The sequence below is a fragment of the Marinobacter sp. L-46 genome (assembly GCF_056859535.1).
This window is the reverse complement of sequence record NZ_JBSXOP010000074.1, coordinates 1-53,410: the sequence shown is the minus strand read 5'-3', so window position 1 is coordinate 53,410 and position 53,410 is coordinate 1. Positions and strand designations below refer to the sequence as shown.

Genomic DNA, 53,410 nt, shown 5'->3' with positions numbered 1-53,410 from the left:
TTTCATTGAGGCCAGAGTCACCGGAGTGACTCATCATAAAGGCCGGATATATGTGCGCAGTTTTACCCAGTTAACTTTTTACACCACCGAGAGCTTGGGAGGCTTGCGCAACAAGAGGTCTACATATATGTGCTCGTAGCGGTTTTTGGACAGGCCCTTCCAGCACCAACTCTTACTCAATAAGAACATGAACTCAAACGTAGAAACGGTGAGCACGAACATGACACAGAGGGTATTCATAACCGGCGGGGCCAGTGGCCTGGGCCGGGCGATTGCATTGCGGTACGCCAAAGAGGGCGCGAAAGTCTGCATCGGGGACATCAACCCGGAACAGGGTGTAGCCGTTGAAGCGGAGCTGAACAACGCCGGTGGCGAAGGCTACTTTGTTGAATGTGATGTACGCCGCCTGAGCGACTTCGAGAAAGTCCGTGATGACCTGGTACAGAAATGGGGTGGTGTGGACGTTGTCGTCAACAACGCCGGCGTTGCCTCCGCAGGCTCCATTGAAGACACCACCATGGCAGACTGGGAATGGATCCTCGACATCAACGTACTGGGCGTAGTGCGTGGCTGCAAAGCTTTCACGCCTCTGTTCAAGGAGCAGGGCTCCGGCGCGTTTGTGAACGTAGCCTCCATGGCCGGACTCATGCTTGCCCCCTTGATGGACAGCTACAATGTCTCCAAGGCCGGAGTCATTGCTCTGTCTGAAACTCTCAGCCAGGAGCTGCGGGATGCCGGTATTCATGTCAGCTGCGTGTGCCCGGCGTTTTTTCAGACCAATCTGACCAGCACCATGCGTTCGGACATTCCCGGTATCCAGCAGAACGTGAACAAGCTGATGAAGCGCTCCAGCATTACCGCCGAAGACGTGGCCGAGGATATTTTCCGCAGTGTGAAAGACAAGGATTTCTGGGTGCTGCCCCACGCCAAGGAGCGCCGTATGTGGGTGCTCAAGCGCCATGCGCCCTGGGCGTTTGACTGGTTGATGCACCAGGAAACCAAGCGCTGGATGAGCAAGATGGGTGGCAAGGCGAACGCCTGAACACATCACAGGAGAGATTGAATGACACAGATCGACCAGGCCGTAGACATCCGCGAAGGCGAAGAGCTGGATATCAGCGCCGTCGACCGGTTCATGAAGCAGGCCATTCCGGGCCTGGAAGGCCAGCCGAGCATCAAGCAGTACCCGGGCGGTGCGTCCAACCTGACCTATCAGGTGGATTACGGCGACCAGTCTTACGTGCTGCGCCGGCCGCCGTTCGGCAAGATTGCCAAGTCTGCCCATGACATGCTGCGGGAAGCTCGCGTAATGGAGGCCTTGAAGCCGGCGTATCCCTACGTGCCCAATATTGTCGCCATCTGCGACGATCACAGCGTTCTGGGCTGTGACTTCTACGTGATGGAACGGCTCAAGGGCATCATTCTGCGCCAGGACTTCCCCAAGGATTTCGAGCTGAGCGCTGAAGACACCCGCAAGCTGTGCCTGAACGTGATCGACAAGCTGGTAGACCTGCATACCGTGGATGCCAGGGCCGCAGGCCTGGACAAGCTGGGTAAGGGCGCCGGTTACGTGCAGCGGCAGATTGGCGGCTGGAGCGATCGGTTCCGGAAGGCTCGTACGGAAGACGTGGGTGACTTTGAAGAAGTGATGGCCTGGCTCAATGACAAGATGCCGGACGACATTGCCCAGGTGGTGATCCACAACGACTACCGTTTCGACAACGTGGTGCTTAACCCGGACAACCCGTTTGAAGTGATCGGCGTGCTGGACTGGGAAATGGCCACCATCGGCGATCCGCTGATGGATCTGGGCAACAGCCTGGCCTACTGGATTGAAGCGGACGATGAAGGCCCGTTCCAGATGCTTCGGCGCCAGCCCACCCACCGCCCTGGCATGCTGACCCGGAAGGAAGTGGTGGACTACTACATGGAGAAGTCCGGATTTCGTGCCGAAAAGTTCGATTTTTATGAAATCTATGGCCTGTTCCGGTTGGCGGTGATTATCCAACAAATTTATTACCGCTTCTACCACGGCCAGACCAAGGACAAGCGCTTTGCCGCCTTTGGCCATGCCGCCAACTACCTGGAGAAGCGCTGCCAGCGGCTGATCCGCGAGAGCACCCTGTAATGGCCACCATCTATCTGGTACGCCATGGCCAGGCCAGTTTTGGCAAGGAAAACTACGATCAGTTGTCTCCCCGCGGCTGGGAGCAGGGCAAGATTCTGGGCCGCTGGCTGGCGGACAAGGTAGAACCCGGCGCCATTTTTGGCGGTAACTTGCAGCGCCATCGGGAAACTGTCGAGGCGATCACCACCGGTTACGGTGTCAGCCTGCCGGATATGCAGGTGCTGGAAGGCCTGAACGAGTTTGATCATCTGGAAGTGGTGGAGCGCCTGCGCCCGGAATGGGCGGATAAACAGGTGATGGCGCGGGACCTCGCCAGCTTTCCCAAACCTGCAAGAGCCTTCCAGCAGGCTTTCGAGAAGGCGGTGACCCGCTGGGTGAGTGGCGAGTTCGATCAGGAATACAGCGAAACCTGGAACGGATTCCGGCAGCGGGTTGGCCATGCACTGGATCAGCTGATTGAGCTGGCGGACGGTGCCGATGTGATTGTGTCTACCTCTGGCGGCCCCATTGCGGTCATTGCCCAGCGCCTGCTTGAACTGTCAGACCGCAAGGCGCTGGAGATGAACAATGTGATTGCCAACACCAGCGTGTCCCGCATTCTGTATTCCGGCTCCCGGCGCAGCCTGGCCGTATTCAACAACTATAGCCACCTGGAAGCGGAAGACCCCGCCCTGGTGACATTCCGATAAGCTGAGGGAATTCCATGAGCAACAAAAACCTGTTCGACCTGACTGGCAAAGTCGCCCTGGTAACCGGCGCCAGCCGTGGTATCGGAGAGAGCATTGCCCGCACACTGGCCCATTACGGCGCCCACGTGATTGTCAGCAGCCGCAAGATTGACGGTTGCGAAGCCGTGGCCAGCAGCATCCGGGAAGACGGCGGCAGCGCTGAAGCCTTCGCCTGCCACATCGGTGAGATGGACCAGATTGAAGCGGTGTGGGAGCACATTGCCAACGAGCACGGCAAGGTGGATATCCTGGTCAACAACGCCGCCGCTAACCCGTATTTTGGGCCGGTGGAAGATACCGATTTAGGTGCCTTCAACAAAACCGTGGACGTGAACATCCGCGGCTACTTCTTCATGTGTGCCCGTGGCGCTAAGATGATGAAGAAAAACGGCGGCGGTTCCATTGTAAACGTGGCGTCGGTTAACGGCGTAAACCCCGGCCACTTCCAGGGCATCTATTCGGTGACCAAGGCAGCGGTAATTTCCATGACCAAGTCCTTCGCCATGGAGCTGGGCCAGCAGAATGTGCGGGTGAATGCCTTGTTGCCGGGCCTGACTGATACCAAGTTCGCCAGCGCCCTGACAACCAACGAGGCCATCAAAAAGCAGGCCATGGCCCACATTCCTATGAAGCGGGTGGCCGATCCGGACGAAATGGCCGGTACCGTGCTGTACCTGGTGTCCAATGCTTCCAGCTACACCACCGGCGCCTGCATTAACGCGGACGGTGGTTACCTGACGGTTTAATCACAGCCAGAATGAAAAGGGCCGGAGAATTCGTCATCTCCGGCCCTTTTTTGTGTCTATACCTCCAAAGAAATACCAAATTTGATTTTTGCCAAGATTGCTCTGTTTGACTACAGTAATGAATACACACATAAAAAAGGCGGGTTTATGGACGACCTCCAACCACTGACGCCGGAGCAGCGCAAGAGCAGCGAATTCCGGCTATTTGTCTTCATCATCGTCTTCCTGTTTCCCATCCTGGCCGTTGCCGTGGTGGGCGGCTACGGCTTCCTGGTCTGGATGTCCCAGATATTCATGGGCCCGCCGGGGCCACCCGGGGGATAGGGGCGACCATGGCTGTGAACGAGTCCCGCCGGCTGTTTCTGCGCGGCGGCAGGGCAGTTGCGTCTGAGTGGCGGCCGCCCTGGACAACCCAGGCCATCACTGACCAGTGCACCCGTTGCGATCGCTGCATTGAAGCCTGCCCGGAAGACGTGCTGTTTAGTGGTGACGGTGGTTTTCCGAAAATCCGCTTTACCGGCGAAGGCTGCACATTGTGTGGGGAATGCGCCAGGTCCTGCCCGGAACCGGTGTTTGACCTGGACCGTGAGGCATTTCCCTGGCGTGCCCAGGTGCAGGATAACTGCCTTGCCAAAGCCAATATCCATTGCCAGACCTGCCGCGACGCCTGCGAGCCAATGGCCATCCGATTTCCACCCAGGCTTGCTCATGTCGCCGTCCCGGAGATTGCCGAAGACGAGTGTACCGGGTGTGGTGCCTGCGTCGCCGTGTGCCCTGAAGGTGCCATCAGTCTGATTACTCAGGAACAGAGAGAGCCAGCCCATGCCTGATTCGCAGAAAGCCGAAATTCACATTGCCAGTTTTCTGGTACACGTGCGCCCGGAGTCTCTGGACGCTGTTCTTGAACTGCTTGAACAAACGCCAGGCCTGGAAGAGGGCACTCGAGACCCGATTGGGAAACTGGTGGTTCTGGCAGAGGGTAGTAGCCATCAGGATTTGCTCGGTGCCATGGAGTTGATTGAGAGTGCGCCAGGCATTCTGGAATGCATTCTGGTTTACCACGAAGTGATGTCGCCCGAAGAGGCAAGGCAACAGTTGATTGCTACAGGACAGTCAGAAACAGAACAACAGGAAGCAATGTCATGAACCTGACACGACGTGAATTCGCAAAAGCCAATGCGCTGGCCATGGCGGCATCTGCTGCCGGCCTGTCGATACCGGCGGCGGCCAGTAATCTGATCACGAATGCCGAGCTCACTGAGCTCAAGTGGAGCAAGGCGCCCTGTCGTTTTTGTGGCACCGGTTGCAGTGTGATGGTCGCAACCAGAGACAACCAGATAGTGGCGACCCATGGCGACACGCAATCGGAAGTGAACCGTGGTCTGAACTGTGTGAAAGGCTACTTTCTGTCGAAGATTCTATACGGTCGCGACCGGCTGACCAAGCCCTTGCTGCGCAAACGCGACGGCAAATTTCACAAGGAAGGTGATTTCCAGGAGGTCAGCTGGGACGAAGCCCTGGATGTGATGGCTGAAAAGTTCACCAGTGCCATCAAGGAGCACGGTCCGGAAAGCGTCGGCATGTTTGGTTCCGGCCAGTGGACCATCTGGGAAGGTTACGCGGCGAGCAAACTGTTCAAGGCTGGCTTCCGCTCCAACAATATTGATCCTAATGCCCGCCATTGTATGGCATCGGCGGTGGCAGGCTTCATGCGGACCTTTGGCTCCGATGAGCCGATGGGTGTCTATGACGACATCGAAAGCGCTGATGCCTTCGTGCTTTGGGGCGCCAACATGGCGGAAATGCACCCGATTCTCTGGACTCGGGTAACGGACCGTCGTTTGTCCCATCCCGGCACCGAAGTGGCCGTACTCTCAACCTACGAACATCGCTGCTTTGATCTGGCCGACCTGCCGATGGTGATGGAGCCCCACGCCGATGTCGCGATTCTGAACTACATTGCCAATTACATCATCCAGAGCAACGCGGTGAACCGGGATTTCGTCAGTAAACATACCCGGTTCGTACGTGGTGCAGACGACATTGGCTACGGTCTGAGGCCGGAAGACCCGCGCGAGCAGAATGCCAAGAACGCCAATAATGCCAACGACTGGGAAGATATGTCGTTTGAGGATTTTGCCCGGCATGTCCGTGAGTACGATGTGAAGAAGGCCGCCGAGATCTCCGGCGTCTCTGAAGAACGGCTCGAACGCCTGGCAAAGCTATATGCCGATCCGGACAAGCGTGTCACCACCTTCTGGACCATGGGCGTAAACCAACACACCCGCGGCGTTTGGGTGAACAACCTGATCTATAACATCCACCTGCTGACAGGCAAGATTGCCACCCCAGGCAACAGCCCGTTCTCGCTGACCGGTCAGCCTTCCGCTTGCGGTACCGCCCGTGAAGTAGGCACCTTCGCCCATCGACTGCCAGCCGATATGGTGGTGGCAAATCCGGAGCACAGGGCCAAGGCCGAGAAGATCTGGAAACTGCCGGAGGGCACCATCCCGGCCAAGCCAGGTTATCATGCCGTGCTGCAAAGCCGGATGCTGAAAGACAGCAAACTGAAGGTGTACTGGACTCAGGTCACCAACAATATCCAGGCTGGCCCCAATACCATGCAGGAAACCCTGCCGGGCTGGCGCAATCCCGACACCTTTATCATTGTCTCCGACATTTATCCCACGGTTTCGGCGCAGGCCGCAGACCTGATTCTGCCTGCCGCTGGTTGGGTTGAAAAAGAAGGGGCGTTTGGTAACGCTGAGCGCCGGACTCAGCTCTGGCGCCAACTTGTGAACGCACCAGGAGACGCCCGCTCAGACCTCTGGCAAACCGTGGCCCTGTCTCAGCGAATCAAAGTGGCCGATGTGTGGCCAGAGGATCTGATTGCCAAGGCACCAGAAACGCGGGACAGAACCCTGTTTGACGTGCTATTCCGCAACGGCAATGTGGACCGTTATCCACTGGACGACCTGCACCCGGATTATGAGAACCAGGAGTCGAAAGACTTTGGTTTCTACATCCAGAAGGGCATTTTCGAGGAGTACCGCCAGTTTGGTGCCGGCAAAGGCAAAGACCTGGCCGATTTCGAGACCTACCACGCCACCCGTGGCTTGAGATGGCCAGTCGTTGACGGCAAGGAAACCCTGTGGCGCTATCGCGAAGGGTCAGACCCATACGTGGCGGAGGGCAGTGGTTTCCAGTTTTACGGCAACCCGGACAACCGGGCACGAATCTTCGCGGTACCCCATGAGCCGCCTGCGGAATCTCCGGACGACGAATACCCGTTCTGGCTGTGCACTGGCCGGGTACTGGAGCACTGGCACACTGGTTCGATGACCCGCCGTGTGTCCGAGCTGCACAAGGCGGTACCGGATGCCCTGTTGTACATGAACGCCGATGATGCCCGTGACAAGGGCTGGCGGCGCGGCAGTGAGGTGAAGGTGATCAGCCGCCGGGGTGAAGTCCGTGTGCGGGTGGAAACCCGTGGTCGTGTTCGTATGCCCAAGGGCATGGTGTATGTGCCTTTCTTCGATGCTGGCAAGCTGATCAATAAGGTCACGCTGGACGCAACGGACCCCATTTCCAAACAGACCGACTTCAAGAAGTGCGCGGTCCGTCTGGAACTGGTTAACCTGGCTTAAGGAGACGTCACCATGAGAATGCTTGTATTTTTGCTTGCCGCCTCCCTGGCCTTCCTGGCGTATGCCGAGAGTGATCATTTGTCACCCTCTTCACCGGATGGTCTGCGCAAAGGCGGAACTCTCGGACAGGATCTGCCCGCACCGCCTATCGCCGGTGATCCCAGAGAGGTGAAACGGGAAGTGCGTAACTATCCGGAGCAACCGCCGGTGATTCCCCATGCCATCCGCGACTATCAGGTAGACAAGAACTTCAACCGTTGCCTGGATTGCCATAGCCGCGAGGCAGCCGTGCAGGCGGGTGCGCCCATGGTGAGCGTGACTCACTTTATGGATCGTCACTTTCAGGTGCGGGCTGAGGTTACGCCGGGGCGCTATTTCTGTACCCAGTGCCATGTGCCCCAAACCGATGCTCAGCCGCTGGTGGAGTCAGATTTCAAAGCCGTGGATGAAGTGATCCGTGCCTCCAACAGAGGAGATCGCTGATGATGAAACGGCTGAAGCTCTACTGGAACCTGTTGCGCAAGCCCAGTGTGCACTACAGCCTCGGTTTCCTGACGCTCAGCGGCTTTATTGCCGGGATCATCTTCTGGGGTGGTTTCAACACGGCGCTGGAAGTGACCAACACCGAGCAGTTCTGCATAGGGTGCCATGAGATGTACAGCAACCCGTATCAGGAGCTGAAAACAACCATCCATTACACTAACCGATCAGGTGTACGTGCCGAATGTTCAGATTGCCACGTGCCCCACGGCTGGACTCACAAGATTGGTCGAAAGATGGAAGCCTCGAAAGAAGTCTGGGGTTGGATATTTGGCTCCATCAACACGCCAGAGAAATTTGAGGCCAAGCGACGTGAGCTGGCGGAGCGGGAGTGGCAGCGGCTGAAAGCCAACGATTCCCTTGAGTGTCGTAATTGCCATGAGTTCGATTCGATGGACTTCACGCTGCAGGATCCAAGGGCGTCCCAGGCGCACTCAACGGCATTGGCAGACGGCGAGCAAACCTGCATCGATTGCCACAAGGGCATCGCGCACAAGCTGCCTGACATGGCCGGGGTATCCCGGTAGGTTCAGGCTTTTACTGGCGGGGCCTTACTGGATGGAAGGCCCAGAGCCATCAGCCGGTGACTGGGACAGGGACGTTCCGACCGGTGGCCGGAAATGCAGGGAGTAAAGCACGCGATCCAGCACCGCCTGGCCATTCCAGGCCGGGTTGTTATTGACCATGCCGACGATGGCCCAGGTGGTGTTCCTGTCATCACGAGTAAAGCCTGCAATGGAACGTACGTCTGCCAGGGTACCGGTTTTGATGCGCCCTTCGCCATCCATGCCGGTGTTGCGCAACCGGCTGGCCATGGTTCCGTCCATGGCAATGATCGGTAGCGAGGCCATCAGGTCAGAGGCATACCGGCTTTCCCAGGCATGCTGCAGAATTCGGGCACCCTGCCGGGCGGTGATGCGGCCATGGCGGGTCAGGCCGGAGCCGTTGTCGATCACCATGCCGGCGGTGTTGATGCCTTTCTGCTCGAGCCAGTCATAAATGGCCCGGATACCGGCTACCCGGTCATCGTTGTCCGAGTCTTGCCGCACTTCTGCGCCAATGGCCAGAAGCATCTGCCGGGCCATTACGTTGCTGCTCCACTTGTTGATGTCCCGCACCATGGTTACCAGGTCGGGGGAGGTGGTTCGCATGACCAGCCGCAGGTCTTCCGGAGTTTGTTCAAAACGGTCGCCGCCGCTCACGATAATGCCCATTTCTGACAGTACCGTGCGAATGGTCGAGGCCGCGTAGTGATCGTGGGGTAGCAGTGACATATAGGTAGTGGTGCGGCAACCCTGAGGCAGTTCGCCGGTCACCTGCACGGTCACTCGCTGGTCGTCATGAAACACCGGTTGCCATTTGAAGTCCCGACGGGATGGGCAGGGGCCTTCCGGCACGGCGGTTACCCGGTTGTCGATGGTGACTTCGCCAAGGTTGGGGGTGGTCCAGGCCTGGGTGCCACGCTCGTCTGCCCGTACCTGGAAATGCAGCAGGTTCAGGTTGGTGAGGTAGGCCGAGGGCTCCACCAGGAAAGGCGCGTACGGGTTGTTGCCATTATCTTCAAAATGCGGGAAGCCGCCATCAACCTGAAAGTAACTGCCGTCCAGCACCAGGTCGCCGCTGATGCGGTTTATTCCCATGTCTTTGAGTTCCCTGAGCGTGCCCCACAGCCGCTCCAGGGTCAGCTTCGGGTCGCCGCCGAAGCGCACATAAAGGTTACCTTCCAGGGTATCGCCCACCATCTGGCCATCGGTCAGAAAATCGGTATTCCAGTGGTGATTGGGGCCAAGCAGTTCCAGGGCGGCGTAGGTGGTTACCAGCTTCATGATGGAGCCGGGGTTCATCAGCTGGTCAGCGTTTACATACTGGTCGATGCCCGGGCCGTTCAGGGGCACGGCGGCAACGCTCAGGCCTTGCTCGTTGTTCAGGGATTTGGTGGCGTAGTCGCGGATTTCGGAGGCCCATAACCCGGAGCTGGAGAACCCCCTGGTGGTGCTGTCCGGGCTCTGAGCCAGGGCCTGGGTGCCAAGTGAACACGCCGCAGCCACAGCAATCAGCAGACGGCCGTGATTTGAAAATCTCCGGAGTGAGCGCGCACTCGCCTTTGAACCGTGCTGTTGCATGGCCTGAGTCCCTGTTGAGCTTATTTTTCTACCATAGCCCATCTTTTCGTTTTGTACTATGCAAAAAAGTGATACATGACGTTAAATAAAGTCAGTAGTTGCCTTGTTTATATTGAAGTTTTGTTGCATTTGAGAAGTGGGCTTTGTGAATCAGTGAGTTACTGTGACCCCGGGTTTGTGACCCTGCAGCCAATGGTGAGTGCAAAATATGTGGGACAATGCCTGAAATACTCAACAACAAAGGGAAACATCCATGTTTCGAGCCCTCAAGCATCAGGTTAACGTGCTGGAGTCTGTGGCCACATCTTCGTTTTCGGCCTGGCGCGGGTGTCTTGTGGTCAAGGCCGTGCCGCAACCGGAAAAGCCGCTGATTCTCTTTGATATTGAAGCCTGCCCGTTCTGCCGCAAGGTGAGGGAAGCGTTGACTGCCCTGCACCTGGATGCAGAGATTCGCCCGTGCCCGAAAGGCGGCCGGATTTTCCGGGCGGAAGCCGAGGCCGTTGGCGGCAAAAAGCAGTTTCCGTTGCTGGTGGACCAGAACACCGGTGAAACCCTGTATGAGTCAGACGCGATCGTGGAGTACCTGTTCCGCCAGTACGCCAATCGTCCTGTGCCGGGATATTACAAAGGTAAATCCTGGCAAACGGCCCTGGGTGCGGCCGGCTCCGCCGCCAGTGAGTTGAGGGGCATGCGCGCGCGGCCAGCCAAGCGCCCGACCCGGGCGCTGCATTTGTGGAGTTTCGAGGGCAGCCCGTTCTCCCGTTTGGTTCGCGAGCGCCTGTGCGAATTCGAAATTCCCTACACGCTGCATAACCTGGGCAAAGAGCATTGGACCGAAATCGGCCCGGCCGTTCAGCGCATCAAGCCCGGCCCCTATGAGCCCGAGGCTGGCGGCAAGCGTGATGCGTTCTTTCAGGCGCACGGTCGGGTACAGGTGCCGTACCTGGAAGACCCCAACACCGGCCAGAAGCTGTTTGAATCTGCCCGTATCCTGGCCTACCTGGAAAAAGAATACGCCATGTGAGGTGCAGGCTGCCCCGGGTATGGCAATCGTGCCCGGAGCAGGTATCATCGGCGCCGGTAACCTGACAGATGATTCCGGGAGAGTGCGATGTATACGGGCCAGTGTTTGTGTGGCGAGATCAAGTTTGAATACGATGGCCCGCTTGGCCCCATCGCGTTGTGCCATTGCAGCCAGTGTCGCCGTGCCCACGGCAGTGCCTTTTCGGCCAGTGCGCCGGTTCAGAAAGTGCGTTTTCACTTTACCCGGGGCGAGGACAAGGTGACCGAATTCGAGTCTCGTCCAGGCAAGTACCGGGCCTTCTGCAGCTGCTGTGGCAGCCAGTTATACAGCCGGGTAGACGCCATTCCCGGTATTCTGCGTTTGCGCATCGGCGTGCTCGACGAACCGGTCGGCAAGAAAGCGGCCCAGCATGTCTACGTGGGTTCGAAGTCTGACTGGTTCGATATTACCGATGACCTTCCGCAGTTCGAGAAAACCGAAAGAACCAACGACCCGCACTGACCGCCTACTTCGCCGGAACCATTCGGTAGACCTTGCCCCTTGGTGAATCTGTCAGTAACCAGAGGGCACCGTCTGGCCCCATGCGCACATCCCGGATGCGCTCACCCAGCTCGGTCAGTAAATCTTCCTCTTCGGTAACCTTCTCGCCATCAAGACTCAGGCGCACCAGTTTGCGCATTTTCAGCGCACCAACAAACACATCACCTTGCCACTGGGGAAACAGCTCTCCGGTATAGAACGCCATGCCCGATGGCGCGATGGAAGGATCCCAGTAGTGCAGGGGATCGGTCACGCCCTCCATGGTGGTTCTGCTGGAAATCGGAACGCCGGAGTAATCGATGCCGTAGGTCACCTTCGGCCAGCCGTAATCGTTGCCAGCCCTGATGATGTTGATTTCATCGCCACCCCGGGGGCCGTGTTCGTGGCTCCAGACCTCACCGGTGTCCGGGTGCAGGGTCATGCCCTGAATGTTGCGGTTGCCGTAAGTGAAGAAGGTGTCGTTGATGTCCGAATTGCTGAGGAAGGGATTGTCAGGCGCCGGCTCTCCGGTAATCGTAATCCGGTGCACGCCGCCTGCATCATCCAGAGTGTCCTGGGCCCGCTCCATTTCGCCGCGGTCACCAACAGAAATGTATAGATAGCCACCCTGGCCAAACACCATGCGCCCGGCAAAGTGCCTGGTGGTGTTGCCTCGCGGCGAGGCTTCGAAAATGACCTCCGCATCACTCAACGCCTTGCCGTCAAACCTGGCCCGGGCTACCCGGGTGGTCATGCCCTCACGATTTTTGTGGGCATAGCTGAGAAACAGCATCTGGTTATCTTCAAACTCCGGATGCAGCAATACATCCAGCAGGCCGCCCTGGCCGGCAACTACCAACTCGGGCACACCAGTAACCGGCTCCTTGTGCAGCTCCCCGTCGCGAATCACCCGAAGCCGGCCGGCCCTTTCGGTGACCAGTTGCGAGCCGTCTGGCAGGAAGGCGAGGCTCCAGGGGTGTTCGAGGTTGTCTGCAACCACCGCCAGTCGAAAGCGAAGGTCATCGGCCTCATAAATATCAGCAGCTCCGGCTGCCGCCGTGTGGGCCAGAAAAGGAGCAAACAGCAACAAAGGGATGCGGCCGTTCATGGTGAAAGACTCCTGAGAGGATCAACTTAGTCAACCATAGCACCGATTTACGACTCCCGCGGCCCGCGCAGTATTTTCCACTATTCTGGCCAAAACTGTCGTCATCAACCGCTACACTGAATCGTTCAGAATAAACGCGAAGGAGGTGTGCAATGCCAAGTCGTTATCAGGATTTTCATTTGCAGCCGCTGGCGGGCGAATGGCGGGAAGGCAACAGTGACAAGCTTCGCCCGGTGTTAAACCCCTATTCCGGAGAGGAATTGGTGAGCATTCGCCTGGCGAATTCTGAAGACCTGGATAAGGCATACCGTATGGCCCAGGCTACCCAGCAAGAGTGGGCCAACCGGGCACCTTCCGAGCGATCCGGGGTCTTGTTTCGGGCCGTATCGATCTTTGACGAGCGTAAAGAAGAAATCATCGACTGGCTGATCCGCGAATCCGGCAGCACCCGCCTGAAGGCGATGGTGGAGTGGGGAAGCGCCCGGGCAATCACCCAGGAAGCAGCCAGCATGCCGGCAAGGGCTCACGGCTACACCATGGCCAGTGATATTCCGGGCAAAGAAAACCTGGTCTACCGGCGGCCATTAGGGGTGGTTGGAGTGATCAGCCCCTGGAACTTTCCCCTGCACCTGTCCCAGCGTTCCGTAGCACCGGCGCTGGCGCTTGGTAACGCGGTAGTCATCAAGCCCGCCAGCGACACGCCGGTTACCGGCGGCCTTTTACTGGCCCGTATTCTCGAAGAAGCGGGGCTGCCCGCGGGTGTGCTGAGCGTTGTGGTGGGTGCCGGTTCGGATATTGGTGACGACTTTGTGGCCCACCCGACCCCGGCGCTGATTTCGTTTACCGGATCCACTCCGGTGGGCAAAAACATCGGCCGAATTGCCACCGGTGGCGACTACATCAAGAAGGTCGCCCTGGAGCTGGGTGGTAACAGCCCCTTCGTGGTGCTGGATGATGCCGATATAGAACAGGCCGCGAAGGCTGCTGTGTTCGGTAAATTCCTGCATCAGGGCCAGATCTGTATGGCCATCAATCGGATTATTGTCGACCAGAGCCGCTACGATGAATTCGCGGCCGCTTTCGTCGCCCAGGTCAAAACGCTGAGGGTGGGCGACCCTTCCGACATCGAAACGGCTATCGGCCCGATCATCAATCAATCCCAGCTTGAAGGCCTGCAGAAAAAGATTGCAGACGCCAAGGCACAAGGCGCCACCGTCTTGCTTGAAGGCGAGGTGAGTGGGCAGGTGCTTCCTCCCCATGTGTTCGGTGATGTGACGCCGGATATGAAGTTGAGTGCTGAAGAGATCTTCGGACCGATTGCCGGTATCCAGAAAGCCCGGGACGAGCAGCATGCCCTGGAGCTTGCCAATGGCACAGAGTTTGGTTTGTCCAGTGCGGTGTTCAGCGGCGACCCTGAGCGCGGCTTGAGCTTTGCCAGAAAGGTGCGGGCGGGGATGACCCATGTGAACGATATGCCGGTGAACGACGAGGCCGCCTTGCCGTTTGGTGGCGAGAAAAATTCCGGACTGGGCCGCTTTAACGGTGACTGGGCCATCGAGGAATTCTCAACGGTGCAGTGGGTCAGTGTGCAACGCACACCCAGACAATACCCGTTCTGAACCGGCGCATTTTCTGAATTGAGCGAGCCCCGGCCCAGTCCGTCGGGGCGTTACTGTGTACAAGGAGACTTCCATGGAAATCAAAGCTGCAGTAACCCACAGACAGGGTGAGGCATTCAAACTGGAGCCGGTGCAACTGGCTGATCCGGCGCTGGGCGAGATCCGGGTCCGAATTGTGGCGACTGGCGTGTGCCATACCGATGCCGTGGCACGGGATCTGGGTATTGCCCCTTTTCCAATCGTTCTGGGCCACGAAGGCGCCGGTGTGGTGGATGCCGTGGGCGAGGGCGTGACCGACCTGAAGCCGGGCGATCACGTGGTGCTGTCGTTTGCCCATTGTGGTGGCTGTGGCAACTGCCTGACCGGCCACCCGACCGTGTGTGACACATTTAACGATCTTAACTTTGGCGGCGCCATGGACGATGGCAGCCACCGCTTGAGTCAGGGTGATCAGGAGCTGGCGACGTTCTTCGGTCAGTCATCCTTCGGCACCTATGCGGTGGTCAGTGCCCGTAACGCCGTGAAAGTGGACCCCGAGGTGGATCTGGCCCTGCTGGGGCCGCTGGGCTGCGGTATTCAGACCGGAGCCGGAACCGTGCTTAACCGCCTGAAGCCGGATTTTGGCTCAAGCATTGTGGTTTATGGGTGTGGTGCGGTCGGCCTGAGTGCGGTCATGGCTGCCCGTATTGCCGGTTGCCAGCACATTGTTGCCGTGGATGTTCACGACAGTCGCCTTGAGCTGGCCCGGGAACTGGGTGCCACCCACGCGTTCAATGGCAAGACCACGGATGTTGTTGAAGAGGTAAGAAAACTGACCGGCGGGGGCAGCCACTTTGCTGTGGAAACCACGGGTGTGCCGCAAGTGGTGAAGCAGTCTCTCAATGCCCTGAGGCCTCTGGGCACCTGCGCTATTGTTGGCGTGACTCCGGAAGTTACCCTGGATGTTCACAACGATCTTATGGCTGAGGGCAAGAGCATGATCGGCGTGATTGAGGGCGATTCCGTGCCGCGGGTATTCATTCCGCAGCTGATTGCCTACTTCAAGGCGGGGCAATTCCCGTTCGATAAACTGGTTCGGTATTACGAGTTTGACCAGATCGACCAGGCCTTTGAAGATTCTGCCAGCGGCAAAACCATCAAGCCGATCCTGAAAATCGGTTGATCCCTTCCCGCCAGAGGCTCCGGGCCTCTGGCGATTCTCCCGACTTTACTTCCCGCGCGTGTTTTTCTGCAGCCATCGGTCCAGCTGGTCGGCAAATTCCTTGCGATCGGCCTGACCAAACGGGGCCGGGCCACCGGTCACCTGGCCGGCACTGCGCATCTCTTCCATGAAGTTACGCATGGCCAATCGCTGGCGGATGTTTTCCTTGGTGAATGCCTGGCCGCGGGGGTTGAACACGTCGGCGCCTTTTTCGATGGCTTCTGCGGCCAGGGGAATGTCCTGGGTGATCACCAGGTCGCCTTTGCTCATCTGGTCCATGATTTCGTTATCGGCGACATCGAAGCCCTGGGGTACCTGCCGGCGGCTGATGTAGGGGCTTGGCGGCAGGGTGATGGCGTGGTTGGCGATAAAGGTGGTCTGGATTTGCCAGCGGGTAGCGGCGCGGCAGATGATTTCCTTGATCGGCACGGGGCAGGCGTCGGCGTCGACCCAGATAGGCATTTCACTTTTCCTTCGGTAACTTGTTTGTGGCCAGTTTAACCGCTCGGTGCGGGTGCGGGTTAGTTTTGGCCCGGTGATTCCTGGTAGTGGTATAATTCAATGCTCATTCAATTAACAGGAAATGATAATGTCTCAACTTCCCCCATGCCCCCAGTGCAATTCTGAATACACCTATGAAGACGGCGTTCAGCTGGTTTGCCCCGAATGTGGCCATGAGTGGACCGAAGCTGAACAGGCGGAGGCCGCAGCTGGCAAGGTGGTTCGCGATTCCAACGGCAACGAGCTTCAGGACGGTGATACGGTAACAGTGATCAAGGACCTGAAGGTGAAGGGTTCCAGCCTGGTGGTGAAAGTCGGCACCAAGGTGAAGAATATCCGGCTGGTAGATGGCGACCATGATATCGACTGCAAAGTGGATGGCGTGGGTGCTATGAAGCTTAAGTCAGAGTTTGTCAAAAAGGCCTGACCGCTTTGATGGCCATTGCCGCAACCACCCTGGCTTTGGGGGTTACCTGTTGGCTGTTGCGGCAAGGCCAGCAATATGAACGGTGGGATGATTGAGTCTCAGGCCTGGCTGACGGCCCGCACTTGTTGATCAAGCTCTTTGGCCAGGCCGGGGTCGAGGTTCAGGGCCGCGGCCAGTTGGTCCAGCCACGCTCGTTCCATGGCGTTCTGATCATCAATCATAACGGCGCTGACCACATAGATTTCCCGGCTTGCCTGGGGGGAATCTGCGTTTTTGGCAAGCGCCTGGGCGTCCAGCGGGGCATCAAACTGTTGTTGAATCCAGTTGTGTAATTCGTCGTCTGGTCCCAGTTTTTCGATTTCCTGAGTGAGCAGTGCGCGTTCGTTGGCGTCTACGTGGCCGTCAGCCCGGGCCGCCATGATCATGGCCTGCAGTATCTCAAGACCACGCTTTTCCTGCTCGGCACCCTGCAGTTGTTCCAGTGGCCGGCCCTGTTGGGCTGGCGCTTGCTGAGGGACGCCCTGTGCGTTGCTCTGGTAATTCTGGTAGGCCTTCCACGCCAGCGCGCCTACACCTGCAAGAGCGCCATATTTCAGCGCCGTGCCGCCCATCTTTCGGCCGCGCTTGGAACCCAGCATCAAGCCCAGAGCACCGCCGCCCAGCAGGCTCTTGACGTCAATCCCGCTGCCGCTATTCCCGCCAGAGACCTGGTTGCCAAGGCTGCCCATCAGGCTGTTTATATCCATTCCACCGTTGCTTCGGGATTGGCCACCTTGAGCCTGCCCCATGATCTGATTCAGTACCGACATGACGTTCATTGTTCAGCTCCTTCGAGGGGCGTTGCCCGTGTTTGCTCATTGAGTTTAGCCACAACAAACCATAACCAACATGAATCCGGGATGAACGTATTGTCAGGCGCCTGCCCGTAAAGTTCCTTTGATCATTTCCGAACCATCGTCTAAATATTAAACAGGGTGTCCGTTAGCACCCGGAGAAATCCCGCAGCGCGTAACCCGCGCCAACAACAAGACGAACCACCCCACCGCTGCCGTTGCCCGCCACAAGCAGGCTTTAGTGCAGCCAGGCTTTTATCGCGAAGCCGGGGGACAGGAGGATGGGATGAAAGAAGTCCATGAGTTTCATGTGGATAGCACCCGCTATCTGGATGATCACGGCAAGCCCCTGAGTGAGCTGCCGCCCCAGGCCGGGAACACCGACAGGGTTCTGGCCGCCTACCGCAACATGGTGCTGACCCGCACCTTCGATTCCAAAGCCATTGCCCTGCAACGTACCGGAAAATGCGGTACCTATCCCTCTGTGCTGGGGCACGAAGTGGTGGGCACGGCCATTGGCCAGGGCATGGCGAAGTCCGATGTGTTTGTGCCGTACTACCGGGACCAGGCTGCCCATATTCTGAGGGGCGTCAGCCTCAGGGAGTTGCTGCTGTATTGGGGCGGCGACGAGCGCGGCAGCGCCTGGCAGAATTGCCCGGAAGACCTGCCAATCTCTGTACCCATTGCCACCCAGTGCTGCCATGCCGTAGGTGTGGCCTCGGCCATGAAAATTCGCGACCAGCAGCGGGCGGTGGTGTGCTGCATTGGCGATGGCGGTACCTCCAAGGGCGACTTTCTGGAGAGTATCAACCTGGCCGGTGCCTGGCACCTGCCGGTGGTGTTTGTGGTGATCAATAACCAGTGGGCCATTTCCACCCCCCGCAGCCTGCAAAGTGGCGCCGAGACCATCGCCCAGAAAGCCATCAGTGCAGGATTGCCGGGCCACATTGTGGATGGCAACGACTACTTCGCGACGATTGAAGCACTGGACGCTGCTCTGGAGCGGGCCCATGGCGGCAAGGGCGCAACCGTGATTGAAGCGGTGACCTACCGGCTGGGCGACCACACCACCGCAGATGATGCCACCCGCTATCGCACTGCCGAAGATCTTAAACGCGCCTGGGAAAAGGATGGCATCAAACGCCTGCAGAACTGGCTTCACGATGCCGGTTTGTGGAGCCCGGACAAGGAGAAGGCCCTGCAGGCGGACTGCAAGCAAACCGTAGAAAAAGCCGTGGAGGAATATCTGGCCACCGAGGCCGAGCCACCCACCGCTATGCTGGATTATCTGTTTGAAACCCTCCCCGCGGCGCTGCACCCCCAGCGTGAGCAGATTGCCAACAAATACCGGGGAGGTGCAGCATGAATGCGGCAAAGCGTTCGAATGAAACCCGTGACGTGACCCTGGTGGAAGCGGTCAACATGGCCCTGCACCGGGCCATGGCGGACGACGGAAACGTGGTGGTGCTGGGCGAAGATATCGCCACCAATGGCGGCGTGTTCCGTGCCACGGTGGGTCTGAAAGAAGCCTTCGGATTCAAGCGGGTGATGGACACACCGCTGGCGGAAAACCTGATTGCGGGCACCACCATCGGCATGGCCACCCAGGGCCTGAAGCCGGTGGCAGAGTTCCAGTTCATGGGATTTATCTATGCCGGTATGGAGCAGATTGTCAGCCACGCTGCGCGCATGCGTAACCGCACCCGGGGCCGGCTGCATTGCCCGCTGGTGTTCCGGGCGCCGTTCGGCGGTGGTATCCATGCGCCGGAACATCACTCTGAAAGCACCGAAGCCCTGTTTGCCCATATCCCTGGCCTGCGAGTGGTCATCCCCAGTTCGCCACAACGGGCCTATGGCCTGCTGCTGGCGGCCATCCGCAACCCGGACCCGGTGATCTTTCTGGAGCCCAAACGTATCTACCGGGCGGTGACCCAAAGCGTCGAAGACAACGGCGAGGCGCTGCCGCTGGATACCTGCTTTACCCTGCGAGAAGGCGATGACGTGACCCTGATCACCTGGGGTGCCTGCGTGATGGAAACCCTGCAAGCGGCCGATAAACTGGCAGAGCAGGGCGTGAGTTGCGAGGTGATCGATGCAGCCACCGTCAGCCCGCTGGACCGGGAAACCCTGCTGTGCTCGGTCGCCAAAACCGGCCGGGCGGTGATCATCCATGAAGCCTGCCGAAATGGCGGAGTGGGTGCGGAGGTAGCCGCTTCCATTGCCGAAGCGGCTTTTCTGGACCTGCAGGCTCCGGTGGTGCGGGTAACCGGCTACGACACCGTGATGCCTTACTACCGGAACGAGCAGTATTACCTGCCTCAGGTGGAAGACATCGTAAACGCCGTCGAACAGGTGATCGCGCTCTAGGAGGATAACCATGAAAAACTTCAAACTCCCAGACCTGGGCGAAGGCCTCCCCGAAGCCGAAATCGTCGAATGGCACATCAAGGTGGGTGACACGGTGGGTGTGGACCAGGTACTGGTCAGCGTCGAAACCGCCAAAGCCATCGTTGAAGTGCCGTCGCCCCAGGCCGGTACCATTGCCAAACTTTATGGCGAGCCCGGGGACATCATTCACACCGGCGAACCCCTGCTGGCCTTTGAAGGGGCGGGTGACGACACCGGTACGGTGGTGGGTGAGCTGAAATCCTCCGGCAAAGGGGATGGGCAGGGCGCGCAGAAAGACCAGTTCATTGTCGGCGCAGCTGCCTCCAGCAAACGGGCCCGTGCCAACCGGGCCACTCCTGGTGTGCGGGCGCTGGCGGAGCGGCTGGGTGTCAGCCTGGAAACCATCAAAGGCAGCGGGCCCGGCGGCCTGATCACCACAGACGACGTACACAAACAGGCCAGCCACCAGAAACAGTTGGGCGATGCTGAACCCTTGCGTGGCACCCGCCGCACCATGGCGAAGAACATGGCGTTGTCTCACGCCCAGGTAGTGCCAGTCTCTATTTTTGAGGATGTGGATATCGGCGACTGGAAAAAGGGCACCGATACCACCATGCGCCTGGTCCAGGCCATCGGGAAAGCCTGCGATGCGGTGCCGGAGCTAAACTGCTGGTTTGATGGCGACAACCTGAGCCGCCAGTTACTGAGCGAGGTGCACGTAGGCATTGCCGTGGATACGCCCGAGGGCTTGTTTGTGCCGGTGCTGAGAGACATAACACACCGTAACCTGAAAGACCTGCGCAAAGGGCTGGAGAACCTGCGGGAAGCGGTGGCCACCCGCAAGATTCCACCAAAGGAGATGCAGGGTGCCACCATCACCCTGTCCAATTTCGGCACCATGACCGGCCAGTACGCCAACCCCATCGTCAGCCCGCCCCAGGTGGCTATCGTGGGCGCCGGGCGTATTCGGGAGAAGGTGGTGCCATATGATGGTGCTGCGACCATTCGTCGCATTCTGCCCCTGTCCCTGACCTTCGACCACCGGGCTGCCACTGGCGGCGAAGCCTCGCGGTTTCTGGGCGCGCTGGTCGATGCGTTGCAGAAAACAGGCTGAACGGGCGGGCCGGTGGTCGCCGGCCTGCTGTTCCGGGTACTTGCCAACCGGCGCGTTGGCGATAACACTAAGGGCCTTCAAATGCCTGAAACCATCACCGTGCGAGACACCATGAACCGATTCAATAAACTGACCTCCGCGCTGCTGTTGGCCTGTACCACCCTGGCAACACCGTTACTGGCGGCTGATCATGGTAACCATGCTGGGCATAGCAAGGTCCAGATCGACAACCCCTGGAGCCGGCCAACCCCGCCCGGCACGCCCATGGGCGTGGGCTACCTGGCCATCACTAATAATGGTGAGCAGGACATCACCCTGGTGGCGGCACAAAGCCCGAGAGCCGGCCATGTCTCCATCCACGAAACCTCCGTGCACGAAGGCGTAATGCGTATGCAGCCGGTGAAGGGTGGGTTGGCCATTCCGGCTGGCGAAACCGTGCAGCTGAAACCCCGCAGTTATCACCTGATGCTGGAGCAGTTACCCCAGCCCCTGGTTGAAGGCGAGAAAATTCCGGTGCAGCTGGACTTCGACGGTGCGGACGACATGGATATTGAGCTGGTGGTCCAGCCGCTGGATGGCATGCCTATGGACCACTCGAAGATGGAACATTCCAAAATGAAACACTGAGGCGGTCTGAGGGTGTTCTGATCCGGAAGCGCTTAACGCTTCACGCAGGCAAAGATCGCGTTTCCGGATTCTCCATCCCAGGGCACAATGCGTTCGTAGTCGTGTTCGAAGATGTGTACCTCGAACCACGGCTTCAACAGCGCTTCGAACTCGCCGAAGCTGAGTGCCACCATCGGGTGCTCATCCTGCCAGGACTCGCAAACACCGTTGGTATTGCGGTCAATACTCAGCCGCAGTGATTGCCGCTCACCAGGGCCGGCGTAGTGCCAGCCGGAACGGAAGCTGAACTCGCTGCCATCATGCTGCGCTGTGTGGCTGACATACAGGTTGTTATTGATGCGGGTTTTGTCCACCGCATTGAAACAGAACAGCCCGTTCTCCGATAACGCCTGGTGGGCACTGCGGATGCAGCCTTTGAGTTTCTCGATGCCATCGCTTACCGAACAACTGATGCAGGCGTCGGATACCCCGGCTTTGCGCCCGGTAGTCGATATCTGCACACATCAGGTCATAGTACCCGGACAAGTCCGTGTATAAGGCGTTGGTAGACAATGGCAAGCCTCTGCAGGATTAACTGGATCACCTCTGGCGATCAGCAGCTGCAGCGCAGGCAAGGCGCTGCGGGCGGGCGTTTCGAGGGCGGGGTATGGTACCGAATTTGCCCGTTAGCCGGTAGCACTTCCAGAAGCGGTTTCCGACTTATATTGACGGGTGGCATAAAGTCATTGTGGTCACTCTCCTTCGCTATTACGGCACCGCCTTGCACCTCGGGGCGTTGCGGCGGTTCTGAATTGAATGCAGAATGCCGTAACGGTTTAATCTGCTATTCAACAGCCCCGAGAGCGGAGTTCAGCTATGTCGCCAAAGGATATTGTGGCGCAGTTTATTTCAGACATTCACGCCCAGCGTTTTGACGAGGCCAAGACCTTGCTGGCGGAGGATGGCTTCGAGTATGTGGGGCCCAACATGCGCTTCCTCAGCCGGGACGACATGCTCGCTTACCAGTTCGGCATGGCCGCTATCCAGAAAGACCTTGTGCTGCGGCAGCTAAGCGCAGACGGCGAGCACGTGTTTGCGATCCTGGACTACCGGACGCATTTTGAACCCATCGGAGATGTGCGGCTTGCGGTGTGGTTTCGAGTTCGTGATGACAAAATCCATACCATGGAAACTTTCTATAACGCCGCAGTTGTAGAGAATATGTTGGGGGGTAACCTGCCAACGGCAGGCTGAACAAGGCAGGGTTCCCCTGTTCAGCCTTAGCAGACTGCCTTCAGGCACACTCCCTGAAGGCAGGTTCTGATTACTGCCTTGCGCGCTTGCGGGCAGCGCCCAGGCCAAGCAGGCCCAGACCCAGAAGTGCCATGGTGCCGGGCTCCGGCACGGGCAACTCGGTGACGTTGAGGCTGGCCATCAGGTTGATGGATGTGTCAGCGTTTTCCGCGGTGAAGAAGGTTTCCACTTCGCCGGCAAAGCCAATCAGATCCAGGCTGTAAAGGTTGTTGCCCAGCTGGAACTCTGAACTGGTCAGGTATTGATCCAGAATCCAAACCTGATCATCTACATCGCCAGTGTACTCGATTATATCTCTCCACTGTCCGAAGACGCAGCTGCCGAAAAAAATAAACCCGCTGCACCATTGCCCTGTAACTTCCGGCGCTGTGTTCGGCGTTTCGTTGTGGGCAAAGACAAAAGTGCCCGATGAGCCGCCGTTATCACCAAAGCCATCAAAGCCAAGATTGACGGCGAGATCCACCCCGGTGATGCCATTACCGGTGATGGGCCGGTTAATGTGCGTCAGGCTGCCCAGCACAAATGCGTCGCTGTCCAGGATAGTCTGAGGGAGCGGAGACGTTCCATCGAAGTTATAGCCACTCTGGCCGTAACCAGAGCTGTACCCCCAGCGAATCTGGCTGGTGCCTTCGCCGTTGACGTTGGAGTTGGAACCGCCAACGGCATTTTCAAAGCTTCCGGATACAGAGGTCAGGTTAACTGGAAAGGCAAACGCAGCGCTGGCGGTCAGTGCGGTTGCAGTTGCGACTAAGGCTTTTGCTAGCATTTTCATTATTCGTTCCTTCGTTTTGAGTGAGTCCGTTCTCGTTTAGCAAGTTAAGTGCCATTTCTTTAGGTTATTGATTTGTGGCTGTTTTTATGAGGCCCTGAAAATATGTGTCAATTAACCTGACATTTGCGTTGTTCTTAGGCTGTTCCAGCGCTGCTTATCGCTGCTGGGAGCGGTAATGTGTCCACATTATTTACAGTCTTTCGGTCGCGCCTGGACTGTAGCGATCTCTCGTTGCCATACGGTAATGCTCCCGGCATGAAGAAACCGGCAAGCCGTGCTATCAATTGAGAGGGATTATTATTTTCTCCTGAAGGAATGGGCATGGCTTACTGGTTGGTGGACAGCCCGGGTTCTGGCGATGGCCGTCGCGACGGCGATTTCTGGCTGAGGCACTTGCGCGAACAGGGCATTAATGAGGTAACCGTTTGCAAGCTGGATGACGCCGAGCATTGGATTCGCCTTGTATCGGGTGATGATTGCCTGATGGCGGCGGGTGGAGACGGTACGGTAAACGGCGTGGCGTCACTTTGTCTTCGTACCGGGGCAACCCTGGCGGTTCTGCCATCGGGCACCGCTAATGACTTCGCCCGAAACCTGGGCCTTCCTGAGGATCCTTCAGAGGTTGTTCGGCTGGTGGCAGAGGGTGGCTCGCAACGGATCGATGTGGCGGAGTTTTCAGATCGCATTTATTTGAATGTGGCTCACATCGGGCTTGGAACCTTGCCCTCCCGAAAAGCCAGTTCCCCAACCAAGCAAGCTTTGGGCAAGTTCAGCTACCTGGCCACCCTGTTTCAGCAGGTGGGTGCCAAGCGGGGCTTCCGGGCCAGGATTCAGACGGATCGCTCATCGCTCGAAGGCCGCTGGCTCTCCATTGCGGTTGCCACGGGAGCCTACTTTGGCGGCGGCCAGGAAATACCGGAAGCCTCGGCTGACGATGGACTGCTGGATATCATTGCCATACGCCCCCGCCCGCTAGCCCAGTTGTTACTGACCTTCCTGACGGTTCGGCTGAACCGAAAAACGCCCCGGAGAACCAGCACAGTTATTCAGATCAAAGGCAAGTGGTGCCAGATAGACACCCAGCAGCCCAGAACCGTAACCGTAGACGGTGATGTAGCCGGCAAAACGCCCTTTCGGGCGACTTGCCGGCCGGGCGCTATCCGAGTGATTGGCAAGAGGGTAGTGCATACCGGCGAGCAGCCGGCAACGGGTTAGACTGAGATGCCGGCTTTACGGGCCCGGGCCGCGTGCAGCTTTTTGTAGCTCTCGATCATCTTCAGGTGCCGGTCGAGGCCGCGCAGGTCCATGCCGGTTTCTTCAAGGCCATAGAAACGCACGGCGCCGTTGATGGAACCTTCGACGGCATCCATCACCTCGTTGCCGAACATGCGGCGGAAGTTGTAGAGATAGTCTTCCAGCTCCAGTTCTTCGTTCAGTGTCGCTTCCAGGGCTGCGTTCATGGCCTGGTAGAACAGGCCGCGCTCAACGGTGTTATCGTTGAACTGCAGGAACATCTCCACCAGTTCCTGGGCTTCTTCCAGTTCACCCAGCGCCAGGTAGATCAGCAGTTTCAGTTCCAGAATGGTGAGCTGGCCCCACACGGTGTTTTCATCGAACTCGATACCGGTGAGAGTGACGATGGTCATGTACACGTCCAGCTCGGCCTCTTCCAGCCGCTCCACCAGGCTGGTTAGTTCGTCTTCATCCAGGCGGTGGAGATTGAGGATGTCTTCCCGGAATGCCAACGCCATGTTGGTGTTGTCCCACACCAGGTCTTCCACCGGGTACACCTCGGAATAGCCGGGTACCAAGATGCGGCACACCGGGGCGCCCAGATAATCGAAGCCGGCTACGTAGCACTCCTTGCCCATGTCCGCGAGCATCTGGAACAGGGTGGCCGCTTCTTCTTCGTTGGTGCCGGAGAAATCCCACTCGACAAAATCGTAGTCGGATTTGGCACTGAAGAAGCGCCAGGACACCACCCCGCTGGAGTCGATAAAGTGCTCAACGTAGTTGTTAGGCTCAGTCACCGCCATGGAGTTGAAGGTGGGGGCGGGCAGGTCGTTCAGGCCCTCGAAACTGCGGCCCTGCAGCAGTTCGGTCAGGCTGCGCTCCAGCGCTACGTGGAAGCTGGGGTGGGCGCCAAAGGAGGCAAACACGCCGCCGGTTTTTGGGTTCATCAGGGTCACGCACATCACCGGGAACTGGCCGCCCAGAGAGGCATCCTTCACCAGTACCGGGAAGCCCTGTTCTTCCAGGGCCTTGATGCCTTCGACAATCCCCGGGTACTTGGCCAGCACGCTGTCCGGCACATCCGGCAGGGCGATTTCGTTTTCGATGATTTCTTTTTTCACTGCCCGTTCGAAGATCTCGGACAGGCACTGCACCTGTGCTTCCTGCATCGTGTTGCCGGCGCTCATGCCGTTGCTCAGATACAGGTTTTCGATCAGGTTGGAGGGGAAATACACGGTTTCCCCATCGGAATGGCGCACGTAGGGAATGCTGCAGATACCGCGCTCCGGGGTGCCGGAGTTGGTGTCATACAGGTGGGTGCCCAGCAATTCGCCATCGGGGTTGTAGATGGCCAGGCAATGGTCGTCCAGGATACCTTCGGGCAGTTCTCCTTCCGGACCTGGCTGGAACCATTTCTCGTTCGGGTAATGCACGAACTCGCTGTTGGCGATGTCCTGGCCGAAGTACTGGTCGTTGTAGAAAAAGTTGCAGTTCAGGCGCTCAATGAATTCACCCAGGGCCGAGCACAACGCGGCTTCCTTGGTGGCACCCTTGCCGTTGGTGAAGCACATATGGGCGGCGGTATCGCGCACGTGTAGGGACCAAACATTGGGCACGATGTTGCGCCAGGAGGCAATCTCGATCTTCATACCGAGATCCGCCAGGATGCCACCCATGTTGGCAATGGTCTGTTCCAGCGGCAGGTCTTTGCCTTCGATGTAGGTGCTGGAGTCACCGCCCGGGGCGGCAGTCAGCAGGGCCTGGGCGTCTTCGTCCAGGTTTTCCACCACTTCAATCTGGAAATCCGGACCGGTTTGCACCACCTTTTTGACCGTGCAGCGGTCGATGGAGCGGAGGATGCCCTGGCGGTCCTTGTCGGAAATGTCTTCCGGCAGTTCCACCTGAATCTTGAAAATCTGCTTGTAGCGGTTTTCCGGGTCTACAATGTTGTTCTGCGACAGCCGGATGTTGTCTGTGGGGATATCCCGGGCATTGCAGTAAACCTTCACAAAGTAGGCTGCGCACATGGCCGATGAGGCCAGGAAGTAGTCAAACGGGCCGGGCGCCGAGCCATCGCCTTTGTAGCGGACGGGCTGATCTGAGATGACGGTAAAATCGTCAAACTTGGCCTCAAGCCTCAGGTTGTCGAGATAATTGACTTTGATTTCCATGGGCAGCTTACCGGATTCAGAAATATGAGCAGTTTACGCGGAATAGACGAGGTGATCCCCGATGCGCGGGATGGTCTCACAAAAACGGAACGGACGATACTTTACGTCCTGAGCGAGACCCAGAAGGAATTGGGCGGGCGTAATGTGCCTACCGTGATGCTCTATGGCCGGGTACTGGAATACGTGAATATTAGTGAGCAGGAGTTGCATCTTTACCTGGATCGCCTCGGTGTAAAAGGAGACGGCATGGGCGGCTGACTGTCATGGTTGGTGGGCGCGCATGTGCTCCGGGTCGATCCGGTAAAAACGACACAGGGCCTCATAGACGTCGGGTTGTTCATGCCTCAAATGGCGCGGCTGTTGGTAAAAGGCTTCGGTCAGCACTGCGAAAAACTCGGCTGGTTCGGTGGCGCCGTAGGGGTCGAGCCAGGGTTTGTGGTGGTGTTCCAGTCGGTGTTGCAGGTGGTCCCAGGCTTCGGTCATGGTTTTCTGCCAGCGTGCAGCGTCATCGCCACTCAGTGGTGGTGCGCCGTCTGCGGTGCCATCCAGGTAGTCCAACTGATGGGCGAATTCGTGAAGAATTACATTGTGCGGACCATGAGGATTGGCGATGGCTTGTTCACACTGGCTCCAGGCCAGAATCACCCGGCCATGGGACCAGGCCTCTCCGGCCCGGGTTTCGTCACTGGTGCTGACCACCAGGCCATCGCTGTCGGTGTCCTGTACCCGGTAGATGTCGGGGTAGACCAGAATGCTCTTTACATCGTCGTAGTTCGAGAAGGCTCGTTCCAGCAATAACAGGCAGGCATGACCCGCGATGGTCACCCGTACCCGGTCATCGATGTGAAAGCCTGCGCATTCATAGAATTCCTTTTCCGCGATAAACAGCTGAACCAGGTTCTCCAGCCGGGATTTGTGGCCGTTGGAGAGCTGGTTATAGATGGGTACGTTTTCCTTGAGGTGGCGCCGCCAGGGCGCAGGGAAGGGCTGTTGCAGTTCTCGCTGGCGTCGCCAGTTGCGGTAGAAGAACAGGTAAAAGACCGTTCCGGAAAGCAGAAGGATAGCGGCCAGGGAAAAGATCAGTGCGGGCGACATGGGTAGGCCTGTTCAACGGTCATGTTGCAGTCTGTGTAGTTGCAGGTCTTTTTCCAGCCGGTAAGTGTCAAAATCCCGAGCCAGGAAAAGGTGGCCCTTGTAATGCTGCAACGCCTCGGCGGCGAGCTGGTTGATATGAGGCGTGCCACCCGGGGCGGACTGGTAACGGGAGCTGAAGTGGGTGAGTACCAGGTTGGGGAGCTTTACGCTCTGGGCAAACCGGGCGACCTGCTGCGCCGAGCTGTGCTGGGGCCAGGGGCCGACCCGGTCGGCGACGTCCTGGGTGTAAGTCGCTTCGTGGATGAGTACATGAGTTCCCTCGCTGGCCTCTTTCAAAAGCTCCGGTGTGTCATTATCACCACCCACAATGATGCGCCGGGCGGTTCTGGGTATCTCTGTGTAGTCATCGCTCCTCAACAACCGGCCGTCATCCAGCAGAACGTCTTTGCCCTTCTGCAGGTCGCCCCAGGACGGACCCGCCTCTATGCCGTCCGCCGTCAGTTTCTCCTGCCTTAGCTGGCGTTCCAGATTTCGTTCAGTAAAGACATAAGCGCGACAGGCAACCCGGTGCGAAAGCGCCACGTTGGTAACCCCCACGTTGTCATCCTGCCAGTAAAAATCGTGCGCCTCGGAATTGATGAAGTTCAGCGGGTAGCTCAGGCTGGAGTCGCTGTTATCTATCGTCGCCTCGACGAACCGGCGCACCTGTGGCGGGGCGATGATGTCCAGCGGCTCGGTGCGGCCCAGCATGGAGGCGCTGGTGAGCAGGCCCGGCAGGCCGAAGATGTGGTCGCCGTGAATGTGGGTGATAAAGATGGCCCGCAGCTGCATCACCGAATAGCGGGTGCGCATCAGTTGGTGCTGGGTGCCTTCTCCGCAATCGACCAGGTACCAGGGTTTGGGACCGGACCGGCAAAGGGCCAGGCCAGTAACGTTCCGTGACCGGGTTGGTGTTCCGGCGGATGTGCCCAGGAAAGTAAATTCCATCGTGCCTCGATTCGCGGTAATGTGCCCCCTAATAATACGAAACCCTGCTCTGAGATGATACGGAACCCATCATGTCTGAACTCGCAAACTACGAAAGCTTTAACATCGAAGTAAAAGACCACATCGCCCACGTACAGTTCAGCCGTCCTGAAGCGCTGAACTCCATGAACAAGGCGTTCTGGCTGGAGTTGCCCCGCTGCGTGCAGGACATCGAAGCCAACACAGACGCCCGGGTGATTGTGATCTCCTCCACCGGCAAGCACTTTTCCGCCGGTATGGACCTTGGTGTGTTTTCTGATCCGAAATCCGTGCCCATGAGCGGTGATCCGGGCCGTATGGCCGAGAACCTTCGCCGCGTTGTCTTGCAGTTGCAAGATACCCTGAGCTCTCTGGAAAAAGTACGCCTGCCGGTGCTGGCGGCGGTTCACGGCGGCTGCATTGGTGGCGCGCTGGATCTGGTGTGTGCCGCCGACAGTCGTTACTGCACGGCGGATGCCTACTTCACCATCAAGGAAACTGAGCTGGGAATGACCGCCGATGTAGGCACCCTGCAGCGTTTGCCCAAGCTGATGCCCGAAGGCGTAGTGCGGGAACTGGCCTACACCGGCCGCAAATTCGGCGCCGAAGAGGCACAGCGACTTGGTTTCGTGAATACCGTTTACGAGAACCAGGAGGCGATGCTGGAAGGAGTGATGGCCATTGCTGCCCAGATTGCGGGCAACTCGCCGCTGGCGGTGACCGGCTGTAAGGAAATGATCAATTTCAGCCGTGATCACAGCGTGGAAGACAGCCTGAAGTACATGGCTACCTGGCAGGCCGGCATGTTCCGCCCCGGAGACATGATGAAGACTTTTCAGGCCAAGGCCCAGAAACAGGCTCCGAGCTACGATGCGCTGTTCCCTGTCAAGGATCTGTTCGACAACTGATCCATGCCTGAACGCGGAAGTCCCTCCATGCCTTCAGCCACCGCCCTGATGTTTCAGGGCGGCATTGGTCTGATAGGCCTGCTTGCGGTCTGGCTGTTTGACATCCCGCTGCTTCTTGATGGCCTGAATGCTGTTGAGGTGGTGTTGTTCGGCACAGTGGGGGCGGCTGGTACCTATCTGGTGCTGGTGTTGTTGTCCCGGGTGCCCTGGCTTTTCCCGGGTAATCTGAGCAGCCAGATGCAGGCGCTTTATAACTTCGCCGCCAGTTATCGCTGGCCGGTACTTCTGGCGCTGTCGGTATTGGCGGGAGTGGGGGAAGAGTTACTGTTTCGCGGGGCCATTCAGGGCTGGCTACTGCAGCATACCGGCCCCTGGACAGCGGTTATTGCTGCTTCCGTGTTGTTCGGCCTGGTGCACTATGTTTCGTTCACCTATTTCGTGATGGCCACAGGCCTTGGTGCAGTGTTGGGCGTTGCCTACCAGTTCAGCCAGAGCCTGGCGCTGGTCATGGTCTGGCATGCACTGTACGACATGGTCGCGCTCTATTGTCTGCTGCGTTATCCCCACTGGTTTGGTGTTCGCCGGCCCCTGCCCTGAACCAGAAGAGTTCCCACCTGTGAGGCGCGCGGGTATCCTTGCGCCAGTTTTTTCGGAGTAGTTGGAATGCTTGAGAGTTACCTGACCGGCCTGCTGGTGTGTGGCGGTATTATCGTGGCCATCGGTGCCCAGAACGTGTATGGACTCCTCCTCTATTGCAAGCACTTTGTTTGATCGCGACTAAGGTACGACTGCCTACGTGTATCCGGTCTCTTCAAAGATGCCGTTTCGTGGGCATCGGACCCTGATGGGCTATTCGCACGCCGGTTCCCAATCGCTTACACGAGCTCGCGGCTCCACGTTCATAAGGGGTTTCCCAGCGCCGGTTCGACCTGTTCGCCATCACTCAAAATGCCATGCAATCGTGGTGGATGTCTCCTGTGAAAACTCTGTTTAAGTCATTTTTATGTCACGTTCAGATAGCACCTTCACATGCTGCCCGCAGCCAGGCTGTCATCATAGTCCGTCTCGCTGTGCACCAATGCCCAGGCAATGCGGGCTGTTTTGTTGGCCAGCGCCACCGTCGCCACATTGATATGCTTGCGGGCGGCAAGGCTTTTGAGCCAATGACTGAGTCCGTCGTCTTTACTATCAACATGACGCAGCACGGCCCGTGCTCCGTGAACGAGCAGCTTGCGCAGGTAACTGTCGCCGCGCTTGCTGATCCCCAGTAAACGGTCCCGTCCCCCGGTGCTGTGCTGCTTGGGCGTCAACCCCAGGGAGGCGGCAAAGTCGCGCCCTTTGCGGAAGGCCTTCCCGTCGCCCAGAGCACCTGACAAGGCACTGGCTGTGAGCGGTCCTACGCCGCGTAATGTCATCAAACGCTTCGCCACAGGATCCTGCCGGACACTCTCAGTGATCCGATCGTCAAGCGCTTTGATGCGGTCATCCAGGTGCCGGAGATCCTCAGCCAGCCCATTCAGCAGAACCCGGAAGCTATCGGTAAGCCCGTTCTCGGCGTCTTCAAGCCACCCCGGTAAGGTGCGGCGAAGCTGCTGGATGCCCACCGGGGCAATAATGCCGTACTCGCCTATCAGTCCCCGTATCTGGTTGGCCTTGGCAGTTCGCTGCCCAACAAGCTCTTCCCGGATACGGTGAGCAGCCTGAATGTCCTGCTGGGCCACCGTCTTGGGGGCAACAAACCGCATGTTCGGACGACTCATGGCTTCGCAGATCGCTTCCGCATCTACCCGGTCATTTTTGTTACTTTTGACATAGGGTTTCACAAACTGGGCGGCAATCAACCTGACGTGATAGCCCCGCCTTTGCAGCTCACGCGCCCAGTAATGAGATGAGGCACAGGCCTCCATGCCAATCTCGGCGCCAGCTGGTACTTTGCGGCTGAGTGCATCAAGCCACTTGCTGCGAGAATACTTGCCTTGCCATTGAGTGTGGCCGTGGCGGTCTACGCCGTGCACGTGGAACACTGACTTGGCAATATCAACACCGACGCGGATAATATTCATGTGGACTTCTCCTCATCTTTTCGATGGTTGACTGTTCACTCACCATTTTGGCACGTAGATGCCGGTTAGGTGAGGAGGAGTCCATCCCATTGCTTACATCCTGAGCCAGGCCATTCGCCGGGAGCACCACTGGTGGGCAGCCGGGTTGTGCATGGTGTCAGACGTACTGCTGTTTACGCTCGGCATGTTCGGCGTGAGTGCGGCCCTGATGGCGGCACCCCAGGCGCTGGAAGTCTTGCGCTGGCTGGGTGTTGCCTTCCTGGGCTGGCTGGCCCTGCAGGCGTTTGTGCGCGCAGGCCGTGGCCGGGCGGCACTGAAAGCCTCGGGTGATGTCGGGCGAAGCCTGAAACGGGTTATCCTGACCACTCTGGCCGTTACCCTGCTCAATCCGCAGGTTTATCTGGATACCCTGTTGCTGATCCCGGCAGTGGGTGCCCAGCAGAGTAGTGCCGTGACTTTTGTGGCCGGCGCCAGCAGCGCGTCGATCCTCTGGTTTGGTGGTCTTGCCTGGTTCGGCTCCAGGCTGGCACCGGTTCTTTCCAAACCCGGTGCCTGGCGAGTGATTGATGGCGTTATTGGCCTGATGATGGCGGCTATCGCTTTACAGCTGGCCCTTGGCGGCCTTTGATATCTCGCCTTTCTCAACTTGTTCCAGAAATGCACGGATATCCTCGAAGGCTTCTTCGGCTTCTGGCAACAGCGGTGTGAAGATGTGCCACACATGCACCATGTTCTGCCAGGTGTGCAGTTCAACCGGTGAACCTTCAGCCCTGGCCTTGGCTGCATAGCGGGTAGAGTTGTCCAGCAGCATTTCTGTGGAGCTGGCATGGATCAGCGTTGGCGGCAGGTTGTTCAGGTTGCCGCGCAACGGCGAAGCCACAGGATTGGTAGGGGAGATCCGGAATGCCGCCAGGGTGCCCCACCAGAGCACCGGCAAAGGAATCTTGGATAGCCCGCCAAACACCGGTCCCAGCAGGGGATCGGTGCGGATGTTGTCGCGGTTGCTGGGGGCCGTCAGGGTGAGGTCTGTGGACGGCGACAGTGCCACTGCGGCATCCGGCTGGCGGATACCATTGTCCCGAACCCAGGCAATCAGCGACAGGGTATGGCTGCCGCCTGCGGAATCACCAGCTACCACCATAAAATCTGCAGTTTCTTCACCGTCCGGGCCGTGGGCTAACAGCCAGGTGTAAGCCTGGCGGCAGTCACGGATGCCATCCATAAAGCGGTGCTCCGGCATCAACCGGTAGTCGAGGGCGAAAACGGCGGCATTGGCCAGTTGCGAGAACCTGTCGGTAATCGCCCGGTGGCTGCGGGGGCTGCCGGCAGCCCAGGCGCCACCGTGGATATACAGAACCCGTCGTCGGGTGTCCACGCCCGGGGCGATAACCCATTCGCCCCTGGGTTGGTCGTTATGACGAATCTCTGAAGTTACTTCAACATCCTCACCCAGACTGTCCAGGTGATTCCTCAGGGCAATCAGCCTGGCTTTGCCTTTCAGTCCCTTTGATGCCCGGCCCATATCTTTAATGCGTGACAGCACCTCATCGTGAGCCGGATTGGGTGCGACTTCCTTCACTGCCCACTCGTTGCCGTCAAATTCGGACAGGTCTTTGACCCGGAACAGCAGGAAAGTGGCAACAACAATCAGCGCGACAATGGCGAGCAAGGTCCAGAGCATGGGTGTTCCTTTTCGGGAAGCAGTGGTTTTGTTCTGTGGATCAGTGAAATCCTAACACGGCAACTATCACATCCGTGCGTTGTGTTGCCATTGGCCGGGCGGCCGGTGTGCAGGGCAATGTTCGGGATGCTTGCAGGAAAGGGGGCAGAGAAGAAGGGCCCGGAGAACCGGGCCCAGGGGCCTTAGTGACCGTAGATACGCATAGTGGTGTCCTGAACCACGAGGTTATCCAGCATCACAGAACCAATATTGGCTCCGCCTACCAGAACCTCGCCGATGGACATATCCGCTGCGAAGGTATTCAGGTCGATGGCCAGCGCATCGCCGGAACCGCCCAGACGGGTTGCCTTGTAGACGTCCATATCAATGGTGGCGCCGAGTGTCAGCACACTTGGTGCAGCGGCGGTGCCATCAAGCTTGGTGCCCATGTAGTCGGCGCCGGTCATTTTCAGGTCACGGATGCCGAGGCCCAGGAAGTCGATGTCAACGTCCAGGTCAGAGATACCTACCTGAGTGTTCAGGTTCAGTCTGTCCGTAGCGGTGTCAACGGTGATGCCTACCTTAGTGAAGGCACCGACCATGTTGAAGTTGCTGGCCAGCAGGGTGGAATCGGTGTGGCCTTCCAGGGTCCACTCGCCGGTGCTTACGCCGAAGTCGATCGGCGCAGCGGTCAGCGGCAATACGTTGATGATTGCGTCGCCGTCAGCAGCTACATCGATCTCGATGGCAATGTTGTCGATCAGGTTAGTGGTGGCGTCCAGCCCGAGTGCATCCCGGAAATCAGTGATTTCAGAGAACAGACCAGTGGTATTCGCACCGCCAATCGAGATGTCTTTGATAGACAGGGAGCCTTCATCGGTGTATCGGAATTCGCCGATGTCCACACGGGTTTCCAGCTCGATAGTCACACCGGCCTGACCGGTGATACTGCCCATCTGGGCGTCATCAATGGGTTTCAGGTCGGCCTGGGCAGCAAACGGGAGGCCTGCCATGGCCAGCACTAACGCGGATTTTTTCAGGCTTTTCATTTCGTCGTTCCTTTTTTGATTTTGTTTTCTCTTCTTTCCTGATTCGGGTTACAGCCGGCGGATACCGGCTGTAACCCTTTCCGGCCAAGCCGGAACTTTTAGAACTGAGGAGTCAGGTCCAGGTTGATGGTGTTGCCCGGGCCAGTCATGAACTGGTTCAGCAGGCTGGTCAGCAGGCCGCAGTTTTCCAGCGCGCCCAGCTCGTATACACCGCTTACGGTACCGCCAGTGGCCGGTGAGAAGTTGGAGCCTTCAACCGACTTCAGCTCGATGTTGATCGGATCGCGGGTCTGACACTCGGAACCACCACCAATGCGAATTGGCAGCCAGCCGATCTTGATAGCCACCTTGGGTACTTTCACATACAGCTGGGAGTTGGCAGTCAGCTTGCCGTTTACCAGGGAGCCGGTGGTTACCGCAGCCTGCTCGAATTCCACGTTGGCGGCAGCATTGATCTTGCTGAACAGAACCTTGATGGAGAAGTTGCCGGAGGTTGGCTGAACTTCCAGGTCTGCTTCAAAAGTGCCGGCAGCCAGGTCGAGAAGGGTAGCGATAGAGCCAGTCAGGGGCAGGGAGCCGCCGGTTGCCTTGATCAGTGTGGAGCCTTCCAGGCCCAACAGCAGTTCAATGGGGTCGGGGCCGCCGGTGCTTTCTTCATAAGACTCTGCGCGCACCGGAATGGTTACGGTGGCGTTTTCTTCGTCGCTGGAGTTCACGACCAGGGCCGCGCTATACACACCCGGTGCACCGGCAGCAAAGCTCAGGTCGACAGAGCAGCTGGCGCCAGCGGCAACCGTGGTGCAGTTATTGGTCTGCAGGAAGTCAGCGGCATTGGCGCCTTCCAGGGCAATGCTGTTGATTTGCAGGGCGGCATTACCGTTGTTGGCAATGGTAACCTGCGCGGATTCGCTGGTTCCGGACAGAACGCGACCCAGTTCGACCGATTCCGGAGATACCGAGATTTCCGGTGTCGGAGCCAGGGTGCCGCGGCCAGACAGGGCAACGTCGATGCTCGGGGTTTCGGCATCGGTAGACTCGATGGTCAGGGTTGCGCTGCGGGTGCCGTCAGTGCTTGGAGCAAAGGTGACATCAACCGCACAGGAAGCTTCCGGCGCAAGGCTGGAGCCACACTGGTTATTCACGGTGAAGACGTCAGCATCGTTACCACTGATGGCAATGTTGTTCAGGCCCAGGGCTGCACTGCCGGTATTGGTGATGGATACGGACTGCTGAGCGCTCAGGCCGGCCTGTACCGCACCGAAGGCCAGTTCTTCAGCGCCTACGGTGATGCGCGGTGTTTCAACCACTTCACCACCCACGGTGATGGTTTGAAGCAGATTGTCCTGGCCTGGCAACTGAACACAGTCAGTCAGGATTTCACCGATCGGAGCCGGGGCAATGGCGCCATTGGCGGTGCGCGCAGTCAGGTCCAGCTGCAGGGCGCCAACACGGATGACCAGTTCGCCAATATCATCCTCTGTAACCAGGAATTCCGGAGACATGCCGGAGGCCGGAACATTGAATTCGCCTGAAGTTTCGGGAACGGGCGTGGGTGGAATGTCCAGCTTCACAATTTGTTCAACGGTTCTGCCTGCGGTCACAACACTGTTGTAACTGGTGGCAACGCCTTCGAGTGTGGCGGACTGAACCAGTTTGAGGCCGGTGCGGGCATCGTCATTGACTACGGTGATGGCATCAACGGTGAATGCGGGGATGGTGTCACCTACAGACACTACGGAAGGAATATCCGCGCTGATGGTAGCCCGGATGGGCTGGTCGCCAATCAGCGGGAATGGGCATTCAAAGGCCAGTTCGGTAGAGACCTGTTCGGCTGCCGCATTTGATGCACCGCCGGCCATCAAGGCCGCCGCCGCAACGGCGGGACCGAGCTTGCGAACGCTCGTGTTGAGGTTCCTGAGTTTCATGAGTTCGTCCTCTGTGTATCTTCTTTGTTGTAGTTGGGGTTGCAGACAACACCGATAAGGACTGCTCGATCGGACTTGCAAAGATCCCGTGCCATGCGCGTTTACGCATGAATGCAGGGTTATTAGACGGGGAGTGGGTGCCGCCGGTCATTGCTGGTGGCGGCACCATTTTTGTCTTAAACGGAAATCAGGGTGGGTTATTGTTCAAACCGTGAACGGTGTCAAAACGGCCGGGGAACGCCGGTCACTTTTTACTGCGGGCCTGCCGGCGAATGTCGCCCGGGGTCTGACCGGTCCAGGAACGGTAGGCTTTGGTGAAACCGGCCTGGTCACTGAATCCCAGTTTTTCTGCAATGGATTCCAGCGGCACATTGGTGTCTTTCAGGTACAAAGTGGCAAAGTTTTCCCGGATTTCGTTACGCAGTTCCCGGAAGGATGTGCCGGCGCTGGCAAGGTGCTGCCGCAATGTGCGGGGGCTGATCTCCAGGCGGCGGGCGATATTCTCGGTGGTGCAGGGGCGCCCGGGCTGGCTCATGATCAGTTCCCGTACCTGCATAACGGTCTCGTCTGCTTCCCGGGGTGTCTCCCGGGCACCGTGCCGGGTCCTGGCCACCAGGAATTCCAGGCTGGCGTCGTCTTTGCGAATCGGGGTGCCGTTCAGGGGCATGATCACCTGGCTGATGCCAGCATCGAATTCGAACTCGCTGTCTGGTGCCAGCAATTGCCAGTCTTTCTGGCTGGCTTTGCCCGGGAAGTCGAACTGGAAGGTGAAATGGCTGCATACCTGGGAGGAGACCCGGTGAATGCTGCCCATGTAGATCTTGGTCAGGCAGGGCCGAAGATCGCCCACTCCCCAGGTATCGATCAACCGGATGCGAATGGTGGAACCGCTGGATTCCAGCTCCATATCCATCAGTGGCAAGCCCACCCGGAGGTATTGAACAATCATGCTGACCAGGCGGCGGGGATTTTCCTGGCCCAGCACGGCAAAGCCGAGCAAGCCGTGGCTGGGCAGGTCCAGCTGCTGTCCGAATTCGAAGGCGGCCCGTTCGTCGTGCATCAGCCAGTCGGCCTGGCGGAGCAGGAGCAGCACCTGGCTCATGGTTACGCTGGCATCAGGGTTGTTCAGAAGGTCGTCGGTAATGCCGGTTTCCGCCATGATGGCGTGGCGTTTAACGCCGCGGTTTTCCATAAACCGGATAAAACGGCGGGCATAGCGGGCCGAGATAATCGGCACCTCCAGTGCAAGGTTGTTCAACGAATCCATGTTTCCGTCTCTGTGCCGAGGCTGTGTACGGGGTTAGTATAGGCGCGGTGTTACGGTGGATATCCGGCAACTGGTCACAAATTGGCCGCATGGCCGGATATGACAATGAAACTTCAGACAGGTTTGTCCCCCATGATTTCAGGTGGTGCCACAGCATCCAATACAGAGTTGTCCGAGCCCTGTTCGGTTTGTGAGAGCCGCACACTCGCACCGTTTATGGAGGTAGAAGGCAAACTTTACCTGCGTTGTGGCACTTGCCAGGCAACCCTGATGGCGCCGGGGTTCTACTTGTCTGAGCAGGAGGAACGGGCTGTCTACCAGTTGCACGATAATCAGCCAGAGGACCCGGGCTATCGAAAGTTTCTGTCAAAGCTTGTCGGGCCTCTACTGGCAAAGCTTTCCCCGGGCGCCCACGGGTTGGATTTTGGCTGTGGCCCCGGGCCCGCGCTGGCTAGCATGTTTGAGGAGGCTGGCCACCCGATGTCGGTTTACGATCCGTTCTTCAGTCCAGAAAGGGAAGTGCTGAACCAGGCCTATGATTTTGTGACCTGTACCGAAGTCGTGGAACACCTGCACCAGCCTGCCCAGGTATTCAGACAGCTCGATACCTTGGTAAAGCCCGGAGGCTGGCTGGGTATCATGACCTGTTTTCAGAACGCTGATGACCGCTTTGCCACCTGGCATTACCGCAGAGACCCGACCCACGTGGTGTTCTACCGGGAAGAAACCTTTGCCTGGCTGGCCGCACATTTCGGCTGGGAGCTGGAGGTGCCGAGAAAGGATGTTGCGCTGTTCCGAAAGCGGGCCTGACCCGGTTCAGGGCGCCTCGGCAGGACATTGGGGAATGGACGGGCATTGCTGCGTGGCGTTTTGGATCGGGCCGGGCAGGCTGTCTGCTTTATTCTTGAAGCGGTCAGGGGCAAGGGCGCCGGCGCAGGCCCGGGCTTTTTTGGCTGTTTCAGGGCAGCCATTGGCCGACAGGGCATAGGCCAGGTTGTTCCAGCCTTCAGGGGCTTGCGGGAATAGCTTCACAGCTTTCAGAAAGTGCTCGATCGCTTGTTGCGGCTGCTGTTGTGCATAGGCCAGGTTACCCAGTGCCATGACCGGCGCAGAGTGTTCGGGCCAGCGTGTTTGCGCGGTCTGGTAGGCCTCCCGTGCCGCACGGCTGTGACCGGTGGTTTCCAGGTCATGGGCGGCCCTCAGCCAGGGCAGGGGCTCGGCGGTTGCCGGTAACGTGTCCGGTGGCAGGATCACCACGGCCCACCGTTCAGCCCGGTTCCAGGTGGCGTGAAAGGCTTTGTAGGGCATCCGGTAATGCTGGCGGGTATCAGTGTTCAGTACCAGCTCCTCCTCCCGGGCGTCGTAGCCCACCACCACGGCAAAGTGCCATTGCGGCCACCAGTTGAAGCGCAGGTTCTGCATGACCAGTACCGGGTTGCCTGCCGCAACTTCCGCCAGTACGGCATCAATTTCCGGTTGCAGTGGATACACCACCATATTGTGGGAGCGCGCCCCGGCCACCATCTCCACCTGCAACGAGCCTTCCCGGCCGGGAATGTACACCAGCTCTTTCAGGATGTCCGGATCGGTGGACAGCCCCTGACTGTTCAGCATGGTGGCCAGCGAGGCCGGGCCACACTGGTACTTTTCCTGGGGATAGAACGGTACTTTCTCCAGCAAGGTCGATGCGGGCTGTACATCATTGTTGGTGGCTGATGGTTCGGGCCAGGGCGGCGTAGTTGCGCAGCCGGCCAGCAGGACCAGGCCCGTGAGGGCCATCAACCTGCTGAAACCGGCGAGCTTTTTGAGCATGGTTCGGTAGTTTACCGGATACAGTTAATGAACGAGAAGAGATCGGTGGCGCACAGCATGTCGGTGATGATGAACACCAGCAGGAACAGGACGATCACACCGACAACCCCTTCACCGGTGGGTGCTTCGGCCAGTTGCTGCTCGAAGTCTGCCAGTTCGGCGGGGGTCAGGTTCTGGATGCGCTCGGCCACCTGGTCTTCACTGACACCAAGCTCGGCCAGCTTTTCTTTCACTTCCTGCTGCTCCAGCATCTCCAGCAGCTGTTGCCGGTCGATGTCGGTCTGTTGTTGCTGGATCAGCTCACCGGTGCCCACCATGCCGGCGTGGGCAGAAACGGAGAAGGTGGTGGCAAAGGCCATCAGCAGGGCCATCACCAGAGAAAACTGCTTGGTGTAACGTCGCATGGCGTTCATGACAGACTCCTTTCTCAGTTGTTTACAAAGACACTAGTTTGAATTGTGTCGCTGTTCAACATACAAAACGTTCACCAACAAGAAAGGGTTCCTCAGAAAGTGGAAAGCCCTGTGGCTTCCATCACCCGGTGCTGCCAGTAACGGAACCTGGACGCTTCCTGCCAACTTGCCCACGGCAGGCTGAGTACCGGATTGCTGTCCGGGCCATGGTTCCAGTGCAGCTCGAAGTAATCAGTCGCCTTAGTGGCAACGGGGTGGTCGGCCGGGAGCTGCACCCATGCGTTGGATTCCAGGTTCAGGTCGTCCAGGTTGCGCCGGGTGAAGTTGGCAGAGCCCAGCAGCATTTCCTGTTGGCCATCGCTACGCGTTCGGATCAGCAGCTTGCTGTGGCACTGCTCCCCGCGGGTGTTACACCAGCGTACAGCAACTCCTGCCTGGTTCAACTCGTTAGCCACCGGGCGGTTGGGAATGCCGTTCTTCTCGTGGCCGAAGGCGTCTTTGTTGGCATCCAGCAACAGCCGGACGCTCACGCCCCGTTGCTGAGCGGATATCAGGGCTTCGATGATGGGGCGGTGGGAGAGGTAGAACATGGCCATGTCGAGACTGTCCCCGGGCTGGCTCTGGTCAATCATCGCCAGGGCCTTGTCCCGGATGGCGGATTCGGTGAGTACCTGAATGCTGCTGCCGGATTCCTGGTGTTCGCCGGCCATGGCCTCCAATGTGTTGATCCAACGGTCAATTGTGGTGGTATCTGCGCCGGACATATGCATAACCGCGCGTTCGCTGCGAACCACATCGGTGACTGCCGGGCCACTGAAGGCCAGGGCGGTGTTGCTGTGCCGGCTGCTGCCATCGTGGGGGTTGGCGGAGGTGATCACAGCACGGAAGCGTTCTCCCTCGTCGGCAACCAGTACCTTGCGATGGTTGGCCTTGAAGTTGGGCAGGGCCAGGTAGCTGCGAACGGTGGCGGGCTCCGTGCCCAGTGCGTTTGGCAACCAGCCACCATCGGGGTTGTTGCCCAGAAACTGGCAGCAGAGCCGCCATAATGATGACCAGGCCGGGTTGCTGTCCCGCAGGGGTTCCAGCCGGGTGATGACCAGTTGAATGCCGGCATTTTCGAGGGCCTCGAACAGCGTCGATCGGGTGCCGCCGTAGAACGTGTTAAGCGGGTCTGTGATGACCACAATGTCAATGCCGGGCTGCGATTGCTTTCGGGCAATCAGCGCATCGACGGTCTGCTGAGCCAGGGGCCGTAATCCCTTGTCTTCGGGGCCGGTACTGTTGAACAGGAACATATCCAGCAAGATGAATGTTTCGGCCTGTCCGATCAGCCGGAACATCTCATCGAAAATTTCGTGGTCCAGCTCGGAGCGGCCATCAGGGAAGTGCAGGGTGGTGTCGGTCAGCAGTTCAGGCGCTTCGAGGGGCAGAACATCGCCCTGATAGACAAGGCCGGCCGGCAAGGGCTTGCAGGTGTGCCATAGCCCGAGGCTGACCAGGATCAATAACAGGGCTGCGGCGAGTAACTTCATTGTCATGGCAGCATCATTCCTTTGAGTGTGGGGCGCCTGGCTCAGGTTTCGCTGTGCCGGAGGATCCGTTCCGAAAACAGCTGCAGCAGGCGGGCTGCGTTTTCGGCCGGTTGCACCGAGGCCATCAAGCCATTGGCATCCAGCCCCTCGGCCTGAAGGTCAGGGTACTGGATTTCCAGATACGCCTTCATGATGTGTTCGGTGAACTCGGGGTGAAACTGCACACCCCAGGCATTGTCACCGACCCGGAAAGCCTGGTGCGGTTCGAAGTCGGACTCGCCCAGCAAAACAGCGCCAGGGGGTAGCTCCAGCACAGATTGCTTGTGAGTCAGCTGAGCCGGAAAGGTTTGCGGAAGCTGGCTGAACAGGGGATCGCTCTGTGCAGCAGCAAACAGGCGAACCAGTCGGGTGCCGGTTTCACGGCCTTTGGGATGGTAATCCACCTTGCCGCCCATGGCATGTGCCAGAAGCTGGTGGCCGTAGCAGACACCCAGAAGCGGAACATTGTCTTCTACTGCCTGGCGCACCCAGTTGGCTGCTTGTTCGCTCCAGGGTTCCCGGTTACTGACCATGGCCGGCGAGCCGGTGATAACGATGCCTTGCCAGTCCGAGGGGTGGCCCGGAGGTGAAGCACGGGTTACGTCGACGACTGTCAGTTGCAACTGGCTGGACAAGCCACGGGTAAACCAGGCATCAAAGTCTCCGAACTGATCCTTGATTTGCGGATAGGTGCTCCCTGTTTTCAGGATAACCACCCGCGGGGCCTGTGTGTTGCCTGTGCCAGCCATACTGCGCTCCGGTGACAGCTAAACGGGAGAGGGTTATTCCTCTTCCGGAAGTTCCGCGTTATGGAACACGTTCTGAACGTCGTCCAGGTCGTTCAGCATGTCGAGGAATTTCTCGAACAGGGGGATGTCGTCGCCCTGAACAACCGTGGTGGTCTTCGGCAGGAACTGGATCTCGTCCACATCGAACTCGATGCCTTCGAAGGCCGCTTCCAGTGCCTGTTTGGCCTTGGCGTATTCGGTGTTGGGCGTGAATACGGTGATCTTGCCGTCTTCATTTTCGATGTCGGTCACGTCAACATCGGCTTCCATCAGCGCTTCAAGAACGGCTTCTTCATCCTGGCCGTTGAACGCGAAAATAGCGCAGTGGTCGAACATGTGGGCAACCACGCCGGGGGTGCCGATCTTGCACTTGGTCTTGGTGAAGGCCAGGCGAACGTCGCCGAAGGTACGGTTGGGGTTGTCGGTCAGGCAGTCGACAATCACCATGCAGTTGCCGGGGCCATAACCTTCGTAACGGGCTGTCGAGTAGTCTTCACCCGCGCCGCCCTTGGCCTTCTCGATGGCTTTTTCAATAACGTGTGTGGGGACCTGGTCTTTCTTGGCGCGCTCGATCAGGCCGCGAAGCGACAGGTTGGCCTGGGGGTCGGGGCCGCCAGACTTGGCGCTCATGTAGATTTCCCGGCCGTACTTGCTGTAAACCTTGGTTTTAGCCGCGGCCGTCTTGGCCATGGATTCTTTACGGTTCTGGTAGGCTCTGCCCATCGTTGGTGCCTCTCGGATTTACGATCAAAAGCGGGATTTTACTGAACCTGAGGGATTTGCGACAGGGGTGATTGCGCAAGGAGTGCAGAAGGAGGTTTCCGCATCCCTGCGGAAACCGGGGAAATCACACAAAATCAACCGGCGGACGGTAGTTGTCCTGGGTCATCAGGTCGATGCCGCAGTCCATGCTGCTGACCCAGTTCAGGAAGCGGTCAACCATGGCCGGCCCCTCAAAACGCTTGCCGTGCTGGGGCACGATCATGGCCACGTCCATATCGCGAACCATGTTGGCCCACAGCTGGCAAACCTTTTTAGAGGCAATATACCGGCGGTGGAAGCCAATCATGTGCTGGATGTGGTTGTCGAAGTCTTCCACCGGTTTGTGATCGTCTTCACCCCCGAGCGATGCGCCCAGGTCGCCGGAGAACAGAATCTTCGAGACCGGATCATAGAACTGCAGGTTACCCACGGAGTGCATGAAGTGGGCTGGCAGACACTGGATATGGGAGTCGCCGAAACGCACTTTCGCACCCTGGTCCGGAATGCTGATGATGCGATCGTACACGCTGCCGCTGAGCTGGTTGGTTACGTAACTGGACACCAGGTGGGGCAGGAAACGGGCCCACAGCTTGGAGGTTACGATGCTGGCCTTGGTGTGCACAATCCAGCGGTCAATCGCACCGATGATGTCCGGGTCCTGGTGGGAGGCAAATACATAGTCCATCTCACGGATGTTCATGTACTTGGAGGCAGCCACCGACAGCGGGGTATAGGTAAGGTCTCCGCCGGGATCAAGCAGGGCTTCGTGCTTGCCGTCTACAATCAGGAACTGGTTAGACTGAACGCCTTCACCAGTGACCAGGGAATCAAACATCAGACACTTGTGGTGCCCGTTGTCGAACAGAACAATCGGCTCAGCTGCCATTAGGGTCTCCCGCACAACAATAAGTTACAGACCATGACAACGGTACTCATGCACCGCGATGGCCGAATATTGCAATAAGGTTTGGAGACTACCGAACGGCGGGAAGCCGGGCCTTGCCACAGGTCAATTATCTGATATTCATCAAGTAGCGGATTGTTGCTATGGCTACGCCAGTTCCGGAACCCGGCGGATGCCGCGCTTCAGGCCCTGCTCCAGCGCTGCACTGACCACCTTGCCGGAGAACGGCACGATGTCCTCGAACGTGATGGTGTAGCTGACCCGGGTTTGACCTTCCTGCGTGTCATAAAAACGAATACGCCCCATATGATTGCGAATCGGGCTAAGGCTGGTGATGGTGTATTCAATCAGCGAGTCCGGCTCGAAAACCAGTACGGTTTCCTGCAGCGACAGGGGGCCAATGCCGATTTTACGTACCGAGCCGGTACCGTTCGGATCGGCCTGGTCACTGTCTTTGATGCGTTTTACCGGAGCACCGATCATTTTCCCGAAACGGTGATGGTCGGCAAACAGGGCGAAGACTTTTCGCCTTGGTACATCAAAAGTTTCATCAATTTCAATGGTGTAGCTCGCCATCTCGGTGTCCTTGCTTGTTGTTGTATTTCGCAAGGGTAACTGTTCGCGTTCTTAAACAAAAGTCGTAGGTCAATTGGTCTTTGGTTGAGTGTTCGGTGGGCAAAAACTGATCTCGGTGCCCGGAGGGATAACTGCGGTTTCGTCGCTACGAATAGCGTCCATATTGAACACGGTGAGGAACTTCGCAGCACCAAAGCGGGTTTGCACATCGTAGGCGATGGCATTCAGCTCGTTGTAGGGCGGCAGGGCAACCAGCTTGTCCAGCAGGTCCATCCGGTTGGAGGCTTTGCGTGGGAAGTCTTCGTTGGGGGCGCCTTCTTCATCCAGCCAGCGATTCCAGTGCTGGTTTATATCATCCAGCACTTCCCGGTTAGCCCGCTGGGGCAGGTTCAGGAACCGGCAGTGGCCAAAATTATCCAGCTTCTGTTTGTTGGCATCCCACTCGCCGATATCGATTTTAACGTCGGCAAAGCAGACTCCGGCACCAGAGCTGGCACTCTGGCGGACTGCAGCGCCAATCAGGCTGCCTGGGCCTTTGTGGCCGTACAGCAGGGTAACGCCACTGGCCGGCAGCCGGAAGCCGTCTTGCTGGAAGTAGTCTGGCCTGCAAATAATATGTGTGTCGGGCTGGGAATCACCCTCAAAAAAGAAGAACGTTTTGGCCCCGATAACAGACACGTTAGTGAATCCTTGTGACAGTTCAGTGCGCCCCATGCGGCGCTACGGCAATATTGCCAGACTCAATGATTGGTTATGTTAACATCGTACACATTTTCGGAAAAACATACCCTATACCATACAGGTACTGTGCATGCAGCAATCCAGAAGCCGGCAATCCCGGAATGAGCTGACCCACCCCTTGGCACCGATCAGTGGTAATACGCTGATGAACCTTAAACTGGTTCTCGAAAGTGTAGTTGGTGATGGGGAAATCCGGGACCTTGACCTTGCCATGTTGCTGAACGTGCCGGTAAACCGCCTGGGCCGCCTGAAAAAGGCCGGTGCCCCCGCTGGCGCTGCTGAAACGCCGGAACCGGATGACGAGCAGGATGATGCGGCCGCCGCGACGATTCGCCCCAACCAGGCCATCCTGGTTCGCCTTCTTCTGAAACACCCGGAATACGCGCCGCTGACCATGCGCCCGGGTAATGCCGAGATGTTCGAACTGATTTCTCCGCTGATGCCAGGCACGGGCAGCAATGGCAAGATGGCCGGCAAGCAGGGGTACGCGCCGCTGTTTGGCCGCTCCTACGTGTCGTCATACAAAATGCTGGCCGAGGCGGAATCCACCAGCTTGCCGGTTGTCCGTTTGCAGTTGTTGATTGTTGGCCGGCTGGGGGAAATGTTCCGGGAGCTGTGCCTGACAAAAGTACAGCAGGCCGCCAAGAAAGTGCCGGACTATGTCTTGCAAAGCCTGAAGCACGATGCCGGTTGGCAGCTGCTGAGAGCCAGGGACTCCCTGACCGACTGGATGCCGGATGTGGTTTTCGAGGAATTCAGTGCCGAGCTGCTCAGCCAATGGCGCACCTGGTTTAACGAATGCTACCTGACGGTACTTCGCGACGAGGCGTTGTCACGGGACCTGGACCCGAACAAGGTGATGCTCAAAGGTAACTGGAGCAACCGGAAGAACGTAGAGCCGGCAGATCTCCAGAACTACGACCGGGCCACGCAACCGATTCTCGGCTGTGAAGACAGCCTGTTCAGTATTTTCCGGGAAAGCTTCGGGCTGACCAGTGCCGAGGCGTTCTGGGCGCTGGGGCTGCAGGTGAAAGCGTTTTACCGCTTCCGCCAGCGCGCCCGGCAGCGCATCGACGCACCGTCCGCCCTGCTGGTTCGCTACTTGTTCCGTTACCCGGACGACATCCGCCACATTATTCCTGCACCACCCAGCGGCGAAAGCATTCTGCAAAGTATTCAACAGGACGATCCGGCCTTCCGCACCAGCCAGCTGGGCCCGATGTTTGGCGCCTCCCGGGTGATGAGCTACGAATTTGCGGCAGACCAGCACTCGAGCCCCTTCTTCGCCCGCCGCCTGGCCACCATTTATGCCGAACAGAAGCGTCGGGGTCAGCCGATTTATGCCCAGTTGCGGCAGTGTGTGGAAGACGAGCTGAAGGCCAGAGGGCTGGATTCCAGGGAATTCTGGCGTGACGGGCGGTGGAACCCATAGCTTTGTCCTGGCGGGACGAATGCCTGTGCGATTGATGGGCCTCGGTTTTGAGTCAAACCGGTAAATTGAGGTGCAGTTCGTTTGTAATCCAAAATGGGGTAGTTATAATCCGCGCAGCTCAGGATGAGTTTGTTATAACCATTTAAACTTCAGGGACCGAAGGTATGCCCCAGGCAAGCGGATTGCAGTTCACCGCCCGTGTAGGCGAATTCCCCTCTGATCACTTTTCGGTAGTTGGCTTCGCGCTGACCGAACAGCTGTCTTCTTTGTTTCATGGCCGGTTAGAGCTGGCCAGCACCGACCCGGACGTAGCCGCCGGTGATATCCTCGAACAGCCGGTAGACCTCGTGGTCTGGCAGGACGGCCAGCCCCTGCGCCGCTTCACCGGCGTTGTAAATGAGTTCGTGAGGGGCGACACCGGCCACCGCCGCACCCGCTACGAAGTTGTCATCCAGCCGCCGTTATGGCGACTGGGCCTGATGCACAACAGCCGCATCTTCCAGACACAGACCACAGACGCCATCGTGCGCACTCTGCTCGAAGAGCGGGGCATTGTGGATTCGGTGTTTGATCTGAAGCGCCCGCCGGCAGAACGTGAATACTGCGTTCAGCACCGGGAAGGCGACCTGCAATTCCTGGACAGACTGGCCGCCGAAGAAGGCTGGCACTACCGTTACCAGCACGGCAGCGTGGATGGCGAAGAGCAACCGGCGTTAATCATCGCCGACCACCACGGCGACGCCCCCAAACTGGACCCTGTGCCCTGCAACACCCAGGCCGGCGGCAGCACCCAACAAGCCTGCGTATTCAGCTTTGCGTATGAAGAGCGGGTGCGCGCGTCCTCCGTGGCGATGAAGGACTACACCTTCAAGAACCCCGCCTATGCCCTGATGCATGAACAAAGTGCCGGCGGTGTTAACCACCGGGAAGACTACCAGCACTACGACTACCCCGGCCGCTACAAAGCCGACGCCAGCGGCCAGCCGTTTACCCAGAACAAACTGGATGCCCTCAGAAACGACGCGTCCATGGCCAACGGCAAAAGCAACCGCCCGGACTTCGCTCCCGGCGCCAAAGTGGAGTTGCAGGAACACGACAGCCAGAGCCTGAACCGGGAATGGCTGCTGACCGCCATCACCCACACCGGCAAACAGCCCCAGGCGATGGAAGAAGAAGGTGGCAGCGAACCCACCAGTTACCACAACGACTTCACCGCCATCCCGGCCGATAAAACCTGGCGGCCCCTGTGTGAACACAAGCCCATGATGGACGGCCCCCAGATGGCCATCGTCACCGGCCCCGAGGGTGAAGAGATCCACTGCGACCAGTACGGCCGGGTGAAAGTACGATTCCCGTGGGATAGATACTCAAAGAACGACGAATACTCCAGCGCCTGGCTACGCGTCGCCCAGGGCTGGGCCGGCGGCCAATACGGCTTTATGGCCCTGCCAAGAATTGGCCACGAAGTGATTGTCTCCTTCCTGGACGGCGACCCGGACCAGCCCATCATCACCGGAAGAACCTACCACGCCACCAACACACCGCCGTACGCGCTGCCGGAACACAAAACCCGGACCACATTAAAAACCAAAACCCACAAGGGCGAGGGCAGCAACGAACTGCGGTTTGAGGATGAAGCCGGCGAAGAGCAGATCTACGTGCACGCCCAGAAAGATCTGGACCTGCTGACGGAAAACAACCGCACCGAAGTCATCAGGAACGACAGCCACCTGACGGTAGAGAGCCACCAGTTCAGCCATGTAAAAGCCGCTGAACACTGCACGACCGACGGTGAAAGCCGGCTTTCCGTGGGCGCAGACTGCAGCCAGATCGTGGGTGGCACTTACCATCAGAAAACCGGCCGTGTGATGGCATCCGAAGCAGGTACCGAAGTGCACCACAAGGCCGGTGCGAAGGTGGTACTGGATGCCGGGGCAGAGCTGACGATTTCTGGCGGTGGCAGCTTTATCAAACTGGATCCCAGTGGCGTGACCTTGAGTGGGCCGGGGATCAAGATTAATTCCGGGGGTAGCCCGGGGAGTGGTTCGGGGCAGAATACAGTTGCTCCGGAACTGCCTGCATTGCTTGATAGAGATCGGGCAGCAATGCAGCAGTCTCCTGAACTGGCAATGGTTAGTCAGCGTAAAGGTGCCTCTCCCGACCAAACAGAGTTTGAACAGTTACCGGGCTCTGATCGAAAACTGATCATTGATGTGATTGGTGGCCACTTGGAGCGGGATTCAGTAGAGGCGGTGAAAGGAAGCGATGGAGGGGAGAGCGTATGACGGACACGGTGGATTTTTCGGATGAGTCTCTGGATCGCTCAATTCTCAGAAGAGCGGACTACGACGATACAGATCCCAAAGACCTGGTGCTGACGATCCCCAAGCGTGATGGAGGCAAGATCTCTGTTCCTCTTCTTAAGCATGCAAGATCTAATACTGAACGGGACGATTATCAGGAAAATACCCTACTTCGAGTAAAGCCTCTGGCTGAGATCGCCAGTAATCTGCCGATTAACAGTGGCGGTGTTACCGTTTATCAGGGCAAAGGTGTGGCAATGCTTCGTCCCGGGTATTTGTACATTTTTCGCAAAGGCCGACTGTGGCGTGAGCTGGAGATCGACGAGCAATCTCGTTTTAGTGACGTGGATCTTGAGGCGGTTCGCGCTGAAGTGATGGACACTGGCTCTGGGCTTCGGGTTATCAGGCCATCCAGCGGCGACTGGCTCGACGATCTATTGATACCGGTTTTCCTCCAGGGACGGGCAGTCATGCACGACTTCCGCATGGCGTACAGCGAAGTTCAGTGGGATTGGTCCTATATCGAGCAGCTTGAACAGGATGAGCTCGCCCGCGACGCTAGAACAACGGGTGTAGGTCCTGCCTGGGCGACCGCTGGTGTGGAGGGTTTGAGCTTTAGTGGTGGCTTTTTGGCTTCACGGGTCGAAGATGTGGAAGAGCTCCGTGAAAGGGATCTGGGCATTGAGTTGATGCTTGAGAACCCCAGTGACTTCGGAATGGGGTTTGAGAGGCCCGGTGAGGATGAGCTATGCGTCAAGCTCGGCCGGTTGCTCGAGACTCCATTTGATCTGAGCTGTGAGCCAGGTGAGGATCAGCTCAAAGATCTGCGGCAGAAGAAGGGTGTGGCATGCCTGGCGCTTGATGATCCTTTATTCACTCTTCGTCATTCTATGTCTCAGCTACATCTGGCTCTCCACTATCTGGATGCCATCGATGCCTCTATTCAGGACAATCCGATGGCGCACTCAGCGATGCTCATCCGTCAGGCTGTGTTCGACCCATCGCACCGTGGTCAGAACCCGTTGGCAAGATATGCATCTGCAATTGATAGATCGAAGCTGGATGAGGTGCTAAAAACCGACCAGAAGCAACAAGCTATCAACATTATTGATCGGCATCTTGAAAAGTTGCGAGATATGCTTGGCAGCGGAACTCTTGATGCGGTGCTTGAGGATTATCGAACTTGCAATGATGTTGCGGTCTGTGAGGGGTATCTGCTGGTCGCAGATAAACTCAATCTACTTCAGCAAATTCCCGGAGTGCTTAAGGCTCAGGGTGTAAACAAAGGAGGCCAGGTTCTATCCGATCTTCGTCGCTGGGTTCTTGAAGGCTCATTTTTAAGCAAATGGGCACCGGAAACTGTTGAGGGGGATGCGGAACCTCTTATCAGGAGATTGAAAACGTTGGCCAAGGACACGGCTGAGATCGATGGCGAGCTGTTGAAACGACTCAATCTTCAGTCTCTGGCCTATCTCGAAAAACAATTGAGTGAGCAAAATGGTGAAGTAGAGTCTGGTATTGAAGGTGTCGCCAATGCAGGCAAAGTAAGCGGGATGATAGCCGGGTCACTCAACGAATGGAGTGCTGCGCTTCTTGCCGTAGGTAAACGCCTGGTGGAAGAAGACCTTATCGAGAGTGTTGAACTGCCGCGTCTTATGCAGGGAGCCTATTCTAATTTTGCGCTGGTGGACTCAAGCTTGAGGCGTATCAAGTTAATGGATAGGTCAGGGGCAATGAGGTCTGGTTTTATCATCGGCGTATCTGGCGACGGGATTGAACGCGGCCTGACGGACTTTGACCGCACGGAGGGCATACTCACCAGAGCAAAGGATTTTCTTTACGCAGACTTGCTGGATGACTCTGACGACTTGATGGCTTCCACCAGCCCCAAGCGTGCGTCGGAGGCGCTAGAAGAGGCTATCCATAAAGTTGCGGGTTCCTCTATGGTATTTTTCGCGCCGGATGATCATCCGGAAGTGCGTAAATTGAGTTTGATTAGAGTTGATCTGGCGAAGCATGTTAATGAGGTAGTTGACGGGCCAGCGGTATCTCGCGGACTGGTGGCTTTGGCTGCGTTTAATTTATTTTTGGAAATCAATAATGTAATCAGCGCATCCCAACAAGATGAAGGCTTGCAGCTCTTAGCTAAGAGTAAAGTAGTAGGTGCAACGGCTGATTTGATGGCGGCATCGTTGAAGTTAAGCGAGTTATCAGGTCGGTCGGCAATTGCGCACAACAATAGCAACTTCAGGGTCCATAAGCTTGCCGCGCGCCCCTTATTTGATATGAAAAACTGGATTTTGGTTGGCAATCGTCTGACTGCTTTGAGAGCTGGAACTTTGGTTCGAGTAGCAGGGTTGGCAACATTCGTTGCTGGATCTATTGGAGCGGCGTTGAGTTTTTGGGAAATGCGTATCAGCGTATCCAATAAAGACTTCGATGCTGCCACGGGCCATGCCATCGCAATGACCGGCAGTCTGCTTGTGTTGGCATCTCCTCTTATGCATACCTTGTTGGCAATTCCAGGATGGGGCTGGGCAATCTTGGGTCTCGCGATGGCCGTTGGCGGCGGACTGTATGCCGCGTCAGTTACAGACGATACGTTTGAACAACTCCTCAAGCGTGGTCCTTGGGGGACTCATCCCGATCATTCTCTACCTGGTATGGACCACAAGGCCTATTACAGCCAGTTGCTTACCCTGCATTCGCCAATCCAGGTGACGGCTCAGCGATATGCAGACGTAGAACCCGATCCTGCGTTGAGCCATCCTGATTATATGCCCAAGGCAGATGATTACGTCATCACGCTCCAATTTCCACTGGTCAGCCGCATCAAGTTGCATCAGCAATGTGAGGCGGGGTTGCCCCCAAGTCCTTTCAGACTGGTGGTTCAAGAGGTTGCGTATCTATCATCCACTACAAACGTTCCTGTGAAAGGCCTTACGGAATCAAGAACGAGTACTCAGATGCTCAAAACCACCCCGCTCACTAAGGTGACTGCCCGACAATCGATTCCACAGCAATCAGCCGTTCGTTTCTTGGTCAGGCGCGAGATTCAGGACAGTGAATATCAAAGCCTTTATTATCAGGAATCCGTTGAAGTCCGGGTGAGGGTGGGGCTGCAAGCCACTCTGAACACAGAATTGGGGCCGCTGGTTTTTCCAACGCCGGTGTTTGAGGATTACGAACCGTTCGATTTGGCGACACACGAGCAGCCTCCCCCAAAGAAGCGGATGCTCATGAATCCATACGATCAGCCAAAAGCCCCGTATTGGTACTTCACTGAGGTCAGCGTATGACTGAACAACATAAACCTCTTCAGGCAGATGCTGCCTTTCGTGCAACGCAGATTGGACCACTGCCACCTTCCCCCAAAGAACGAACGCGTGTCGGCGAGGATCTTCAGCCCGTAGGTACCTATGCCGGTATTATTCCCTATTCTGGGACAATCCAAGATGTCGAAGTGCTACAGGATCACGAAAAGTCAGATCCAGAGTTCGGGTCCAAAGATTGGTGGTGGGATCACCAACGGATTCGATTTTTGAACGGAAAGTTAGGCCTAAAAACTTTGATACTTATTCTGCCGATAATCTGGGTGTTTATCCTTTGGTTAGGAGGCCCCGCTTTAATGATCTGGGCTTCGGGCGAGATCGAGTCTATGGCTGAGCTTCCGCCCCTGTTGATGGCTTTAGGAATAGTTGTCTTTACTCTGGGGTGGTTCGCTTTCGCAATTTGGGTAACTCCGGTTACCACTAACTGGCTCATGAGCACCGGCATGGGGTTTGTGCTCAAGCCCTTTGAAAAAGCGATCAACAAGAAACTGGACGACACCCTCGAGGACGGTTGTAGTGAGTTCAACCGAGCCACCGGGCTGGTTCGCCTGGCTCTCGGGCGAGGCCGGTTTTTCGAAGCCCCGTTTGTGGAATTCGATGCTTATGTGGATCGGGTGATCCAGCAAAGCGGTGTGTTCTATCGGCTCATTTTTGTGCATCGCTATACACAGAAGTCATTCCATAAAACGGCTTTCAGTACCATCGAATCCAGCAAATCAGAGGTCCTGGCACTTTGGGATGTACTTCAGACCTACATGGATGTGACGCAGCCCCTGCCAGATGTACCACGGCTGGAACCATTCCGACACCTGGATCCTGTCACCGCTGAACATGACCTACGCACCGGCCGCAACCCTCGCTTCTGGCGTGATCTGGATTTGGAAGCCTGGAAGCAAGGGGAGGGCAAGGAATGGCTGAAGTGCCAGGTGGAGTATCCGTGGGATAAGCGCCGTTGCAAGCTTACGCCGCAACTGGGCAAGATTTCGATGGAAGAATACCGTAAGCAGCGACCGGCCGAGGCTTGGCCGATTTGAGTGGCATGGATGACTGAACAGAAACAGC

General features: G+C 57.7%; 50 protein-coding genes and 3 pseudogenes. 31 read left to right on the top strand and 22 right to left on the bottom strand.

The window, feature by feature from the left end:
- The first annotated feature begins 220 nt into the window (after positions 1 to 220).
- The 10 genes from AC13DJ_RS12335 to AC13DJ_RS12290 all read left to right on the top strand — a co-directional run bounded on the left by AC13DJ_RS12335 (position 221) and on the right by AC13DJ_RS12290 (position 8,316).
- Positions 221 to 1,042, top strand: coding sequence for an SDR family oxidoreductase (locus AC13DJ_RS12335; RefSeq protein WP_232900711.1), 822 nt, complete (start codon positions 221 to 223; stop codon positions 1,040 to 1,042).
- Positions 1,043 to 1,063: 21 nt separating this feature from the next.
- A complete protein-coding gene (locus tag AC13DJ_RS12330; protein ID WP_303293638.1) occupies positions 1,064 to 2,128 on the top strand; it encodes a phosphotransferase family protein in 1,065 nt (354 codons plus the stop codon).
- Positions 2,128 to 2,817 carry a histidine phosphatase family protein gene (locus AC13DJ_RS12325; protein WP_482933773.1) on the top strand — a complete coding sequence of 230 codons (690 nt, stop codon included), beginning with the start codon at positions 2,128 to 2,130 and terminating at the stop codon, positions 2,815 to 2,817. The genes AC13DJ_RS12330 and AC13DJ_RS12325 overlap by 1 nt, the downstream gene beginning before the upstream one ends.
- 14 nt (positions 2,818 to 2,831) lie before the next feature.
- Positions 2,832 to 3,602 (top strand): SDR family oxidoreductase, encoded by a 771-nt coding sequence (locus AC13DJ_RS12320; RefSeq protein ID WP_482933772.1) that lies wholly within the window; start codon positions 2,832 to 2,834, stop codon positions 3,600 to 3,602.
- 147 nt (positions 3,603 to 3,749) lie between these two features.
- Entirely contained in the window at positions 3,750 to 3,926 is a 177-nt protein-coding gene (locus tag AC13DJ_RS12315; RefSeq protein ID WP_288372687.1) for a periplasmic nitrate reductase, NapE protein, read from the top strand.
- 8 nt (positions 3,927 to 3,934) lie between these two features.
- Positions 3,935 to 4,432: a ferredoxin-type protein NapF gene (napF, locus tag AC13DJ_RS12310; protein ID WP_482933771.1), complete on the top strand. Its 498-nt coding sequence runs from the start codon at positions 3,935 to 3,937 to the stop codon at positions 4,430 to 4,432.
- Positions 4,425 to 4,748 (top strand): chaperone NapD, encoded by a 324-nt coding sequence (locus AC13DJ_RS12305; RefSeq protein ID WP_482933770.1) that lies wholly within the window; start codon positions 4,425 to 4,427, stop codon positions 4,746 to 4,748. Before napF ends, AC13DJ_RS12305 begins: the two co-directional genes overlap by 8 nt.
- Positions 4,745 to 7,249, top strand: a complete 2,505-nt coding sequence (gene napA / locus AC13DJ_RS12300; protein ID WP_482933769.1) for a nitrate reductase catalytic subunit NapA — start codon at positions 4,745 to 4,747, stop codon at positions 7,247 to 7,249. The genes AC13DJ_RS12305 and napA overlap by 4 nt, the downstream gene beginning before the upstream one ends.
- Positions 7,250 to 7,261: 12 nt before the next feature.
- Positions 7,262 to 7,732 (top strand): nitrate reductase cytochrome c-type subunit, encoded by a 471-nt coding sequence (locus AC13DJ_RS12295; protein ID WP_288372695.1) that lies wholly within the window; start codon positions 7,262 to 7,264, stop codon positions 7,730 to 7,732.
- Complete coding sequence (locus AC13DJ_RS12290) at positions 7,732 to 8,316, top strand: NapC/NirT family cytochrome c (RefSeq protein WP_072677850.1); 585 nt, start codon at positions 7,732 to 7,734, stop codon at positions 8,314 to 8,316. Before AC13DJ_RS12295 ends, AC13DJ_RS12290 begins: the two co-directional genes overlap by 1 nt.
- Positions 8,317 to 8,340: 24 nt before the next feature.
- Here the strand turns inward: AC13DJ_RS12290 and dacB are convergent, their stop codons facing one another.
- Positions 8,341 to 9,912 carry a D-alanyl-D-alanine carboxypeptidase/D-alanyl-D-alanine endopeptidase gene (gene dacB / locus AC13DJ_RS12285; protein ID WP_482933768.1) on the bottom strand — a complete coding sequence of 524 codons (1,572 nt, stop codon included), beginning with the start codon at positions 9,910 to 9,912 and terminating at the stop codon, positions 8,341 to 8,343.
- A 253-nt stretch (positions 9,913 to 10,165) separates the two neighbouring features.
- Here dacB and AC13DJ_RS12280 point away from each other — a divergent pair, with 253 nt between their 5' ends.
- Both AC13DJ_RS12280 and AC13DJ_RS12275 read left to right on the top strand, forming a co-directional pair.
- Positions 10,166 to 10,936 (top strand): glutathione S-transferase N-terminal domain-containing protein, encoded by a 771-nt coding sequence (locus AC13DJ_RS12280; RefSeq protein WP_482933767.1) that lies wholly within the window; start codon positions 10,166 to 10,168, stop codon positions 10,934 to 10,936.
- Between the two features lie 87 nt (positions 10,937 to 11,023).
- Positions 11,024 to 11,437 carry a GFA family protein gene (locus AC13DJ_RS12275; RefSeq protein ID WP_022988618.1) on the top strand — a complete coding sequence of 138 codons (414 nt, stop codon included), beginning with the start codon at positions 11,024 to 11,026 and terminating at the stop codon, positions 11,435 to 11,437.
- Positions 11,438 to 11,441: 4 nt separating this feature from the next.
- Here AC13DJ_RS12275 and AC13DJ_RS12270 read toward each other — a convergent pair whose 3' ends face one another.
- The gene (locus tag AC13DJ_RS12270) at positions 11,442 to 12,563 is read right to left on the bottom strand and encodes a PQQ-dependent sugar dehydrogenase (RefSeq protein WP_482933766.1); all 1,122 of its coding nucleotides are present in this window, start codon (positions 12,561 to 12,563) and stop codon (positions 11,442 to 11,444) included.
- A 152-nt stretch (positions 12,564 to 12,715) separates the two neighbouring features.
- Here AC13DJ_RS12270 and AC13DJ_RS12265 point away from each other — a divergent pair, with 152 nt between their 5' ends.
- Both AC13DJ_RS12265 and AC13DJ_RS12260 read left to right on the top strand, forming a co-directional pair.
- Positions 12,716 to 14,182, top strand: coding sequence for an aldehyde dehydrogenase family protein (locus AC13DJ_RS12265; protein WP_476131269.1), 1,467 nt, complete (start codon positions 12,716 to 12,718; stop codon positions 14,180 to 14,182).
- Between the two features lie 73 nt (positions 14,183 to 14,255).
- On the top strand, positions 14,256 to 15,344 hold the full coding sequence (locus tag AC13DJ_RS12260) for an NAD(P)-dependent alcohol dehydrogenase (RefSeq protein ID WP_094624710.1): 1,089 nt from the start codon (positions 14,256 to 14,258) through the stop codon (positions 15,342 to 15,344).
- 45 nt (positions 15,345 to 15,389) lie between these two features.
- Here AC13DJ_RS12260 and AC13DJ_RS12255 read toward each other — a convergent pair whose 3' ends face one another.
- Positions 15,390 to 15,845, bottom strand: coding sequence for a YaiI/YqxD family protein (locus tag AC13DJ_RS12255; RefSeq protein ID WP_094624711.1), 456 nt, complete (start codon positions 15,843 to 15,845; stop codon positions 15,390 to 15,392).
- A gap of 127 nt (positions 15,846 to 15,972) precedes the next feature.
- Here AC13DJ_RS12255 and AC13DJ_RS12250 point away from each other — a divergent pair, with 127 nt between their 5' ends.
- The gene (locus AC13DJ_RS12250; RefSeq protein ID WP_058340254.1) at positions 15,973 to 16,311 is read left to right on the top strand and encodes a zinc ribbon domain-containing protein YjdM; all 339 of its coding nucleotides are present in this window, start codon (positions 15,973 to 15,975) and stop codon (positions 16,309 to 16,311) included.
- Positions 16,312 to 16,409: 98 nt separating this feature from the next.
- Here the strand turns inward: AC13DJ_RS12250 and AC13DJ_RS12245 are convergent, their stop codons facing one another.
- The gene (locus tag AC13DJ_RS12245) at positions 16,410 to 17,129 is read right to left on the bottom strand and encodes a tellurite resistance TerB family protein (RefSeq protein ID WP_482933765.1); all 720 of its coding nucleotides are present in this window, start codon (positions 17,127 to 17,129) and stop codon (positions 16,410 to 16,412) included.
- A 301-nt stretch (positions 17,130 to 17,430) separates the two neighbouring features.
- Between AC13DJ_RS12245 and pdhA the strand changes: the two genes are divergently transcribed.
- The 4 genes from pdhA (at position 17,431) to AC13DJ_RS12225 (ending at position 21,273) form a co-directional block, all read left to right on the top strand.
- A complete protein-coding gene (gene pdhA / locus AC13DJ_RS12240; RefSeq protein ID WP_482933764.1) occupies positions 17,431 to 18,510 on the top strand; it encodes a pyruvate dehydrogenase (acetyl-transferring) E1 component subunit alpha in 1,080 nt (359 codons plus the stop codon).
- Positions 18,507 to 19,511: an alpha-ketoacid dehydrogenase subunit beta gene (locus tag AC13DJ_RS12235; protein WP_482933763.1), complete on the top strand. Its 1,005-nt coding sequence runs from the start codon at positions 18,507 to 18,509 to the stop codon at positions 19,509 to 19,511. The genes pdhA and AC13DJ_RS12235 overlap by 4 nt, the downstream gene beginning before the upstream one ends.
- Before the next feature lie 10 nt (positions 19,512 to 19,521).
- Positions 19,522 to 20,646 (top strand): dihydrolipoamide acetyltransferase family protein, encoded by a 1,125-nt coding sequence (locus AC13DJ_RS12230; RefSeq protein WP_482933762.1) that lies wholly within the window; start codon positions 19,522 to 19,524, stop codon positions 20,644 to 20,646.
- An 81-nt stretch (positions 20,647 to 20,727) separates the two neighbouring features.
- Positions 20,728 to 21,273, top strand: a complete 546-nt coding sequence (locus AC13DJ_RS12225; protein ID WP_482933761.1) for a copper chaperone PCu(A)C — start codon at positions 20,728 to 20,730, stop codon at positions 21,271 to 21,273.
- 32 nt (positions 21,274 to 21,305) lie between these two features.
- On the opposite strand, the pseudogene AC13DJ_RS12220 reads toward AC13DJ_RS12225, so the two are convergent.
- Positions 21,306 to 21,825, bottom strand: a pseudogene (locus AC13DJ_RS12220) (hypothetical protein).
- A 303-nt stretch (positions 21,826 to 22,128) separates the two neighbouring features.
- Here AC13DJ_RS12220 and AC13DJ_RS12215 point away from each other — a divergent pair.
- Positions 22,129 to 22,506 (top strand): nuclear transport factor 2 family protein, encoded by a 378-nt coding sequence (locus AC13DJ_RS12215; protein ID WP_094624717.1) that lies wholly within the window; start codon positions 22,129 to 22,131, stop codon positions 22,504 to 22,506.
- Positions 22,507 to 22,576: 70 nt separating this feature from the next.
- On the opposite strand, the gene AC13DJ_RS12210 is transcribed toward AC13DJ_RS12215, so the two are convergent.
- The gene (locus tag AC13DJ_RS12210) at positions 22,577 to 23,338 is read right to left on the bottom strand and encodes a THxN family PEP-CTERM protein (RefSeq protein WP_482933760.1); all 762 of its coding nucleotides are present in this window, start codon (positions 23,336 to 23,338) and stop codon (positions 22,577 to 22,579) included.
- Positions 23,339 to 23,659: 321 nt separating this feature from the next.
- Here AC13DJ_RS12210 and AC13DJ_RS12205 point away from each other — a divergent pair, with 321 nt between their 5' ends.
- A complete protein-coding gene (locus AC13DJ_RS12205) occupies positions 23,660 to 24,553 on the top strand; it encodes a diacylglycerol/lipid kinase family protein (RefSeq protein WP_482933759.1) in 894 nt (297 codons plus the stop codon).
- Here the strand turns inward: AC13DJ_RS12205 and AC13DJ_RS12200 are convergent.
- Positions 24,550 to 26,742: an OsmC domain/YcaO domain-containing protein gene (locus tag AC13DJ_RS12200; protein ID WP_286816288.1), complete on the bottom strand. Its 2,193-nt coding sequence runs from the start codon at positions 26,740 to 26,742 to the stop codon at positions 24,550 to 24,552. The genes AC13DJ_RS12205 and AC13DJ_RS12200 overlap by 4 nt on opposite strands.
- Before the next feature lie 24 nt (positions 26,743 to 26,766).
- On the opposite strand from AC13DJ_RS12200, the gene AC13DJ_RS12195 reads away from it, so the two are divergent.
- Positions 26,767 to 27,000, top strand: a complete 234-nt coding sequence (locus AC13DJ_RS12195; protein WP_286816289.1) for a hypothetical protein — start codon at positions 26,767 to 26,769, stop codon at positions 26,998 to 27,000.
- 3 nt (positions 27,001 to 27,003) lie between these two features.
- Here the strand turns inward: AC13DJ_RS12195 and AC13DJ_RS12190 are convergent, their stop codons facing one another.
- Together AC13DJ_RS12190 and AC13DJ_RS12185 are read right to left on the bottom strand one after the other, a co-directional pair.
- Positions 27,004 to 27,837: a M90 family metallopeptidase gene (locus AC13DJ_RS12190; protein WP_482933758.1), complete on the bottom strand. Its 834-nt coding sequence runs from the start codon at positions 27,835 to 27,837 to the stop codon at positions 27,004 to 27,006.
- A 12-nt stretch (positions 27,838 to 27,849) separates the two neighbouring features.
- Complete coding sequence (locus tag AC13DJ_RS12185; protein ID WP_289101230.1) at positions 27,850 to 28,824, bottom strand: ribonuclease Z; 975 nt, start codon at positions 28,822 to 28,824, stop codon at positions 27,850 to 27,852.
- Between the two features lie 71 nt (positions 28,825 to 28,895).
- On the opposite strand from AC13DJ_RS12185, the gene AC13DJ_RS12180 reads away from it, so the two are divergent.
- From AC13DJ_RS12180 to AC13DJ_RS12170, 3 genes and pseudogenes are all read left to right on the top strand, one after another.
- Positions 28,896 to 29,750: a crotonase/enoyl-CoA hydratase family protein gene (locus AC13DJ_RS12180; protein ID WP_289101229.1), complete on the top strand. Its 855-nt coding sequence runs from the start codon at positions 28,896 to 28,898 to the stop codon at positions 29,748 to 29,750.
- Positions 29,751 to 29,777: 27 nt separating this feature from the next.
- Positions 29,778 to 30,347 (top strand): CPBP family glutamic-type intramembrane protease, encoded by a 570-nt coding sequence (locus tag AC13DJ_RS12175; protein WP_476131944.1) that lies wholly within the window; start codon positions 29,778 to 29,780, stop codon positions 30,345 to 30,347.
- Between the two features lie 66 nt (positions 30,348 to 30,413).
- Positions 30,414 to 30,488 (top strand): annotated as a pseudogene (locus tag AC13DJ_RS12170) (amino acid transporter); the annotation flags it as partial.
- 287 nt (positions 30,489 to 30,775) lie between these two features.
- Here AC13DJ_RS12170 and AC13DJ_RS12165 read toward each other — a convergent pair.
- Positions 30,776 to 31,813 carry an IS110 family RNA-guided transposase gene (locus AC13DJ_RS12165; RefSeq protein WP_288367987.1) on the bottom strand — a complete coding sequence of 346 codons (1,038 nt, stop codon included), beginning with the start codon at positions 31,811 to 31,813 and terminating at the stop codon, positions 30,776 to 30,778.
- A 91-nt stretch (positions 31,814 to 31,904) separates the two neighbouring features.
- Here AC13DJ_RS12165 and AC13DJ_RS12160 point away from each other — a divergent pair.
- A pseudogene (locus AC13DJ_RS12160) lies at positions 31,905 to 32,441 on the top strand (LysE/ArgO family amino acid transporter); the annotation flags it as partial.
- On the opposite strand, the gene AC13DJ_RS12155 reads toward AC13DJ_RS12160, so the two are convergent.
- The 4 genes from AC13DJ_RS12155 to AC13DJ_RS12140 form a co-directional block, all read right to left on the bottom strand.
- Positions 32,415 to 33,494, bottom strand: coding sequence for an alpha/beta hydrolase (locus AC13DJ_RS12155; protein ID WP_199456396.1), 1,080 nt, complete (start codon positions 33,492 to 33,494; stop codon positions 32,415 to 32,417). The pseudogene AC13DJ_RS12160 and the gene AC13DJ_RS12155 sit on opposite strands and share 27 nt — an antisense overlap.
- Positions 33,495 to 33,676: 182 nt before the next feature.
- Positions 33,677 to 34,522 carry a DUF6160 family protein gene (locus tag AC13DJ_RS12150; RefSeq protein WP_476131942.1) on the bottom strand — a complete coding sequence of 282 codons (846 nt, stop codon included), beginning with the start codon at positions 34,520 to 34,522 and terminating at the stop codon, positions 33,677 to 33,679.
- Between the two features lie 98 nt (positions 34,523 to 34,620).
- Positions 34,621 to 36,447 carry a choice-of-anchor D domain-containing protein gene (locus AC13DJ_RS12145; RefSeq protein WP_476131940.1) on the bottom strand — a complete coding sequence of 609 codons (1,827 nt, stop codon included), beginning with the start codon at positions 36,445 to 36,447 and terminating at the stop codon, positions 34,621 to 34,623.
- A 244-nt stretch (positions 36,448 to 36,691) separates the two neighbouring features.
- Complete coding sequence (locus AC13DJ_RS12140) at positions 36,692 to 37,714, bottom strand: AraC family transcriptional regulator (RefSeq protein ID WP_288371541.1); 1,023 nt, start codon at positions 37,712 to 37,714, stop codon at positions 36,692 to 36,694.
- A gap of 105 nt (positions 37,715 to 37,819) precedes the next feature.
- Between AC13DJ_RS12140 and AC13DJ_RS12135 the strand changes: the two genes are divergently transcribed.
- Positions 37,820 to 38,524, top strand: coding sequence for a class I SAM-dependent methyltransferase (locus AC13DJ_RS12135; RefSeq protein ID WP_482933757.1), 705 nt, complete (start codon positions 37,820 to 37,822; stop codon positions 38,522 to 38,524).
- A gap of 6 nt (positions 38,525 to 38,530) precedes the next feature.
- On the opposite strand, the gene AC13DJ_RS12130 is transcribed toward AC13DJ_RS12135, so the two are convergent.
- The 8 genes from AC13DJ_RS12130 to AC13DJ_RS12095 form a co-directional block, all read right to left on the bottom strand.
- Positions 38,531 to 39,526, bottom strand: a complete 996-nt coding sequence (locus tag AC13DJ_RS12130) for a PA2778 family cysteine peptidase (protein WP_482933756.1) — start codon at positions 39,524 to 39,526, stop codon at positions 38,531 to 38,533.
- Positions 39,527 to 39,537: 11 nt separating this feature from the next.
- Entirely contained in the window at positions 39,538 to 39,939 is a 402-nt protein-coding gene (locus tag AC13DJ_RS12125; RefSeq protein ID WP_058340233.1) for a PA2779 family protein, read from the bottom strand.
- Positions 39,940 to 40,031: 92 nt separating this feature from the next.
- A complete protein-coding gene (locus AC13DJ_RS12120) occupies positions 40,032 to 41,477 on the bottom strand; it encodes a phospholipase D family protein (RefSeq protein WP_482933755.1) in 1,446 nt (481 codons plus the stop codon).
- Between the two features lie 35 nt (positions 41,478 to 41,512).
- Positions 41,513 to 42,259, bottom strand: coding sequence for a glutamine amidotransferase (locus tag AC13DJ_RS12115; protein WP_474540812.1), 747 nt, complete (start codon positions 42,257 to 42,259; stop codon positions 41,513 to 41,515).
- 33 nt (positions 42,260 to 42,292) lie between these two features.
- A complete protein-coding gene (locus AC13DJ_RS12110; RefSeq protein ID WP_022988648.1) occupies positions 42,293 to 43,021 on the bottom strand; it encodes a YebC/PmpR family DNA-binding transcriptional regulator in 729 nt (242 codons plus the stop codon).
- Between the two features lie 124 nt (positions 43,022 to 43,145).
- Positions 43,146 to 43,946, bottom strand: coding sequence for an oxygen-binding di-iron domain-containing protein (locus tag AC13DJ_RS12105; protein ID WP_474540813.1), 801 nt, complete (start codon positions 43,944 to 43,946; stop codon positions 43,146 to 43,148).
- A gap of 165 nt (positions 43,947 to 44,111) precedes the next feature.
- Entirely contained in the window at positions 44,112 to 44,540 is a 429-nt protein-coding gene (locus AC13DJ_RS12100) for an SRPBCC family protein (RefSeq protein WP_058340229.1), read from the bottom strand.
- 69 nt (positions 44,541 to 44,609) lie between these two features.
- Positions 44,610 to 45,218, bottom strand: coding sequence for a hypothetical protein (locus AC13DJ_RS12095; RefSeq protein WP_289101213.1), 609 nt, complete (start codon positions 45,216 to 45,218; stop codon positions 44,610 to 44,612).
- 133 nt (positions 45,219 to 45,351) lie between these two features.
- Between AC13DJ_RS12095 and AC13DJ_RS12090 the strand changes: the two genes are divergently transcribed.
- The 4 genes from AC13DJ_RS12090 to AC13DJ_RS12075 all read left to right on the top strand — a co-directional run bounded on the left by AC13DJ_RS12090 (position 45,352) and on the right by AC13DJ_RS12075 (position 53,382).
- Complete coding sequence (locus tag AC13DJ_RS12090) at positions 45,352 to 46,713, top strand: hypothetical protein (protein ID WP_289101212.1); 1,362 nt, start codon at positions 45,352 to 45,354, stop codon at positions 46,711 to 46,713.
- A 164-nt stretch (positions 46,714 to 46,877) separates the two neighbouring features.
- A complete protein-coding gene (locus tag AC13DJ_RS12085) occupies positions 46,878 to 48,998 on the top strand; it encodes a type VI secretion system tip protein TssI/VgrG (protein WP_476132041.1) in 2,121 nt (706 codons plus the stop codon).
- A complete protein-coding gene (locus tag AC13DJ_RS12080) occupies positions 48,995 to 52,315 on the top strand; it encodes a hypothetical protein (protein ID WP_474541124.1) in 3,321 nt (1,106 codons plus the stop codon). Before AC13DJ_RS12085 ends, AC13DJ_RS12080 begins: the two co-directional genes overlap by 4 nt.
- Positions 52,312 to 53,382: a hypothetical protein gene (locus AC13DJ_RS12075; RefSeq protein WP_474541123.1), complete on the top strand. Its 1,071-nt coding sequence runs from the start codon at positions 52,312 to 52,314 to the stop codon at positions 53,380 to 53,382. The genes AC13DJ_RS12080 and AC13DJ_RS12075 overlap by 4 nt, the downstream gene beginning before the upstream one ends.
- Positions 53,383 to 53,410 lie beyond the last annotated feature (28 nt).

Bases quoted from the DNA above. Each gene is read 5' to 3' on its own strand.
- AC13DJ_RS12305 (WP_482933770.1), top strand. From the start codon at position 4,425: ATGCCTGATTCGCAGAAAGCCGAAATTCACATTGCCAGTTTTCTGGTA.
- AC13DJ_RS12315 (WP_288372687.1), top strand. From the start codon at position 3,750: ATGGACGACCTCCAACCACTGACGCCGGAGCAGCGCAAGAGCAGCGAA.
- AC13DJ_RS12230 (WP_482933762.1), top strand. From the start codon at position 19,522: ATGAAAAACTTCAAACTCCCAGACCTGGGCGAAGGCCTCCCCGAAGCC.
- AC13DJ_RS12155 (WP_199456396.1), bottom strand. From the start codon at position 33,494: ATGCTCTGGACCTTGCTCGCCATTGTCGCGCTGATTGTTGTTGCCACT.
- napF (WP_482933771.1), top strand. From the start codon at position 3,935: ATGGCTGTGAACGAGTCCCGCCGGCTGTTTCTGCGCGGCGGCAGGGCA.
- AC13DJ_RS12280 (WP_482933767.1), top strand. From the start codon at position 10,166: ATGTTTCGAGCCCTCAAGCATCAGGTTAACGTGCTGGAGTCTGTGGCC.
- napA (WP_482933769.1), top strand. From the start codon at position 4,745: ATGAACCTGACACGACGTGAATTCGCAAAAGCCAATGCGCTGGCCATG.
- AC13DJ_RS12075 (WP_474541123.1), top strand. From the start codon at position 52,312: ATGACTGAACAACATAAACCTCTTCAGGCAGATGCTGCCTTTCGTGCA.
- AC13DJ_RS12125 (WP_058340233.1), bottom strand. From the start codon at position 39,939: ATGAACGCCATGCGACGTTACACCAAGCAGTTTTCTCTGGTGATGGCC.
- AC13DJ_RS12085 (WP_476132041.1), top strand. From the start codon at position 46,878: ATGCCCCAGGCAAGCGGATTGCAGTTCACCGCCCGTGTAGGCGAATTC.
- pdhA (WP_482933764.1), top strand. From the start codon at position 17,431: ATGAAAGAAGTCCATGAGTTTCATGTGGATAGCACCCGCTATCTGGAT.
- dacB (WP_482933768.1), bottom strand. From the start codon at position 9,912: ATGCAACAGCACGGTTCAAAGGCGAGTGCGCGCTCACTCCGGAGATTT.
- AC13DJ_RS12265 (WP_476131269.1), top strand. From the start codon at position 12,716: ATGCCAAGTCGTTATCAGGATTTTCATTTGCAGCCGCTGGCGGGCGAA.
- AC13DJ_RS12165 (WP_288367987.1), bottom strand. From the start codon at position 31,813: ATGAATATTATCCGCGTCGGTGTTGATATTGCCAAGTCAGTGTTCCAC.
- AC13DJ_RS12290 (WP_072677850.1), top strand. From the start codon at position 7,732: ATGATGAAACGGCTGAAGCTCTACTGGAACCTGTTGCGCAAGCCCAGT.
- AC13DJ_RS12215 (WP_094624717.1), top strand. From the start codon at position 22,129: ATGTCGCCAAAGGATATTGTGGCGCAGTTTATTTCAGACATTCACGCC.
- AC13DJ_RS12185 (WP_289101230.1), bottom strand. From the start codon at position 28,824: ATGGAATTTACTTTCCTGGGCACATCCGCCGGAACACCAACCCGGTCA.
- AC13DJ_RS12080 (WP_474541124.1), top strand. From the start codon at position 48,995: ATGACGGACACGGTGGATTTTTCGGATGAGTCTCTGGATCGCTCAATT.
- AC13DJ_RS12320 (WP_482933772.1), top strand. From the start codon at position 2,832: ATGAGCAACAAAAACCTGTTCGACCTGACTGGCAAAGTCGCCCTGGTA.
- AC13DJ_RS12110 (WP_022988648.1), bottom strand. From the start codon at position 43,021: ATGGGCAGAGCCTACCAGAACCGTAAAGAATCCATGGCCAAGACGGCC.
- AC13DJ_RS12245 (WP_482933765.1), bottom strand. From the start codon at position 17,129: ATGAACGTCATGTCGGTACTGAATCAGATCATGGGGCAGGCTCAAGGT.
- AC13DJ_RS12325 (WP_482933773.1), top strand. From the start codon at position 2,128: ATGGCCACCATCTATCTGGTACGCCATGGCCAGGCCAGTTTTGGCAAG.
- AC13DJ_RS12200 (WP_286816288.1), bottom strand. From the start codon at position 26,742: ATGGAAATCAAAGTCAATTATCTCGACAACCTGAGGCTTGAGGCCAAG.
- AC13DJ_RS12295 (WP_288372695.1), top strand. From the start codon at position 7,262: ATGAGAATGCTTGTATTTTTGCTTGCCGCCTCCCTGGCCTTCCTGGCG.
- AC13DJ_RS12180 (WP_289101229.1), top strand. From the start codon at position 28,896: ATGTCTGAACTCGCAAACTACGAAAGCTTTAACATCGAAGTAAAAGAC.
- AC13DJ_RS12150 (WP_476131942.1), bottom strand. From the start codon at position 34,522: ATGAAAAGCCTGAAAAAATCCGCGTTAGTGCTGGCCATGGCAGGCCTC.
- AC13DJ_RS12235 (WP_482933763.1), top strand. From the start codon at position 18,507: ATGAATGCGGCAAAGCGTTCGAATGAAACCCGTGACGTGACCCTGGTG.
- AC13DJ_RS12100 (WP_058340229.1), bottom strand. From the start codon at position 44,540: ATGGCGAGCTACACCATTGAAATTGATGAAACTTTTGATGTACCAAGG.
- AC13DJ_RS12105 (WP_474540813.1), bottom strand. From the start codon at position 43,946: ATGGCAGCTGAGCCGATTGTTCTGTTCGACAACGGGCACCACAAGTGT.
- AC13DJ_RS12145 (WP_476131940.1), bottom strand. From the start codon at position 36,447: ATGAAACTCAGGAACCTCAACACGAGCGTTCGCAAGCTCGGTCCCGCC.
- AC13DJ_RS12195 (WP_286816289.1), top strand. From the start codon at position 26,767: ATGAGCAGTTTACGCGGAATAGACGAGGTGATCCCCGATGCGCGGGAT.
- AC13DJ_RS12225 (WP_482933761.1), top strand. From the start codon at position 20,728: ATGCCTGAAACCATCACCGTGCGAGACACCATGAACCGATTCAATAAA.
- AC13DJ_RS12210 (WP_482933760.1), bottom strand. From the start codon at position 23,338: ATGAAAATGCTAGCAAAAGCCTTAGTCGCAACTGCAACCGCACTGACC.
- AC13DJ_RS12140 (WP_288371541.1), bottom strand. From the start codon at position 37,714: ATGGATTCGTTGAACAACCTTGCACTGGAGGTGCCGATTATCTCGGCC.
- AC13DJ_RS12205 (WP_482933759.1), top strand. From the start codon at position 23,660: ATGGCTTACTGGTTGGTGGACAGCCCGGGTTCTGGCGATGGCCGTCGC.
- AC13DJ_RS12130 (WP_482933756.1), bottom strand. From the start codon at position 39,526: ATGCTCAAAAAGCTCGCCGGTTTCAGCAGGTTGATGGCCCTCACGGGC.
- AC13DJ_RS12255 (WP_094624711.1), bottom strand. From the start codon at position 15,845: ATGCCTATCTGGGTCGACGCCGACGCCTGCCCCGTGCCGATCAAGGAA.
- AC13DJ_RS12135 (WP_482933757.1), top strand. From the start codon at position 37,820: ATGAAACTTCAGACAGGTTTGTCCCCCATGATTTCAGGTGGTGCCACA.
- AC13DJ_RS12190 (WP_482933758.1), bottom strand. From the start codon at position 27,837: ATGTCGCCCGCACTGATCTTTTCCCTGGCCGCTATCCTTCTGCTTTCC.
- AC13DJ_RS12250 (WP_058340254.1), top strand. From the start codon at position 15,973: ATGTCTCAACTTCCCCCATGCCCCCAGTGCAATTCTGAATACACCTAT.
- AC13DJ_RS12090 (WP_289101212.1), top strand. From the start codon at position 45,352: ATGCAGCAATCCAGAAGCCGGCAATCCCGGAATGAGCTGACCCACCCC.
- AC13DJ_RS12330 (WP_303293638.1), top strand. From the start codon at position 1,064: ATGACACAGATCGACCAGGCCGTAGACATCCGCGAAGGCGAAGAGCTG.
- AC13DJ_RS12175 (WP_476131944.1), top strand. From the start codon at position 29,778: ATGCCTTCAGCCACCGCCCTGATGTTTCAGGGCGGCATTGGTCTGATA.
- AC13DJ_RS12275 (WP_022988618.1), top strand. From the start codon at position 11,024: ATGTATACGGGCCAGTGTTTGTGTGGCGAGATCAAGTTTGAATACGAT.
- AC13DJ_RS12270 (WP_482933766.1), bottom strand. From the start codon at position 12,563: ATGAACGGCCGCATCCCTTTGTTGCTGTTTGCTCCTTTTCTGGCCCAC.
- AC13DJ_RS12120 (WP_482933755.1), bottom strand. From the start codon at position 41,477: ATGACAATGAAGTTACTCGCCGCAGCCCTGTTATTGATCCTGGTCAGC.
- AC13DJ_RS12115 (WP_474540812.1), bottom strand. From the start codon at position 42,259: ATGGCTGGCACAGGCAACACACAGGCCCCGCGGGTGGTTATCCTGAAA.
- AC13DJ_RS12260 (WP_094624710.1), top strand. From the start codon at position 14,256: ATGGAAATCAAAGCTGCAGTAACCCACAGACAGGGTGAGGCATTCAAA.
- AC13DJ_RS12335 (WP_232900711.1), top strand. From the start codon at position 221: ATGACACAGAGGGTATTCATAACCGGCGGGGCCAGTGGCCTGGGCCGG.